Below are 57,671 nucleotides of genomic sequence, written 5' to 3' on the forward strand. Positions count from 1 at the left end.
ACCCGGCTGCCCTGCCATCACCGCCTCCGACGCCTCGTCGGCGAAGTGAATCAAATCCGACCTTCAAACGCCAGAGTTTTTCGAGGCGTCCAGTTGCAACAGCGGCACAACCGCGATCAGGGCCAGCGCGATCCATATCCGGCGATCGACGGCCAGCGCCTCCGGCCCGCGCAGTGCGAACCAGCCGAAGAGCGCCACCGCCGCCAGCAATTCGCAGGCGAGCTCAGGTAGCGGCGCAGGGGTGCCACCGCCGCCCAGAACCAGAACCGAGCAAATGAAGCCGATGCCGAGTAGACGGAGCGATTGCGCGCGATTCGCGCTGAGGGAGGCCAGATTGAAGATTGGTCGACTCCATAAAAAAGGGCCCTCGCCAGAGACGGGGCCCCTTTTCAGTTCAACGCAATGACTGCAATGATCAGGCGTTGCTGCCGCTCGCCAGGGCAATGCCCAGACCGATCATGCCCGCACCACCCAGAATGATCGGCAGGGCGTTCATGCCCTCGCCACCACCCTGACCGGCACCGTAGCAAGCGCGATCCTGCTGCAGAGTCGCGACAACGTCGGCACCCTGGGCAACGGCTTCGGTCTTGCACGCGTCGGCCTCGGCCTTGGCTGCAACGGCCACCGCTTCAACCGACACTGTCGGCAGAGCGGCTGCGGAACGGGTTTCGCCCGTAGCGGCAACACCGGCGCTTACCAGCCCAGCCGCCGCGAGCACTGCAAAGAATTGTCCAGCCACAAGCTTTCTCCAAAATCTGAAATCAGGTGTTAGTTAACACGCAATTGGCCTTATAGTAAAGCTACGTAGACCGGGGATTGTAGGAATCCGACATTCCTCGGAAAATTCGCTGCGATGCAGCATCGCGATTGCAGCGATGGCCCGCCCCGCAAATTCCCCGGATTCAATAGGCCCGGTCATGGACCAGGACCCGTAGCGTCTTGAAAATAATGCCAAGATCCCGAAGAATCGACCAGCCGGCTTGGTATTCAAGATCGGCCTGAAGACGCTGGGTCAGGTCATCCTCCTGCTCGGTCGCCCCCCGAAGACCGCGGATTTGTGCCAATCCCGTCAGCCCCGGCTTCAGGGCGTGACGATGCGCATATCGCGAATCGATTTCGTAGAACAACCGATTCCCCGCCTGCGATGCCAACGCATGCGGACGGGGGCCGACGAGGCTCATCTCCCCCTTCAACACGTTGAGCAGTTGCGGCAATTCATCGATGCTGGTCTTGCGAAGAAACGCCCCCAGCGGGGTGATGCGGTCGTCATCCCGGCGGGTTGACTGCTTGCCCAGCGAATCGCTGGCCGCAACGCGCATCGAGCGAAACTTGTAGATCCAGAAGAACTGGTTGTTGCGCCCGACCCGACGCTGCAGGAACAAGGCCGGACCGCCGTCCTGGAAGTGGATCAGGGCCGCGATCACCAGCATCGGGATGCCCAGCACCAGCAGCGCGGGTACGGTCAGCGCGAGATCGAAGATGCGCTTGGTCGCCCTGGCCCTGAGCCCCAGCGGCCCGGCCGAAACGACCAGCGAACTGATCCCGTCCGCCCGGCTGGTGCCGATGATACCTAGCGTGTCGACTTCGTTATCGACAATTTCGCCGCGCATCTGCCCGCCCTTGAGCACCAGCGCCCACACCTGCCGCCGTTCGGGTGGGCAACTGACCACCACGCGGTCCATGTTGCGAATGACCTGGGCGATCCGGTCCAGCGCGTGCGGGTCTTCGACCGAAGGCACGATCCCGGCCAGTTGGGCATTGATTCGCAGCGCATTGGCCGCGTCGATCGGTGGACCGCCGTCATCGATCAACAGCAGGTTTTCCGCACGCGGGCCCACCAACCTCCGGACATAGGGCTGCAGATTGACCCGCGCCCAGACGATCAGCAGGGACGATGCGCCAAGCCCCAGCAGCGATCCCGCACGCGACAGTGAGAGGCTTGAGCGGGTCAGGAACAGCAGGACAATCAGCGCCAGCACGGCCAGCCCCAGCGCCGCCATCGCGCGCTGCAGCCCAAAGTTGCCGGCCACCAGGGCCGGGACAGAGTAGGTCCGGTTCAGCAGCGCGATCGTCCAGAACAGCGGCAGCAGCAATTGCGCCGCAGGCCACAGCCGCTCATCGAACGGATTGCCAAGATAGACATAGCTGGCCAGCCCGAAGCCCAGCAGCAGCATGGCCCCATCGGCCAGCAATTGGCCAAGGTAAACCTGCAGCCGCCGCCGCTCCAGCGACGCGACAAGAACTATGGGCCGGTCCTGACCGTCTGGCACGGCCACCGCTAAATCAGTCACTGCGAATAGATTCCCAATTGCGCGCCCGCCCGTTACGTAACAACGCATGCTTCTGATAGGAACAGTTAATTCGCGATCAATTTTCAAAACAATTGGCGAAGACAAGTCTATCGCTTCGCGGCAGCCCTTGCGATCTCGGCCAATCCTTGCGCCAACAGGAGCTCTGCCTGCTGGCTATTGCCCAGCAAGGCACGGTGCAGGCCCACCAGCTTTTCGACCAGTCGGGCCAGACGCGGGCCGCGCCAGCGGCGCAGTTGCGCGCCAATATCGCGCTCATCCTTCCAGAAGATCCGGCGCGCCGCGACTTCGGCCTTGATCAGGTCGCCTATGTCGCCTTTCGGCCCCGCCTTGGCCGCAAGCGCCGCCAGCTGGGCCGCGCGGCGCTCCACCGCCAATAGAACGCCAACCGGATTCAGCCCCAGTTCGCGCATCCGGCGCAATTCGTGGGGCAATTTGGCGACTTCCCCCCCCAGCACGACATTGACGATGGGGTTCAGCCCATCTTCCTCGGTCCTGGCACCGATCGCTTCCAGCGCGGCCAGATCGGCGGTGCGCGGCGATTGCGGGCTGGCATCCAGATAGAGCGCCAGTTTGGTGACTTCCGATTGCGCCAGCCGCAGGTCGAGCGCGGCTGCCCGCGCGATCCGTTCCGCCAGGTCCCCGCCCAGCCGCAGACCGGCAGCATCCGCAAGGTCGCGCACCGAGGCAGTGAGCGAGCGCAAATCCGGCGGATAGAACATCGCCACGAGGGCATCGGGCCGATTCGCCAGCAGCTTGGCTGTCCGCGACTTGTCGGTGGCATTCGTGGCGACGATCAGGACCGGGCATGCCTCCGCCGTTCCGGCCAGCAGGTTTTCAACCGCATCGTGCGCCTCGTCGCCGCTCGCCCGGACCCAGATATGGCGCTTGTCGCCGAACAGCGAGGTCGAGCGCGCCTCATCCCCCAGTCGCACCGGATCGCGCCGCAGGTCCGCGCCGGACAGTTCCACCCGCTCACCAGGATCGGGCAGCAGGGCGGCAATCTGCATGGCGGCGTCCTGCACGCCGGCTTCATCGGGCCCGCAGAAAAAGAAGATGCCGGCCTCTCGCGCAAAGCGCGCGGCCTGGCCCTTGAAATCCTTTTGGGTGGCCTTCACTGGCCCGCAGAGGCTTCGCGCGCCGCGCCGCGCAATTGCAGCGAAACGCGCGTGACGATCCGGTCCGCAACCGACTTGGAGAGGTTCTCCAGCGCGGTCTGCTCTGCCGCGATGGTCGCATACTCGGAACTGACGACATCGATCCCGGCATCAGAGCCCGCCGTGGCATCGAGCAGGATTTCACCCGTGGCCAGATCGACCAGCTGATATCGCGCCCGCAGCGTGCGGCGCTCGCGCCCGATGGTATCGTCGGACAGCAAGCCCAGCCCTTCCAGCTTGTCATCCAGCCGGACGTCGAGCCGGTAGCGCGCCGGAGCGCCCTGCCCGCCTGCCGCGCCCAGCCGGTCGACCAGCGCATTGCGCATCAGCCAGCCCGCGCGTCCTTCGATCGCCGGCACTTCGACCGCGGCCAGCCCTTGCGCAACGGCCCCGCCAGCCCCGCCCGCATACATCGGCTGCAAGCCGCAAGCGGACAGCAGCAAGGCACACGCGGGGGCAATCAGCCACTTCATGCGACGAGATTCACCAGACGATCGGGCACCACGATCACTTTCTTCACCGGCTTGCCATCCAGTGCACGCTGCACCTTGTCGGAGGCCAGGGCAAGTGCCTCAAGCTCCTCCTTGGCCGTACCCTTGGCCACGGTGATGGTATCGCGCAGCTTGCCCAGCACCTGGATCGCGATGGTCACTTCGTCTTCCACCAGCAGCGCCGGATCGACCGCCGGCCAGGCGGCGTCGGCAATCAGGCCTTCGCCGATCTTGCCCCAGGCTTCCTCGGCCAGGTGCGGCATCATCGGCGCGACCAGCAGCAGCAGCGCGCGGATCGCGGCGGAGCGGCTGGCCGAGGGCGCGGCCTTGTCGGTCGCGCTGGTCAACTCGTAGATGCGCGCCACCGCCTTGTTGAAGCTCAGCGCCTCGATATCGGCGGCGATGGCGGCAACGGTCTGGTCGCGCTTGCGGTCCAGCGCCTTGTCCTCGCCGGTGGCGGCGGCATCGTACTGCGCGAACAGGCGCCACAGCCGCTGGACGAAGCGGGCGCAGCCCTCGATCCCGGCTTCGGACCACGGCAGATCGCGTTCGGGCGGGCTGTCGGACAGCATGAACCAGCGCACCGCGTCCGCGCCGTACTGGTCGATGATGTCATCGGGATCGACGACGTTCTTCTTGCTCTTCGACATCTTGATGACCCGGCCGATTTCCACCGGCTGGCCATCGGCCTTGAGCGTCGCCGCATCCGACCCGCGATCGACGTCCGCCGGGCTGAAATAGATCGGCTGGCCGTTGGCCGGATCAATGCGGCTATAGGTTTCGTGCGTCACCATTCCCTGCGTGAACAGGCTGGCGAAGGGTTCCTTGACCTTGATCTTGCCGATCCGCTCCAGCGCGCGGGTCCAGAACCGGGCATAGAGCAAGTGCAGGATCGCGTGCTCGATCCCGCCGATATACTGCTCCACCGGCAGCCACTTGGCGATCACGTCGGGATCGAACGGCTTGTCGGCCGGCTGGCTGGCAAAGCGCAGGAAATACCACGACGAGTCGACGAAAGTATCCAGTGTGTCGGTTTCGCGCACCGCCGCCTTGCCGCACTGCGGGCAATCGACGTGCTTCCACGTCGGGTGGCGCAGCAGCGGGTTGCCGGGAATGTCAAAGCTGACGTCCTCCGGCAGGGTGACAGGCAGCTGGTCCTTGGGCACCGGCACGACACCGCAGCTGTCACAGTGGATGAACGGGATCGGCGTGCCCCAATAGCGCTGGCGCGAAACGCCCCAGTCGCGCAGCCGCCACACGGTGGTGCCGTGGCCCCAGTTTCCGGCTTCGGCACGGGCAATGACTTCGGCCTTGGCCGCTTCAACATCCAGCCCGTCAAGGAAGCGCGAATTCACCAGCGCGCCGGGGCCGGTATAGGCCTCGTTCCCCACGAACATCGGATCGGTCAGATCGCCATCGGCCACCACGCGGGTGACGGGCAGATCGTACTTGCGGGCAAAGTCCAGGTCGCGCTGGTCATGCGCCGGGCAGCCGAACACCGCGCCGGTGCCGTAATCCATCAGCACGAAGTTGGCGATGTAGAGCGGCAGCTCGATCCCCGCATCGAAGGGATGCTTCAGGCGAATGCCGGTGTCATAGCCCAGCTTTTCCTGCGTCTCGATTTCCGCAGCCGTCGTCCCGCCCAGCTTGCACTGCGCGATGAAGTCCGCAACCGCCGGATTGGCCGCAGCCTGCGCCTGCGCGATCGGGTGATCGGCGGCAATGGCGACGAAGCTGGCGCCGAAGATCGTGTCCGGACGGGTGGTGAACACCTCAACCTCGCTCGCGCCATCGGTGCTGTGGAAACGGAATTGCAGGCCCTGGCTTTTGCCGATCCAGTTTTCCTGCATCAGCCGAACCTTTTCCGGCCAGTTGTCGAGGCTGCCCAGCCCTTCCAGCAACTCGTCGGCAAAATCGGTGATCTTCAGGAACCACTGGTTCAGCTTGCGCTTTTCGACCAGCGCGCCGCTGCGCCAGCCGCGCCCGTCGATCACCTGTTCGTTGGCCAGCACGGTCATGTCGACCGGGTCCCAGTTGACCGCCGATTCCTTGCGATAGACCAGGCCCGCCGCATAGAGGTCGAGGAACAGCGCCTGCTCGTGGCCGTAGTATTCCGGCTCGCAGGTGGCGATCTCGCGGCTCCAGTCGAGCGCGAAGCCGAGGCGCTTCAGCTGGGCCTTCATGTTGGCGATGTTGTCGCGGGTCCAGCCGCCGGGGTGGACGCCCTTTTCCATCGCGGCGTTTTCCGCCGGCATCCCGAAGGCATCCCAGCCCATCGGGTGCAGCACTTCAAAGCCCTGCATCCGCTTGTAGCGGGCCAGCACGTCGCCCATCGTGTAGTTGCGGACGTGGCCGATGTGGATGCGCCCCGACGGATAGGGAAACATCTCGAGCACGTAGCTGCGCGGCTTGGGCGAATTGTCGTCCGCGCGGAAGCTTTGCGCGTCGTCCCACACGCGCTGCCAGCGCGGATCGGCGGAGGCCGCGTCGAAACGGCCGGTTTCTTGATTGGCAGTGGTCATGCTCGCCCCTCTAGCCGCACTGCGCGGCTTGTCGAGGGGGGAGTTACCTTACTTGACCGCGTTGCGGCGCAGATCGCGGGCCTTGGTCAGGATCACGTCTTCCAGCTTCTGCACCGTTGCGGCCTGGACCGGGGCATCGACCCACACGCCGTTCTGCGAGGTCTGGCGGCTGGCGGCAACGCGCAGGGCATCGGCCCGCAGATCCTGGTCGAGGATCGTGACGGTGACCTTCATCCGCTCACCCGGATTGTTCGGGTTGGCGTACCAGTCGGTCACGATAACGCCGCCGTTGCTGTCGGTCTGGAGCAGCGGCATGAAGCTCAGCGCTTCGAGGCTGGCACGCCAGAGATAGCTGTTCACGCCGATCGTGGTGACCTGCGACGCGGCGAGGTCCGCCTTCGGACGGTCCTTCTTGCCGCAGCTGACCAGCGCGAGCGCGGCCACGGCAACCAGCCCGGTGCGGCCGATCAGACGGAAAGAAGTACGGCCGGTGGTGGTTGTGGCGATCATTGCGTCAATCCAGATCCTGTGTTTGCGGCAGCTTGCTGTCCGTCGCTGCCTCTATAACCAAGGCAGCACCAGCGGCAAGTGCGCACGTCGCGCGCTTCATGGGCCTTCCACCGGTGAATGCGCGCTGAATGGATCGCCCGCCATGTCCATTGGCACGCGTTAAGGCACAATTCACACGCCCCGCGCCATTTAATCCTTGGATTGTTACGCGTTTGGCGCGAGAATCGGCGCACCGGCGCGGAGAGTCGCGCGGCAGATGGGAATTGCACGCCAGCCATGCAGATCAAGACGATCAGGCTCAGCAAACGTGGGAGCGGCACGGCCGCGCTCCTGCTGGCTGGCGCGGTCGGTCTGCTCGCCCTGCCCAGCGGGGTGCTGGCGCTGTCCAGCCAGTTCGAACCCGATGCCCAGGCCCAGCAGGCCGATGTGGTGAGCGGAACGTTCATGCCAGCCGAAGTGGATCCGCGGCTGGCCCGCTCCATCTCGGTGCGCGCACTGGCCAAGGGGCGCGCCTTCCGCTTTACCCCGGCGGCCACGCCGAACCGGGCCGATCGCTCCGTTACCGTCGCGGTCCGGCTGGATGCCCGCAGCGCCCGCAACCTGATGCTTGGCGCGAAGCAGAGCGTAAGCGAAGCCGCGCTGGGCAATGCGCTGCGCATCGCGCCGACCGGCTACAGCCTGGGCTCGGCGCGCGGCTATCGCAGCTTCGCACAGTCCAGCGGGATCAGCGATGCGCGCCGCAGCGACATCCCGGATCTGGCCGCCTACAAGCCCAGTACGCCCGCAACCAGCGCCGATCCGGGCCGGTTCAGCCCGCGCATTGCGCTGGATGAAAAGGAAAAATCGGGCCGCAGCCCACGCACGTTCGAGCAGAACGACCAGACTGTCGACGTGGGCGGCAGCTATCGCCTGTCACGCAACCTGAACGTCACCGCAGGCGTGCGCTATTCCTCGACCGACCGGGACCGCCTCTTGCCGCTGACCGATGGGCGACAGGACAACCAGGCCGTTTACGTGGGCACCCAGTTCCGATTCTGACCGGCTGTCGGTCACCCGAAATTTACGTATGCGAATGCCTTGCCGGGTTACGGTGAGCGGCATAGTCTTGCCGTTACGGAATCCTGAAACGGGGGAACATCTGGCATGGCACGCGTTGCAATCGTTACCGGCGGAACCAGGGGCATTGGCGAGGCGATCTGCCTGGCGCTGAAGGAACAGGGGCGAACCGTCATCGCCAACTATGGCGGCAACGACGCGGCCGCCAAGGCCTTTACCGCACGCACCGGCATCCCCTCATTCCGCTGGGACGTGGGCGACCACGAGGCCTGCATTCACAACTGCAACGACCTGGCGGCGGAATTCGGGCCGATCGACATCGTGGTCAACAACGCCGGGATCACCCGGGACGGGGTGCTCCACAAGATGAGCTTCGATGACTGGAACGAAGTGATGCGAATCAACCTTGGCGGGTGCTTCAACATGGCCAAGGCGACTTTCCCCGGCATGCGGGAGCGTGGCTGGGGGCGGATCGTCAACATCGGGTCGATCAACGGGCAGGCGGGCCAGTATGGCCAGGTCAACTATGCCGCCGCCAAGTCCGGAATCCACGGGTTCACCAAGGCCTTGGCGCAGGAAGGCGCGAAATTCGGGGTGACGGTCAACGCCATCGCGCCGGGCTATATCGACACCGACATGGTCGCCGCCGTGCCCGCCCCGGTGCTGGAAAAGATCGTCGCCAAGATCCCGGTCGGGCGGCTGGGCCATGCCGACGAGATCGCCCGCGGGGTGGCGTTCTTCACGTCGGAGGAAGGCGGCTTTGCCACCGGCTCGACGATGAGCATCAACGGCGGCCAGCACATGTATTGACCGGCCCCTGACCGCGCCTGACAAGATCATGGCGCGGTCAGGATGGCACCGGGACGCCCCCAAGCGGCGCAGAAGATTTGTTATTTATCTTTTTATACAATTATTTAGATGGATAAGTGAAGCGCTGACCGCATTTCGCCATGCCCGCCCGCCCGCATGCGCAGGGATGGCATATCCCGCCCCGGTAGGAAAGCGCCGCCCCTTTCCAGTCATGCCACGACCGGGTAGGCTCACCGGGTGACCACGCCCTTTCACCCCCCGGTCAAACGCTCGGTCGAGATCGCCGGGCACAAGACCTCGATCAGCCTCGAACCGCTGTTCTGGGAACTGCTAAAGCAGGCGGCGGCGGCGGAGGGCCTGCCGATCAATGCACTGGTCGCCCGGATCGATGCGGAGCGGATCGCCGCGCCCGTCCCGCCGGGGCTGGCGGGCGCGGTGCGGGTCTGGCTGGTCGGCTGGCTGGTATCAGAACTGAGCCAGCAACAGCCCCGCTGAGGCCGTCACTCCGAGCACCGGCAACACGCCCCATTTCAGCCGCAGCAACAGTACCGCGCCAAGCCCGGCGAGCAGCGCCGCGCGGCCATCGAAACTGCTCCAGACCGGCAGTTCGAACGGCAGATCGGCCGACCGCGCGGCATCAAACTGGCGGAACAGCAGGTGCCCCGCAAACCACAGCGTCAGGCTGGCAATCACCCCGACGACCGCCGCAGTAATCGCCGCCAGCGCGCCTTTCAGCCGGGCGGACCGCTCCAGCCGTTCAATCCACGGCGCGAAGGTGAATATCCACAAAAAGCACGGCGCGAACGTCACCCAGGTGGTCAGCGCCGCGCCCAGCACACCAGCCACCAGCGGGCTGAACGGCTCTGGCGCGCGGAATGCCGCCAGATAGCCGACGAACTGCGTCACCAGAATCAGCGGCCCCGGCGTCGTTTCGGCCAGCCCCAGACCGTCGGCCATTTCACCCGTGCCGAGCCAGCCGAGCGTGCCTACGGCTTCCTGCGCCATGTAGGCCAGCACCGCATAGGCGCCGCCAAAGGTGACCACCGCCAACTGCGAGAAGAACGTAGCCACCTGCCACAGCACATGATCGCGGCCCAAGGTGACCAGCACAAGCACCAGCGGTGCCACCCAGACCGCGCCCCATACCAGCACCGCGCGCAAGCTGGCGGCCCATGGCCGGGGCGGCAGCGGCGCCCCCGCCGCGATCGGTTTCAACGCCAGCCAATCCGGCCGCAGCGCCGCGACGATAAAGCCCAGCGCGCCCGCCCCCAGCACCACCAGCGGAAACGGCAGCGCCAGCAGTGCCAGCGCGGCGAACGCCGCCACGGCCAACCCCTGTTTGAACCGGGTATCCAGCGCGCGCCCGGCAATCCGCAACAGTGCCTGTACCACCAGCGCCAGCACCGCCGCCTTGATCCCCAGGAACAGCGCCGCGAACCAGTCCAGCCGCGCCGCCGCCGCATAGAGCATCGACAGGCCCAGGATCACCAGCGCCCCGGGGATGACGAACAGCAACCCTGCCGCCAGCCCGCCGCGCCAGCCATGCAGTTTCCAGCCGATCCAGGTGGCAAGCTGCTGCGCTTCCGGTCCGGGCAGGAAATGGCAGAAATTCAGCGCGTGGAGATATTGCTCCTCGCTGACCCAGCCGCGCTCCTCCACCACTTCGCGGTGCATCAGCGCAATCTGTCCCGCCGGACCGCCAAAGCTGAGGCAGCCAATCCGGGCAAAAGTACGGACCAGTTCGGAAAACGAAGGGGTGGATGCGTTCACGCCAAACTCCATGCCTTTTCACCCGCAGACGCGCGGGCGATCAAGGCAACGCTTGGGCGGAACCCGCCTGACCGGGAGGTTGCTTTGTCCCGGTTCACCAACACTATTCGCCAGCCCGGCGCGGATCAATCCCCGCCGACGCGTTCGATCTGCGCGCCGACCAGCGCCAGCTTTTCCTCCAGCCGCTCATACCCGCGATCGAGGTGATAGAGCCGGTGGACCTGGGTTTCCCCTTCGGCCGCGAGGCCAGCGATCACCAGGCTCATCGAGGCGCGCAGGTCAGTCGCCATCACTTCCGCGCCGGTCAGCTTTTCCACGCCGTGGACGATGGCCGTACGCCCCTTGGTTTCGATATGCGCGCCCATGCGGTTGAGTTCGGGGACGTGCATGTAGCGGTTTTCGAAGATCGTTTCGGTCAGCACGCTGGACCCTTGCGCCAGGCACAGCATCGCCATCAGCTGCGCCTGCATGTCGGTGGCAAAGCCGGGATAGGGCGCGGTGCTGATCGTCACCGCCTTCATCGGCCCATCCGCGGCAACATAGATGCCGTCGGCACGCGGTTCGACATGGACGCCCGCATCGCGCAGCGCCTGCACCGTGGCTTCCATTTCCTCGATCACGGCGTGTTGCAGGAACACGTCGCCCCCGGTGATCGCGGCGGCGCAAGCATAGCTGCCCGCCTCGATCCGGTCGGACATCACGCGATAGGTCGCGCCGTGCAGGCGCGGCACGCCGTGGATCGTCAGGTCGGAGGTGCCGATCCCCTCGATCTGCGCGCCCATCGCCACCAGCAGGTTGCACAGGTCAACGATTTCCGGCTCGCGCGCGGCGTTGTGCAAAGTCGACTTGCCGGTGCACAGCACGGCGGCCATCAGCGCGTTTTCGGTCGCACCGACGGAAACCACGGGGAAGCTGTAGCGCCCCCCGGGCAAGCCGCCGTCCGGGGCCACGGCCTTTACGTAACCGGCGGCCATCTCGATATGCGCGCCCAGTGCTTCCAGCGCTTTGAGGTGCAGGTCGATCGGGCGGTTGCCGATGGCGCAGCCTCCGGGCAGCGACACGGTCGCCTCCCCCATGCGGGCCAGCATCGGGCCCAGCACCAGGATCGAGGCGCGCATCTTGCGCACCAGCTCATAGGGCGCGACGGTAGAGGTCATGCGGGTCGCGGCCAGGGTCATCACCCGACCGAAATCCTCTGGCCGGGATCCCGCGATCGTGGTGCTGACGCCAAACTGGTTCATCAGGTGCTGGAACCCGTCGATGTCGGCCAGCCGGGGCAGATTGCGCAGGGTCAGCGGCTCATCCGTCAGCAAGGCGCAGGGCAGCAGCGTCAGGGCTGCGTTCTTCGCGCCGGAAATCGGGATGGTGCCGGACAGGCGCTTGCCGCCCGCAATGATGATCTTGTCCATGCTTTTGCGATTTAGCCGGATTTCTACAAGCGGCAAGCGCCGTGCAACCCTATGCACAGCATAACCGCTACTGTTGCAATGCAACATGAGAGCGGCTTAAACACCACTGTAACAGGGACAGGGTAGATTCACCGGCATGACAAGCAGTTCTTCCCGCAAGCCGATCCGCAAGGCCGTATTCCCCGTGGCGGGCATGGGGACGCGTTTTCTGCCCGCGACCAAGGCCATCCCCAAGGAAATGCTGCCGGTAATCGACCGTCCGTTGATCCAGTATGCGGTGGACGAAGCGCGCGAGGCGGGAATCGAGCAGCTGATCTTCGTGACCGGCCGGGGCAAGACCGCGATCGTCGAACATTTCGACCACGCGTTCGAACTGGAAACCACCATGGCCGAGCGCGCCAAGTCGCTCGAAATCCTGGAGCCCACCCGCATCCAGCCAGGCAACCTGGTTGCCGTGCGGCAGCAGGTCCCGATGGGCCTGGGCCACGCGATCTGGTGCGCGCGGGCCATCGTCGGAGATGAACCTTTCGCGATCTTCCTGCCGGACGAGCTGATGATCGGCCAGCCGGGCTGCATGAAGCAGATGGTCGATGCCTATAACGAAGTGGGCGGCAATCTGATTTCGGTGCTGGAAGTGCCGGAAGAGGAAGTGTCCAGCTATGGCGTGATCGCGCCGGGCGCGCGCGGACTGGGCGCGGACGGCGCGTTGACCGAAGTCACCGGACTGGTCGAAAAGCCCAGGCGCGAGGACGCCCCCAGCAACCTGATCATTTCCGGCCGCTACATCCTGCAACCCGAAGTGATGCGGGTGCTGGAAGGGCAGGAAAAGGGCGCTGGCGGCGAAATCCAGCTGACCGATGCGATGGCGCGGATGATCGGCACCCAGCCGTTCCACGCGGTCACGTTCGCGGGCAAGCGCTATGACTGCGGCAGCAAGACCGGCTTTGTCGAGGCGACGCTGGCCATCGCGCTGCAGCGCCCGGACATGGCGGACGATGTGCGCGCGATGATGCAGCGCCTGCTGGCCGAAGGGTAAGCTCCCCCCCTCTTGCCGATCGGATCGCACGCCTTAAGCTGCGGCAGAACGAACAAGAGGGGAATTGCATGGCAGCGCTGGAATACGCCGTCGCAGAGCATATCGCGACGATCACGCTCAACCGGCCGGAGCGGATGAACACCATCTCGCGCGAGATGCTGGACGAATTGTGCGTGGTGCTCACCCGCGCGAATGAGGACCAGGACGTGCGCGTGATCGTGCTGACCGGCACGGGCCGCGCGTTCTGCGCCGGGCTGGACCTGAACGAGGCTGCCAGCGGCGAAGGGATCGGCGGGTCCGCCAACAAGTTCGCCGCCACGCTGGATCTGCGCAACACCCCGCCCACCGTGCTGCACGCCATCGACAAACCGGTGATCTGCGCGCTCAATGGCTCGGCTGCGGGCTATGGCATGGACCTCGCGCTGGGCTGTGACATCCGCATCATGGCCGAGGACGCCAAGCTGGCCGCCGCTTTCGTCAAGCGCGGGGTCGTGCCGGAAAGCGGGGGCACATGGTTCCTCCCCCGGATGCTGGGCTGGGCCAAGGCGAGCGAAATCATCTTCACCGGTCGCACACTCAGCGCGGCGGACTGTCTGGCCGAAGGGCTGGCGAACGTGGTCGTACCCGCCGATCAGGTGCAGGCGGAGGCGCTGCGCATGGCCGCCGAAATCGCCGCCAACGCGCCGCTGGCCGTCACTTCGGCCAAGCGGATGATGCGCATGGGGCTGGAGGAGACTTTCCCCACCCACGTTCAGCACGTCTATCTGCAACTGCTGCCCCTGTTCGCCAGCGACGATTTCCAGGAAGGCATCAAGAGCTTCCTCGAAAAGCGCCCGGCACGCTTTACGGGGCGCTGAGCGGCTGGTCGGATGGCGCGCGGGCGGGTAAGGCGCGCGGCATGGCGCGGCTGATCCTGTTCAACAAACCTTATGACGTGCTGTCGCAGTTCACGGATCGCGGCAGCGCGGACAGCCCGCGCGCCACCCTGTCGGACCATATCGCCGTCCCCGGCGTCTATCCTGCCGGGCGGCTGGACCGCGACAGCGAAGGGTTGCTGCTGCTGACGGACGACGGGCGGCTCCAGGCGCGGATCGCCGACCCCCGCTTCAAGCTGCCCAAGACCTATCTGGTGCAAGTGGAAGGCGAGCCGGACGAGGCCGCGCTCGCTGCCCTGCGGCGCGGGGTGCCACTGAACGACGGGATGACCCGGCCGGCCGAGGTGGAGCGGATCGTCCCGCCTGTGCTGTGGCCGCGCAATCCGCCGGTCCGGTTCCGCAAGAGCGTGCCCGACAGCTGGCTGCGCCTGACCATCCGCGAAGGCCGCAACCGCCAGGTCCGCCGCATGACCGCCGCCGCCGGTTTCCCCACGCTGCGACTGGTCCGCTGGGCCATCGGCGACTGGACACTGGACGGCCTCGCCCCCGGCGAATGGCGCGAGGTCAGCGCTTAGTTCGCCTTGAACCGCAGCGGCAGGGTCTTCAGCCCGCCGACGAACGTGCTCTTGGCGCGCTTCGGCTCGCCCGCCAGCTCGACGCTGTCCAGCCGGTCAAGCAGGGCGTCGATCAGGATGCGCATTTCCAGCCGGGCCAGATGCAGCCCCAGGCACTGGTGGGCACCCGCGCCGAAAGCGGCGTGGCGGTTGGCCTCGCGCGCGGCGTCGAACTTGCGGGGGTTGTCGAACTGCGCCGGATCGTGGTTGGCCGCGACGTAGTTCAGCATCAGCCAGTCACCCGCCTTCACCTGCACCCCGCCCAGTTCCACGTCCGCGGCAGCCGTGCGCATGAAGTGTTGCACCGGGGTGGTCCAGCGAATCGCTTCCTCGACGATTCCCGGCACGAGGCTACGGTCGGCCTTGACCCGCGCGAACTGGTCCGGGTCCTGCGCCAGCGCCAGCATCGCCCCGGCAGTGGAGGCAGAGGTCGTGTCATGCCCGGCGGCCGCGACGATGATGTAGTATCCCGCCAGATCGCGCGGGCTGATCGGTTCGCCGTCGATCACCGCGTTGGCCAGAATGGTCGCCACGTCGCTGGTCGGGTTGGCCCGGCGCTGTGCGGCCAGCCCTTCGAAATAGGCCTCGAAATCGGCCACCGCACCACGCACGATCTGGAACACCTGTTCCGGCGTCAGATTGGCAAGGCCAGACTTGTTGAGGTCTTCGTCCTGCCCGCCGAACATCTGCTGGGTCAGGAACAGCATCCGCGGCTCGTCCTCTTCCGGCACGCCCAGAATCTGCATCACCACGTGCAGGGGATAGGGCGCGGACACCAGCGGCACAAAGTCCGCCTCCGGCCCTGCGGCCACCAGGCGGTCGACTGTTTTCTTCGCCAGTTCGCGAATGTCCGCCTCGATCGTGCGCAGGTTCTTGGGCATGAACCATTCCTGCGTCAGCCGCCGCAGCTTGGGGTGCTTGGGCGCGTCGAGCACGACCAGCGAGCTGACCAGATTGGGGCTTTCCTCGCCCTGCTGGGCGGTGATCTGGCGGGCGAACTGCTCCCCCGTCTTGTTGGTGAACACCGTCGCGCGCGGGGCGTTCAGGAAGGTCGCGTTGTCCTTGCTGACCTTCATCACCTCGTCATAGCCGGTGACCAGCCAGAACGGGTCGTGATCGTCGCTGGGGCTTTCGATCCGCACCACGGGGCTTTGCGCGCGCAGCTGGTCGAACAGGTCCAGCAAGGGGTCCCAGTCCGCATAGGACCGGGGATCGATTACCGCTACGGCAGCCTCGGGCGAGGCAGTGGGCATGGTCATTGCTGTTCTCCCGGCCCGGCGCTCTGCGGCGCCTGGGCCCGATAGGTTGGATCGTTACTGCGCGGCCTGCGCCGCTTCATAAGCCGCCTTGTACTCGTCGCGCAGCAGCCGCTTGTAGAGCTTGCCGGTCAGCTCGCGCGGCAGCTGTTCGCGGAAATCGATCTGGCGCGGCATCTTCACGCCCGACAGTTGCGGGCGCAGATAGGCGGTCAGCTCGTCCGCCAGGTCGGGTCCGGCCTCGGCCATGTTGGCGGGCTGGACCACGGCGACCACCCGTTCGCCAAAGTCGGGATCGGGCGCACCGATCACGGCCGCGTCGGCCACCTTGGGGTGCAGCACCAGCAGGTTCTCGATCTCTTGCGGATAGATGTTCACCCCGCCCGAAATGATCATGAAGCTCTTGCGGTCGGTCAGGAAGACATAGCCTTCCTCGTCCTGGTAGCCGACGTCGCCCAGACTGGTCCAGCCGTGCTTGTTGCGGCTCTCCGCGGTCTTGACCGGGTCGTTGTGGTATTCGAACGGCACCGTATCTTCGGCCGGTTCGAAGAAGATCTGCCCCTCGGTCCCGCGCGGCACTTCATCGCCGTTCTCGTCGCAGACGCGCACGATCCCGGTCAGCGCGCGGCCGACCGAACCGGGCCGCTCCAGCCATTCCTGACTGGTGATGAAGGTAAAGCCGTTGCCCTCCGTCCCGGCGTAGTATTCGTAGAGCACCGGCCCCCACCAGTCGATCATCGCATGCTTGACCGGCACCGGGCACGGCGCGGCGGCGTGGATGGCGCATTTCAGGCTGGAGACATCATACTTCGCGCGCACATCGTCCGGCAGCTTGAGCATCCGGACAAAGTGCGTGGGCACCCACTGGCTGTCGGTGACCTTGTACTTCTCGATCATCTGCAGCGCGGCTTCGGGTTCGAACCGTTCCATCACCACCACGGTCCCGCCCAGCTTGTGAACGGTCATGCACCAGCGCAGCGGCGCGGCGTGATAGAGCGGCGCGGGCGAGAGATAGATCGCCCCGGGCTGAATGCCGAACGCCATGTTGGCGAGACCGACCAGCGAGTTCATCTGCGCGATGTCCGGGTCTTCCGGCAACGGGATCTTCACCCCCTTGGGCTTGCCCGTGGTGCCAGAGGAATAGAGCATATCCACCCCTGCGCGCTCATCGGCGATGGGGGTAACCGGCTGCGCGGCCAGCGCATCCTCGGCGCTCAGCGCACCGGGCCCATCGAACCGCAGCTGCGCGATGCCCGGCACCAGCCTCGCCACTTCATCCAGCGTGTGCGAGAGATAGGCCGACCCGATCAGCAGCTTGGCCCCGCTATCTTCCAGGATATAGGCGATTTCAGGCGCGGTCAGGCGGCTGGACACGCAGACATAGTGCAGCCCCGCGCGCTGTGCGCCCCAGGTGACGCCGAAATACCACGGATGATTTTCCATGCAGACGGCAATCGTCTCACCCACCTTGATGCCCTTGGACCGCACCAGCTGGGCAACCTGGTTGGAGCGTCGGTCCAGTTCGGCATAGGAAATCGTCTCTCCGCTGGCCCCCATGATGATGGCGGGCTTATCGGGATTCGCCTTGGCGTGAACTGAAGGATGCATGGGCTGTCACTCTCCGAACTACGGCTATCATCGCCGTTTGCGTCATGGTTTAACCGATCGGTTAAATCGCGCAATCCAAATCGGACGAAACATCCCGGGGATTCGGCAAAAGTGCGCCCCGCGCGCACAAACAGAAACGGGCGATGGTTGCCCATCGCCCGTTTCCCAGCATCCTCCCGAAGCTGATCTGCGCTCCGGGGCTTCCGCCCGGATGCGCGGAAGATAATCTCTTACTTGGAGCCGCCCAGCGCGACTTCGCTTTCGCTGTCAACCGAATCGCCCTGCATGTAGGGGATCGGGTTGACCGCGACGCCCGCGATGCGGACTTCATAGTGCAGGTGCGGACCGGTCGAACGGCCGGTCGAACCGACGTAACCGATGATGTCGCCCTTCTTGACGAACTGGCCGGCAGCCACGTTCAGGCGCGACATGTGGCCATAGCGGGTTTCGATGCTGCCGCCGTGTTCCAGGCTGACGAACAGGCCATAGCTGCTGAACCAGTCAGCGCGGCCCACCACGCCATCGGCAGTGGCGCGGATCGGCGTGCCGGTCGGCTGAGCCAGGTCGATGCCCTGATGCTGACGACGGCCACCCAGCACCGGGTGGTTGCGCATGCCGAAACCGCTGCTCAGCTTGGCGCCGGCAACCGGCATCAGCGACGGGATCGAAACGGTGTTGGGGCGCAGGATAGCCGAGAGCGAAGCGGCCGGAACGTCGCTCGTGGCGACCGGAGCGGCAGTGTTGATCGCCAGCGCGGCATTGCCGCCCTCGATCGACTTCCAGCTGGAGAACAGGCGGCGGAATTCTTCATCGCCAGCCGGCGCGGGCTTGGCGGCCTGGGCGGCACGCAGCGGAGCGGCGACATCGGCCACGGCAGCGCTGCTGTTGGCAAGCACGGGATTGGCGAAGGTCAGGCTGGCAAGTGCCGCGGCAGCGCCGAGAACCGTCTTGACCTTGGCAAAAAGCGTAATCGCGACCACTCAAACTACCTTGCTTTTCCGGTCCGCCCCATCTGGCCAATTGGCCGGAACAGGACCGGACGAACCCGTTTCACTGAGATGGTCGGACCCCCCGCCTTCTCGTTGAGCATCGGTAAAGCGGGGTCGGGATCAGGATGCAACCCCGGCATAGAAACTGCGCGGTAAGCCGGCTTCACCGCGCGCCGAGTCGTTGAACGGTGGCTTAACGGCCCCGTTGAAGTGCTGCTCAACCAACGATTTCCAAAGGATTTGCGCCGTTTCGCCGCGTGCGGCGCAAACTGCGGCGAAATGCGTTGTGCCGAACCGGACGTGCCGGATTTCGTCGTCAAGGATTCGTTGCAGGATTCGCGCGCCGCTCTCATCCCCGCTGGCACGGACCCGTTCCAGCGTGGCGGGGGTAACATCCAGCCCGCGCGCTTCGAGCACCATCGGCACCACGGCCAGCCGCGCGGCAACGTCGTGACGGGTGGCATGGGCCGCATCCCACAAGCCGTCGTGCGCGGGGAGCGCGCCGTAATGGCTGCCCAGCGTGCGCAGCTTGCGCGCCAGCAGCGCGTAATGCATCGCCTCGTCCGCCGCGACCGCCAGGAAATCGGAGACGAACCCCGGCCCCATTTCAGCCCCGAATCGCCCTGCCATGTCGAGCGCCAGATCGATCGCGACGAATTCGATGTGCGCCAGCGCGTGCCACAGTGCGATTCGCCCGCGTTCGGACCCGCCCCGGCGGCGCTTGGGCATCCGCCCCGGCGGCAGCAACTCGGGATGATCGGGGCGCGCCGGACGATCCGGCAACGGTGCTTCGAACGCGAATGCCAGGCGCCCGGCAGCCCAATCCCGCGCGACTTGCCGGGCGGCAAAAGCCTTGGCGGTGGGATCGGCTGTCAGCAATGCCGCGCGAATCGCCTCTCCCACCGAACGCATCATCTGTGCCTTACAGCGCCTGCGCAGCGGCCAGCACTTCGGCGGCGTGGCCCTTGACCTTCACCTTGTCCCAGATCCGGGCGATCCGGCCATCGGGACCGACCAGGTAGGTCGCGCGGACCATGCCCATGTAGGTGCGGCCGTACATCGACTTTTCGGTCCAGATGCCCAGCGCGTCGGACAGCCCGCCTTCCTCGGCATCGCTGGCCAGCGGCGCGGTCAGGGCGTGCTTTTCGATGAACTTCTGGTGCTTTTTCGGCGGGTCCTTCGACACCCCCAGCAGCGCGGTACCAGCGGCCGCGAACTGGTCCGCCAGCTCGGAAAAGTCCTTGTTTTCGGTGGTGCAGCCGGGCGTGTCATCCTTGGGATAGAAGAACAGCACCAGCTTGCGCCCGGCAAAGTCCGACGGGCGGACGCTGCTGCCATCAGGGGTCGTCATCGCCACATCGGGCAGGGTATCGCCAACGGCAGGGAACGTGCTCATCATTCGATCTCCAGTGTTTCGCCAAAGGTCGCCTGCCATACGGCAGCAACCGCGCGGCGCGATTGGGCCAGAGCCTCCAGCAGCGCATCCCAGCCGGGGCAGCCGCAGGCCCGGGCCAGAACATCGCGCGCCGCGGGCGGCGGAGTTTCCGCGTCGGGCGCCAGCAGCCGCGCCGCGATCAGGAAGCGCCCCAATACTCCGTGCGCGGCGCGCAGCGAAGACGGCACAAGGCCCGCCTCCTCAAGCCCCGCCAGCGCGGCGGGGATCGACGGCGCCAGCCCCGCACCATCACGCAGCTGCAGATAATGGGCGATGAATTCGACATCAACCAGCCCGCCCCGCGCCAGCTTGACGTCGAGCGCGCTCTTGGCCGGCTTGTGCTCGGCCATGCGGGCGCGCATTTCCAGCACTTCGCCGCGCAGCTTGTCCGGATCGCGCTTCAGCGTCAGGACATCGCGGACGATCCGTTCCAGCGCGGCGCGGCCTTCGGGCGGGCCATAGACCACGCGGGCGCGGGCGAGCGCCATGTGTTCCCACGTCCAGGCCTGTTCGCGCTGATAGCGCTCGAAACTGCCCAGGCTGACTGCCAGTGGCCCCTGATCGCCCGAGGGGCGCAGCCGGGTATCGACTTCGTAGAGCGCGCCTTCCGCGGTCGGCACCGACAGCGCGGCGGTTATCCGCTGCGCCAGCCGGTTGAAATAGAGCGTTGCGCCCAATGGCCGCCGCCCGTCGCTTTCGCTGGCGTGATCGCCGGTGAACAGGAACACCAGATCGAGGTCCGACGCATGGGTCAGCGCCCCGCCGCCCATCCGCCCCAGCCCCAGCGTGACCAGCTGCCCGCCCGCGATCCGCCCGTGCGCGCGTTCAAACTCCGCAATCGTCGCGTCGGCCAGCACGGCGAGGGCGGCCTCCGCCACGCGGGCAAGGCCCTGCCCGATTTCCATCGGATCGCGCGCGCCCTCAACCAGCTGCACGCCCAGCGCGAAGCGGCGTTCACCGACCCGGCGGCGCACCCGGTCGAGCACCTGCTGGTAATCGTCATCCGTCTCGCCCCGCGCGAATTCCGCCACCAGCGTCGGCACATCGCCCGGCAGGTCGAACGCACTGGCGTCGATCAGCGGATCGAGCAGGTCCGCGCGCCGCGCCAGCGCATCGGCCAGCGGCGGAGCCAGGCTGAGAATCCGCGCCAGCAATTCCAGCAGCGCGGGCCGTGCTTCCAGCAGGCGGAACAGGTTGACCGCCGAGGGCAGATTGCCGAGCAGTTCCTCCCACCTGAGCAGCGCCCGCTCCGGCTCTGGCGAGGCGGCGAACGCGGTCAGCAGCGGGCCTTGAATCGCGTCATAGGCGGCGCGGGCCGCCTCGGTCCGCAGCGCGCGCAGCTTGCCGTCGCGCCAGCTGGCGATGCGCGCGGCCAGCGCGGCGGGATCGGCAAAGCCCAGCCGCTGCAGCTCCCCGGCCAGCGCCTCGCCCGCCGGGGCGGCAACCGCCACGACGGTACCTTCCTGCGCGTGCTGGGCGATCAGCCGATCATACCGCCGCCCGACCTCCTCGGTAATCGCGGTCAATTCCGCGACCAGCGCCGCGCCATCGGGCAGCCCGTCCAGCTGTGCGACATTGTCGAGCGCGGCGGGGTCCAGCGGCAGTTTGTGGGTCTGCTGGTCGGCCACCATCTGCAAGCGGTGCTCCACCTGCCGCAGCCGGTCATAGCTTTCGCCCAGCAGCACCGCATCGGCGGGGTCGATCAGCCCGACGTCGGCCAGCGCATCCAGCGTGGCGCGGGTGCCGCGCAGGCGCAGCGCCGGTTGCCGTCCGCCGTGGATCAGCTGATGGGTCTGGGCGAAGAACTCCACCTCGCGGATGCCGCCGCGCCCCTTTTTGAGGTCGAACCCCGGCCCCGGCACCATCGGGCCGCCGTGGCTGGCGCGGATGCGGCCCGTCAGCCGGCCGATTTCCGCAATCGCGCCGAAATCCAGGCTCTTGCGCCATACGAACGGACGGATCGCGGCCAGGAACGCCTCGCCCGCGGCGACATCGCCCGCGCAGGCCCGCGCCCGGATGAAGGCCGCGCGCTCCCACGCCAGGGCAGAGCTTTCGTAATGGCTCAGCGCCGCCTCGATCGGAATCGCCAGCGGGCTGACCTCGCTTGCCGGACGCAGCCGCAGATCAACCCGGAAGACATAGCCCTCATGAGTGACGTGGCTCATCGTTTCCATCAGCGCGCGGGCGACGCGCTGTGCCGCCTCGCCCGGTTCGTCGCGCTCGCGCCGGGGTAGCAGCGCCGGGTCATATAGCAGGATCGGATCGATATCCGACGAGTAGTTCAGTTCCTGCGCGCCGTGCTTGCCCAGCGCGAGCGCGAGGAACCCCGCAGGCTCCGCATCGGGCACGCGGCGGCGGATCGCATCGGCAATCGCGGCATCGAGCGACCGGTCGGCAAAGGCGGACAATTCCTCCGTCACGGTCAGCAGCGGGAATGCTCCGGCCAGATCGCCCACCGCCAGCGCAACCGCCAGCGCCAGCTTCTCCCGGCGCAGCGCACTGCCCACGCTGTCACAGTCCGCCCCGGCAGCCTTGGCCCAGCCCAGCGCGCCGTTGCCGTCCCCGGCGGCCAGCAGCGCTTCCAGCCCCGGCAGGCGGTCCAGCCCCGTGGCAAGGTAGGGTGCGTGGGCCCGCGCCCGCGCCAGTGCTCCGGTCCAGTCGGCGGCAGGGGTAGTGGCAGCAGTCATCACGGCCCGCGATGCCCGCTGATCGTCGGGCAATCAAGTCGTTCGTCGCACGCGCGCTTGCGGGGGCCGCGCGGACCTGCCAATCGGCGGGCAACTGTCGCACCTGTTGGAGCCATCACCTTATGAAGCTTCGCCTGACCCTGCTGGCCGCGTCCGCGCTGGCCGTTTCAACCGCCGCCACCGCCAAGCCCGCGCCGATCCCGGTGGTGAAGCCGGTGCCGGTATCGGAACAGTTGCTGGAGGAGATGGTCCGCACGCTCGCCTCGGACGAATTCGAGGGCCGCGCGCCGAGCACGCCGGGTGAGGACAAGACGGTTGCCTACCTGATCGAGAAGTTCAAGGCGGCGGGCCTTCAGCCCGGCAACAAGGGCAGCTGGACGCAGGATGTCCCCACCGTGGAAATCACCGCGCAGAACAGCGCTGGCCTCGCCGTGACCGGCGGAAAGGACACGATGCTGTTCGCCTATGGCAAGGATTTCGTCGCCGGCAGCTATCGCGTCACGCCGCAGACCGACATCCGCGATGCCGAACTGGTGTTCGTCGGCTATGGCATCAACGCCCCGGAACTCGGCTGGAACGACTATGCCGGGATCGACATGAAGGGGAAGATCGCGGTCATCCTCGTCAACGACCCGGACTGGGCGCAAGAGGGCGAGGACGGCCTGTTCAAGGGGCGCCGGATGACCTGGTATGGCCGCTGGCCCTATAAGTTCGAGGAAGCCGCCCGGCAAGGCGCGGCAGGCGCGCTGATCGTGCATGATACCTTCCCCGCCGCCTATGGCTGGAACGTGGTCGAATCGAGTTGGACCGGGGCGCAGTATTTCGTGGCCAAGCCCAACGACGCGATGGACCAGACCGCCGCGAACGGGTGGGTCCAGCAGGACGTCGCCAGGCAGATCGTCGCCGCCGCCGGTCAGGACCTGGGCCAACTGACCGCCGCTGCCAAGCAGAAGGGCTTCAAGCCGGTCCCGCTGGGGCTGAAGGCCAGCCTGAAGTTCGACAACCAGATCCGCCGGGGTCAGTCGCGCAACGTGATCGGGGTGCTGCCGGGCAAGAAGCGCCCGGACGAATACGTGCTCTACACCGCGCACTGGGATCACCTGGGCCGCTGCAAGCCCAACGCCAAGGGCGATGACATCTGCAACGGCGCGGTCGACAACGCCACCGGCACCGCGATGCTGGCCGCGCTGGCGCAGGCCAACGTCAAGGCCGGCCCGGCCGATCGCAGCCAGGTGTTCCTGGCGGTAACGCTGGAAGAATCGGGCCTGCTGGGGTCTGAATTCTATGCCCAGAACCCGCCCTTCCCGCTGAACAAGACCGTCGGCGGGGTGAACATGGACGCGCTGATGCCGGGCCAGCCCGCCCGCGACGTGCAGGTGACCGGCGGCGACAAGTCCGACCTCACCCGCTACCTCAAGGCCGCAATGGCCGAGATGAAGCTGACCCTTGCGCCGGAAGAACACATCGAGCGCGGCTATTACTACCGCTCCGACCATTTCAGCATGGCCAAGCGCGGCGTGCCGATGTTCTATGTCGGGCGCGGCAGCGATTGGGTGCCGGGCGGCAAGGCCGCTGCCGATGCGGCGGGCGGGGCCTACAACAGCACGGACTATCACCAGGCCAGCGATGAATATAACGGCAAGTGGGACTGGTCGGGCATCGTGCAGGAAGGCGAGCTTTATTACCGCCTCGGCCGGATGCTGGCGATGACCACCGACTGGCCGAACTGGCACCCCACCGACGAATTCCGCGCGGTCCGCGACCAGAGCCGCGCCGCCAAGACCAAGCCGGGGAAGTAAGCCGTCATGACCCAATCAACGCTGCGGATGCCGCCCGAATGGCATCCGCAACAGTGGCTGTGGATCGGCTTTCCGCACGATCCGGTGGAATGGCCGGGCTTTCTGGAACGCGCGCAGGAACAGGTCGCCGCCTTTGCCAGCGCAGTGGCCGACAGCGGGCAGGAAGCCCGCCTGATCGTTCGGGACGAAGCTAACGCCGCGCGGGCGCGGGCGCTATGTTCGGGCGCGGTGCGGATCGAGATCCGCCGCTATGGCGATATCTGGCTGCGCGACACCGGGCCGCTGGTGGTGCAGGACGGCGCGCGCCAGGTCGCCCGCCGGTTCGGCTTCAACGGCTGGGGCGGCAAATACCTGATGGACGGCGATCAGGAAATCGGCGCGGAACTGGCGATGAGCGCAGATCTGCCCGTGGAGACCTGCGACTGGGTGCTGGAAGGCGGCGCGCTCGACACCGATGGCACCGGGCTGGTCGCCACCACCGAGCAATGCCTACTCAACCCCAATCGCAACCCGCACCTGACCCGCGCCGATCTGGAAATGCGCCTTGCCCGCGACCTGGGGTTCGACCGGGTTCTGTGGCTGGGCGATGGGCTGATCAACGATCACACCGACGGCCATGTCGACAACCTTGCCCGATTCGTCGCGCCGAACGTGCTGGCCCTGCCGCGCGCGACCGGGGCGAACGATCCCAACGCCGCGATCTATGCGGATGCCAAGGCCCGCGCCGAGGCCTTCGGCGTGACGGTGCGCGAAGTCCCCTCGCCCGGCCGGGTGGAAACGGACGGGCGGATCGAACCGGCCAGCTACATGAACTTTGCCATCACCACGAAACTGGTGGTCGTCCCCACCGCCGGGACCGCGCACGATGCAGACGGCGTGGCCGCGATTGCGGAGCTGTTCCCCGACCGCGACGTGATCGGCTTGCCCGCAGACGCCGTGCTGGCGGGTGGCGGCAGTTTCCACTGTGGCAGCCAGCAGATGCCGGTGCTGTAAAGCCTCCCCCTTCGGCTGAAGTCCCGCCCGTCCTGAGCTTGTCGAAGGACTGCCCTTCTTTTTGCGGCCCAACCCTGCGGCCCCAAGTGAAGGACAGTGCCTCGACAAGTTCCGCACAGGCGGGGTGGGGGCGATGGCGCACATCGCGGCCCCAACCTTGACTCCCCCGCTCCACACACTTAGTTTCAAATGCAACTTTTGAAATGCGGAGCATTCCCCCATGGCCGACCTGTTCGACAACCCGCTGGGCCTCGACGGTTTTGAGTTCATCGAATTCTGCGCGCCTGAAAAGGGCCTGCTGGAACCGGTGTTCGCCGCGATGGGCTTCACCCATGTCGCCAACCACCGTTCCAAGGACGTGCAGCTGTGGCGGCAGGGCGGGATCAACCTGATCGCCAACTATGAGCAGCGCAGCCCGGCCGCCTATTTCGCGCAGGAACATGGGCCGTCCGCTTGCGGGATGGGCTGGCGCGTGCGCGATGCGGCCAAGGCTTACGCCCAAGCGATCGAGCGCGGGGCCGAGCCGGTGGAAAGCCGCACCGGGGTGATGGAGCTGCGCCTGCCCGCGTTTCGCGGGATCGGCGGCTCGATCATCTATCTGATCGACCGCTATGAAGGGCAGGAACACGGCGACCTGTCGATCTATGACATCGACTTCGTCTGGCTGCCCGGCGTGGACCGCCACCCCGTGGGCGCGGGGCTGCACACGATCGATCACCTGACGCACAACGTCTATGGCGGGCGCATGGCGCACTGGGCGGCGTTCTATGAACGGATCGCCGGTTTCCGCGAGATCCGCTATTTCGACATCAAGGGCGAATATACCGGCCTCACCAGCAAGGCGATGACCGCGCCCGACGGCAAGATCCGCATTCCCCTGAACGAAGAGGGCAAGGCCGGCGGCGGCCAGATCGACGAATTCCTGCGTGCCTACAACGGCGAGGGCATTCAGCACATCGCCTTTGCCTGCGACGACCTGATCGGCGCGTGGGACCAGCTGAAAGCGCTCGGCACCCCGTTCATGACCGCCCCGCCCGCGACTTATTACGAGATGCTGGAAGAGCGCCTGCCCGGCCACGGCGAGCCGGTGGCCGAATTGCAGCGGCGCGGCATCCTGCTGGATGGCTCCACCACGGCGGGCGATCCGCGCCTGTTGCTGCAAATCTTCTCCGAAACGCAGATCGGCCCGGTGTTCTTCGAATTCATCCAGCGCAAGAAGGATGAAGGGTTCGGCGAAGGCAACTTCACCGCGCTGTTCGAAAGCATGGAACGCGACCAGCTGCGGCGCGGCGCGCTGCAAGTGGAAGGAGCCGGTCAGTGAGCCCGCCCCCCTCGCTCAAGCGCATCCACCACGTCGCCTATCGCTGCCGCGACGCGAAAGAGACGGTCGAATGGTATTCCCGCGTGCTGGGGATGACCTACACCACCGCCTTTGCCGAGGATCACGTGCCGTCCACCGGGGCCTATGATCCCTACATGCACGTGTTCCTCGATTGCGGCGGCGGCAACGTGCTGGCGTTTTTCGAACTGCCGCAGCAGCCCGAAATGGGCCGCGATGCCAACACCCCCGAATGGGTTCAGCACCTGGCGTTCGAGGTCGAGGACCTGAACGCGCTGCTCGCGGCGAAAGCGCATATCGAGGCGCAGGGGATCGAAGTGCTGGGGCCGACCTACCACGGCATCTTCCGCTCGATCTATTTCTTCGATCCCAACGGCCACCGGCTGGAACTGGCCTGCAACATCGGCACGCCCGACCAGTACGCCGAACTGCGCGCGCTGGCCCCGGTAATGCTCAACGAATGGGCCGCCACCAAACGCGCGCCCCGCCACGCGGCGTGGCTGCACGAGGACCCGGCGGAGCGGGGCGAGGGATAACCCCTCACCCCTTACCGCTCAAACTTCGCCCGGCACCTTAACCCGCAGCATCGCCGCTGCGGCCAGCACCAGCGTTCCGGCGGCAAAGGCCATGGTCCAGATCGGCTGATCGGGGAAGAACGCCTTCATGATCGAACCCATCACGGTTGCCACCAGCAGCTGCGGCACCACCACGAACACGTTGAACAGGCCCATGTAGATGCCCAGCTTCGCCTGCGGCAGGCTGCTCGCGAGGATCGCGTAAGGCATGGCGAGGATCGAGGCCCAGGCGATGCCGACGCCCACTTCCGCGAACAGCAGGTGCGCGGGATCGGTCAGCACGAAGAAGCTGGCATAGCCCGCCGCGCCCGCCAGCAGGCAGGCGACGTGGGTCTTCGCCTTGCCGATCCGGCGGGACAGCCAGGGCAGCAGGGTCAGCGCGGCGACGGCTGCAACGCCGTTATAGACCGAGAACAGCACACCCACCCAGTTGCCCGCATCCTGATAGGCCGCGCTGGCGGGATCGGCCGAACCGAAGAAGTTCTGCGCCACCACCGGGGTCGTGTTGATCCACATGATGAACAGCGCCGACCAGCTGAAAAACTGCACCAGCGCCAGCCGCTTCATCAGCTCCGGCATCCCGGAAAAGTCCCCGACGATGCTGGACAGCATGTTCGCGCCGCGTCCCGCGCGGGCCAGCCGGATTGCGATGTGGCTGATCAGGCCGTAGCCGATCAGCAGCAGCGCCAGCAGGTAGACTTCCTTTTCCAGCGCGTATTGCTCGGTCACCAGCGCCAGCAGCGCGCCCGCGCCGATCCACCAGAACGGGGCGGCGCTGGAGCGGCCCGCCAGACTGGCTCCGGCGTCGACGGGAGCGGCTTCATCGCCATAGGCCTGCAATTCCTCGGGCGAATATTCGCGCGTCGTCAGCACGGTCCAGAGCACGGCGGCAAACAGCGCCGCGCCGCCTGCCCAGAAGCTGAACCGCACGGTATCGGGAATGCTGCCCGCCGCTGCCTCGTTCGACACGCCGAAGTGGTCGAGCACATAGGGAAACAGCGATCCGACCACCGCGCCCGCGCCGATGAAGGCGGTCTGCACCGCGTAACCGGCGGTGTGCTGGTCCTTGCGCAGCATATCGCCCACAAAGGCGCGGAACGGCTCCATCGAGATGTTGAGGCTGGCGTCCAGCACCCACAACAGCACCGCCGCGATCAGCAGCGCGTCGCTTTGGGGCATGGCGAACAACGAAAGCGCCGCCAGCACCGCCCCCAGCAGGAAATAGGGCCGCCGCCGCCCCAGCCTGCCCAGCCAGGTGCGATCCGACAAGTGCCCGATGATCGGCTGCACCAGCAGGCCCGTCAGCGGCGCGGCGACCCACAGCGCGGGCAGATCGTCCAGGCTTGAGCCGAGCGACTGGAACACCCGGCTCATGTTCGCGTTTTGCAGCGCGAAGCCGATCTGGATACCAAAGAATCCGAAACTGATGTTGAACAGCCCTGCCCAGCCCTGCCGCGGCTTTTCCATGCCTTGCCCTCGATCCCTGAAATTATGGCTCCTGCGTTGCACGGCGCGCGGCCGGGGACAACACGCATACGAATACGTTCTTGTTGGGGTGCGCTATTCGCCTCCGCGAATAGCTTGCGGCACCAGCCCGCTCCCCCACCCGGCCACCCATTCAGGATACACTTCCGTGGGTGGTCGGGTGGGGGAGCGGGCTGGTGCCGCAAGGACAGGCCGGATGGCCTGTCCGCACCCAATAAACAACTTCGGGCGGGGGAGCGGGATGGCACAGCAAGCCAATCGCGGAGGCGATTGGCGCACCCAGCAAATACCCCCCAAAACCCGCACTTGCCGCCAGACTGCCCCGCGCTTAGTCTGCGTCCATCTTTGACGGCGTAACAGCGCCATCGGGACGGGGAGAGCGCATGGGCCGCAAGCCGTCGAGCAAGCCGACGAGTTTCGATATCGCCTATCTGGCGGGCGTTTCGCAGCCCACCGTCAGCCGCGCCTTGCGCGGGTCGCGCTCGGTGAGCCTGGCCACGCGTGAGCGGATCGAAGCGATCGCCCGCGAGTTGAACTATTCGGTCGACAAGAACGCATCCTCGCTGCGCTCGCAACGCTCCAACACCATCGCGCTGCTGTTTTTCGAAGAGCAGACGCCCGACGAATCCAAGATCAACCCGTTCTTCCTAGCGATGCTCGGATCGATCACCCGCAGCTGCGCCAATCGCGGGCTGGACCTGCTGATTTCATTCCAGAAAATGGAGGATGACTGGCACGTCCGCTATCAGGACAGCCACCGCGCCGACGGGCTGATCCTGCTGGGGTATGGCGATTACACGCTGTACGAAGAACGCCTGACCGAGCTGGTCGGCCATGAAACCCATTTCGTCCGCTGGGGATCGGTGCGCGATGACAATATCGGCGCAACAGTCGGGTCTGACAACGTCGGCGCGGGACGGCTGGCGGGGGAGCATCTGATCGCGCAGGGCCGCCGCCGCATCGCCTTTCTGGGGCAGGCTGACGATCATTATCCCGAATTTGCCGACCGCTATCGCGGGCTGGGCGAGGCGCTGGCGGGGGCCGGACTGCCGGTCGATCCGGCCCTCCAACTGGACGCGATCAGCTACGAGGACGCAGGCCAGCGCGCCGCCGAACAGCTGCTGGCCAGCGGGGCCGCGTTCGACGCGATTTTCGCCGCCAGCGACCTGATCGCCATCGGCGCGATGCGCGCGCTGGTCGCGGCGGGGCGCTCCGTGCCGGGGGACGTCGCCATCGTCGGCTTTGACGATCAGCCCGCCGCCAGCATGACCAACCCGCCGCTCACCACGCTCAGCCAGGATTTGAAGGGCGCGGGCGAATTGCTGGTCGAAACGCTGCTGGCCCAGATCGAAGACCGCCCGGTCAGCAACCGCACGATCCCGGCCCGGTTGATCGTGCGCAAAAGCAGCTCCACCTAAACCGTAAGCACCGCATACAAAGCGCGTCTTTGCCGTCACAGCGCGGGGCCGCGCATAATATGCGTATACGTATGCCATCTTCCTGCCCGCCCCCTGCGCGCCGTATTGGCCCGTTCCCATGCAGGTGAGACCGGGACTGGACTCCATCTGCCTTAACGGGGTTAGCCGCCGGGACCTTTGCAATTCCGGCGGATTTAGGGAGAGTGATCGTGGCACTTCGCACCAAGATTTCTGGTGGCCTTGGCGTTTCCGCCATTGCCATCGCCATCAGCGCCGTGGCGCTGCCGGGCGCGGCTTTCGCGCAGGACACCGCGGCTGAGGAAACCGCCGCCGACGCCGATGGGGCAATCGTCGTAACGGGTTTCCGCGCCGCACTGGAAAGCGCCGTCAACAAGAAGAAGACCGCCGACCAGGTGGTCGAATCGATTTCGGCGGAAGACATCGGCAAGCTGCCCGATGCCTCGATCGCGGAATCGATCGCCCGTCTGCCGGGCCTGACCTCGCAGCGCGTTTCGGGCCGCGCCAACTCGATCACGATCCGCGGCTTTGCCCCGGACTTTTCGACCACGCTGCTCAACGGCCGCGAACAGACCTCCACCGGTGACAACCGCGCGGTGGAATACGACCAGTATCCGTCGGAAGTCGTCAGCCAGGTCAACGTCTACAAGTCGCCGATGGCCTCGCTCGTGGGGCAGGGCCTGTCGGGCACGGTCGACATGCGCACGATCCGTCCGCTGGACGCTGGCAAGCGGATCATCTCGATCGGTGCGCGCGGCTCTTACGCGGACCTGGGCAAGCTGAACGCCGGGTCGAAGGAATTCGGCTACCGCGTCAACGGGATCTACGTCGATCAGTTCGCCGATGACACGATCGGCATTGCGCTGGGCGCCAGCTATGTCGACGAACCCTACCAGATCCAGGAATTCAACGCCTGGGGCTATCCCGGCACTGGCAACGGCGCGGTGATCGGCGGGTCGAAGTCGTACAACACCTCGACCACGCTGACCCGCTTCGGCCTGAACGGCACTCTGCAGTGGAAGCCGGCGGACAGCTTCACCACCACGCTTGATGCGTTCTATTCGGACTTCAAGGACGACCAGGTGAAGCGCGGCATCGAACTGCCGCTCTACTGGTCCGCCGCCACGCTGAGCGGCGCGCAGGTCAACAACGGCTTCGTCACGTCCGGCACCTTCAACGGCGTGAAGGGCGTGGTCCGCAACGACATCTTCCAGCGCCACGCCAAGCTCTATTCGTTTGGCTGGAACAACAAGTACGAAGGCGAAGACGGCTGGAACGCCCTGTTCGACCTGTCCTATTCGAAGACCGACCGCAACGAGCTGTCGATGGAAAGCTATTCGGGCACCGGCCGTAACGCGGTGGGCGCGACCGACAGCATCGGCTTCACCAGCACCGCCAAGGGCACCGTGTTCAAGCCGACGTTGAACTATGGCGATTACAACCTGATCCTGCTGACCAGCCCGCAGGGCTGGGGCGGCAACCAGATCGCGCCGAACGGCACCACGATCACCAACGGCCAGGACGGTTACTACAACAACCGCCTGATCAAGGACCAGATCTGGCAGGCCCGCGCCGAAGTGCGCAAGGACATGGAAGGGTTCATCTCCTCGGTCCAGCTCGGCCTGAACTACACCAACCGGTCGAAGTCGCTGACCCCGGACGAAGCGTTCCTGGGCCTGGCCGCCAACACCAACGGCACCACCAGCGTTGCCGTGCCGTCGCAGTACCGTCTTGGCACGACCAACCTGTCGTACCTCGGCCTTGGCCCGATGATCAGCTATGATCCGCTCGCGCTGCTCAACGGCGGGATCTACAAGCTGGTGCCCAACGCCTATGGCGACGTGGTGGTGAAGAGCTATTCGATCAGCGAACGCCTGCTCACCCCCTATCTCCAGGCCAACCTGAAGGGCACGCTGGGTTCGGCGGACCTGACCGGCAACATCGGCGTCCAGGCGATCGTGACCGAGCAGAAGTCGGTCGGCGCCAGCGCCGTCTATCTGGGCACTCTGGCCAACGGCGCGCCGAACATCGGTTCCGCCCAGCAGCGTGACAGCGTGCGCTACACCGACTGGCTGCCCAGCCTGAACCTGTCGCTGCGCTTCCCCAGCGATCTGGTGGTGCGCTTTGCCGCGGCCCGCGAAATCATCCGTCCGCGCATGGACGACATGAAGAACTCGCTGAGCTTCGGCTACACCTTCGCCACGGTGGCGGGCGTGCCGACCGCGTTCATCACCGGCGGTTCGGGCAACCCGGCGCTGCGTCCGTGGCGCGCCAACGCGGTGGACCTGACGGTCGAAAAGTACTTCGGCAGCAAGGGCTATCTGGCGCTGCAGCTGTTCTACAAGGACCTGAAGAGCTACGTCTACAATCAGGACGTGACCATGCCCAGCAGCACGCTGGTGCTGGCTCCGCCGCCGGCCGGGATCGCCGTTTCGCCGACCGCGATCATCAACCAGCCGATCAACGGCAAGGGCGGCGAACTTTATGGTCTGGAACTGGCCGGCACCCTGCCGTTCGACGCGATCACCCCGGCGCTGGAAGGCTTTGGCCTGACGGGCGGCGTTTCCTACACCGAAACGAAGATCGCGCCGACCCCGGGCGCTGCGGCGGAAGACCTGCCGGGCTATTCGAAGTGGGTGGCCAACGCCACGCTGTTCTTCGAGAAGAACGGGTTCAACGTCCGCGGTTCGATGCGCTATCGCTCCACCTTCGTGGGTGAAGTGTCGGGCTTTGCCGCGAACCGTGTCCGCCGCCGTGCGGCGCCGGAAACGATCTTCGACGCACAGATCGGCTATGACTTCCAGGAAGGCAGCGCGCTGCAGGGTCTGTCGCTCTACATCCAGGGCCAGAACCTGACGAACGAGCCGTTCGTCACCACCAACCCGGGCGATGTCCGGCAGGTGATCGACTATCAGACGTATGGTCGCCGGTTCCTGGCCGGGTTCTCCTACAAGTTCTGATGAACTGCGGGGCGGCGGGGTGTCCGGGAAACCGGCCCCCGCCCACCCAACCTCCTGATTTCAAGCTTGCCCTCCTGCCCCCGATGGGGTGACCCTTGCCCAAAGGAGTGCGCATGACCGCCCAGCAGCCCTATAACATCGTGATTGTCGGCGGCGGGACCGCTGGCTGGATGGCCGCCGCCGTGCTCGCGCGGTGCGCGCCGCCCGCCTATCGCATCACACTGGTCGAATCCGAAGAGATCGGCACCGTCGGCGTGGGCGAGGCGACCATCCCCGCGATCCGCGTGTTCAACGCCGCGCTGGGCATTGACGAGGGCGCGTTCCTGAGCGCCACCAATGGCTCGTTCAAGCTGGGCATTTCCTTCGACGGCTGGCTGGTGCCCGGCCACAGCTACATGCACGCCTTTGGCGAGATCGGGCGGCAGTTCGGGCTGGTGCCGTTCCGCGACCACTGGGCGCGAGCGCATGCCGCCGGGTTTGCCAAGCCGCTGGCCCGCTACAGCGTCAACGAACTCGCCGCGCGCACCGGGCGGATGCCGCATGGGCCGCAGGGCGAAGGCCAGGTCGACGTGCCCTATGCCTACCACTTCGACGCCGGCCGCTATGCCGCGTTCCTGCGCCGCTATGCCGAAGGGCTGGGCGTCACGCGGATCGAAGGGCGGATCGCGCGCGTCGAGCGCCACGGCGAGACGGGTGACATCGCCGCCGTCACGACCGAGGCCGGGACGCGGCTGGCGGGCGATTTCTTCATCGACTGCTCCGGCTTTCAGGGCCTGCTGATCGAGCAGGAATTGCAGACCGGCTATGACGACTGGTCGCACTGGCTGCCCTGCGACCGGGCCATGGCGGTGCCGTGCGAGGCCGGGGGCGATTTCACGCCGTTCACCCGCTCCATCGCGCGCACTGCCGGGTGGCAATGGCGCATTCCGTTGCAGCACCGCATCGGCAACGGCATGGTCTATTGCAGCCAGTTCATGGGCGAGGACGAAGCCGCCGCCACGTTGCTGGCCAATCTGGACGGCAAGCCGCTGGCCGAGCCCAAGCCGCTGCGCTTTGTCACCGGCAAGCGCCGCAAGCTGTGGCACCGCAATTGCCTGGCCGTCGGGCTGGCGAGCGGGTTCATGGAACCGCTCGAATCGACCAGCATCCACCTGATCCAGTCCACCTTGTCCCGCTTTCTGCGGATGCTGCCGCGCGGCCCCGTAGCGCCCGCGCTGGTGGACGAATTCAACCGGCAGGCCGATTTCGAATTCGCCAGCATCCGCGATTTCCTGATCCTGCACTACAAGGCCAATGGCCGCGTGGGGGAACCATTCTGGGACCACTGCCGGGCGATGGCGATCCCGGACAGTCTGGCCGCACGGATCGAACAGTTCCGCAGCGGCGGCTTCATCCACCACCATCACGAGGAACTGTTCACCGAAGTGGGCTGGTTCCAGGTGCTGGTGGGCCAGGGCGTGCTGCCCGAAAGCTGGAACGCCGCCGCCGACGCCATGCCCGAAGACAAGCTGCGCGAATTCATGGCCCTGCTGGAAGGCAGCGCGATCGAGCAGGCCCGCCCCGCCGCCCAGCACATCGACGTAGTCGCGCGGCTTTGCGCCGCCGCCCAGACCACCGGAGAAGCCGCATGATCCGATCCTTCCTGCTGGCTGCCAGCGCCCTGACAATGGCGATTCCCGCCACCGCGCAGACGCCCGCGCCCACAGATTTCCGCGCCCGCACCCCCGAACAGGAGGTGGTCTACTTCGTCCTGCCCGACCGGTTCGAGAACGGCGATCCGAAGAACGACAAGGGTGGGCTGAAGGGGGATCGGCTCTCCACTGGCTATGACCCCACCGCCAAGGGGTTCTACCACGGCGGCGACCTGAAGGGGCTGACCCAGCGGCTCGACTATATTCAAGGCCTGGGCGCGACCGCGATCTGGTTCGCGCCGATCTTCAAGAACAAGCCGGTGCAAGGGCCGAAGGGCGATGAAAGCGCGGGCTATCATGGCTACTGGGTGACCGATTTCACCCAGGTCGATCCGCATTTCGGCACCAACGCCGAATTCAAGGCTTTCGTCGACGCCGCCCATGCGCGCGGGATGAAGGTCTACATGGACATCATCGCCAACCACACGGCGGACGTGATCCGCTACCGGGAGGGCGACGCGGCCAGCTATGCCTATCGCGGCAAGGCGGACTATCCGTTTTCGCGGCGGGGCGGGTTGAAGGGCGCGGCGATCAATCCCGGCTTCAACGGCGATGCCGATTTCAGCCCCGAAAACTGGGCCAGGCTGACCGACCCCACGTTTGCCTACACACCCTATGTCCCCAAGGGCGAGGAGACGGTGAAAGTCCCCGCCTGGCTGAACGATCCGATCCATTACCACAACCGCGGCGACACCAACTGGGTCGGCGAAAGCTCGCTCTATGGCGATTTCGTCGGGCTGGACGATCTGGCGACGGAAAGTCCGCGCGTGGTTCAGGGCATGATCGAGATCTATGCCAGCTGGATCGAACGGTTCGGGATCGACGGGTTCCGGATCGACACCGCCCGCCACGTGAACCCGGAATTCTGGCAGGCGTTTGTCCCCGCCATGCTGGAAACGGCGCGGGCGAAGGGCATTCCCAACTTCCACATCTTCGGCGAAGTCGCGACCAGCGATGTCGATCCCGCGCTGACTGCGCGCTGGACGCGGATCGCTGGGCTGCCCAGCAACCTCGACATGGCTTTCGCCGCCGCCGCCCAGCGGGTGGTATCTGGCAAGGCCGGGACCGATGTGTTCGCCCGCCTGCTGGAGGACGATGCGCTCTATGAAGGCGGCGCCCCCGCCGCAACGCGCCTCCCGACGTTCCTGGGCAATCACGATTTCGGGCGCTTTTCGATGTTCGTGAAGCAGGCCAACCCGGCTGCCAGCGACGAGGAACTGCTGGCCCGCGTCGCGCTGGGCCATGCCATGCTGCTGACCCTGCGCGGGGTGCCGGTGATCTATTACGGCGATGAGCAGGGCTTCGTTTCGGACGGCAACGACCAATTGGCGCGCGAGGACATGTTCCCGTCCAAGGTGGCGGTCTATAACGACAATGACCTGATCGGGACCGACGCGACCACCGCGCAGTCTAATTTCGATCCGTCCCACCCGCTCTATCGCCACATTGCCGCGCTGGTTGATGTGCGCCAGTCCACCCCCGCGCTGCAATCGGGCCTCACCCGCATTCGCCACTTTTCCGACAAGCCGGGGCTGCTGGTGGTTTCGCGTTTCGACCCCAAGACCGGCCGCGAAGTGGTGCTGGCCTACAACACCTCGGCCCAGCCGGTCACGAATACGGTTGCAGTCGAGCCCGCCAGCCTGAACTTCGCTCCCCTTGCCGGGCAATGCCCGGTAGAAGCGAACGCGCCCGGCAGCATGACCATTACCCTGCCGCCGTTCGGCTTTGCCGTCTGCGCCGCGAAGGACTGATTTCCCCCGCCATGAACCGCATGACCCGCCTGGACACTGCCCCCCATCCCGCCGCCGCCGTGCAATGGTGGAAGGGCGCCGCGATCTATCAGATCTATCCGCGCAGCTTCGCCGATGCGAACGGCGACGGGATCGGCGACCTCAAGGGCGTGACCCGCCACCTCGATTACGTCGCCGCGCTGGGTGTGGATGCGATCTGGCTCTCGCCGTTCTTCACCTCGCCGATGAAGGATTTCGGCTATGACGTGGCCGATTACTGCGATGTCGATCCGATCTTCGGCACGCTGGCCGATTTCGACGAGCTGATCCGCGAGGCCCACGCGCGCGGGCTGAAAGTGACGATCGATCAGGTCTATGCCCACACTTCGGACCAGCACGCCTGGTTCGCGGAAAGCCGCTCCAGCCGGGACAACCCCAAGGCGGACTGGTATGTCTGGGCCGACGCCAAGCCCGAAGGTTCGCCCCCGTCGAACTGGCAATCGGTGTTTGGCGGCCCGGCCTGGACGTGGGACGCGCGGCGCGGGCAATATTACCTGCACAATTTCCTGAGCAGCCAGCCGCAACTGAACTGCCATTCGCGCGAAGTGCAGGATGCGCTGCTGGGCGTGGCGCGGTTCTGGCTGGACCGGGGGGTCGATGGCTTCCGGCTCGACGCGCTGAACTTCACGATGCACGACCCGAAGCTGACGGATAATCCGCCCGCCCCTGATGACGGCACCCCCCGCACCCGCCCGTTCGATTTCCAGCTGCGCAAGCACAACCAGTCGCACCATGATGTGCCCCACTTCATAGAGCGCATCCGCGACGTGCTGGACGAATACGACGCGATCTTCACCGTCGCGGAAGTGGGCGGGCAGGACGCCTTGCGCGAAATGCAGCTCTACACCCACGGGCACAAGCGGCTGAACAGCGCCTATGGGTTCGATTTCCTCTATGCCCCGGCGCTGACGCCGGAACTGGTCGCAACCGCGCTGGCCGACTGGCCCGATCGCCCCGGCATGGGCTGGCCCAGCTGGGCGTTCGAAAACCACGACGCCCCGCGCGCCCTGTCGCGCTGGTGCGCGCCGGACGAGCGCGAGGCCTTTGCCCGCCTGAAAATCGCGGTGCTGGCCGCGCTGCGCGGCAACGTGATCATCTATCAGGGCGAGGAACTGGGGCTGACGCAGGTCGACATCCCGTTCGAGCAACTGCAAGACCCGGAAGCCATCGCCAACTGGCCGCTGACCCTGTCGCGCGACGGCGCGCGCACGCCGATGCCCTGGCAGGCGCAAGATGAGCACGGCGGGTTCACCAGCGGCCAACCCTGGCTGCCGCTGGGCGAGGACAACCTGGCCCGCGCGGTCGACCGGCAGGATGGCGATCCGGCCTCGCTGCTCAATCTCACGCGTGAATTGCTGATGCTGCGGCGCGCGAACCCCGCGCTGCGCCACGGTGCCTGCACGGTCGAACTGGCCGACGCGGCCCGGCTGGTGCTGCGGCGCGAGGCCGATGGCCATACGATTTTCGCGGTCTTCAACATGACCGCACAGCCTGCCGCGTGGCCCGCTGATCTGGCGCAGACCGGACCGGCCCTGATGGCAATCAATGGCGCGTCGCCGGGGCATTTGCCGCCCTTCGGCGCCGTGCTGATCCGGGAGAAGGAATAGTCCCCATGCAACTGCTGCGTTCCATCACGGCGGGAGTTCTGCTCTCCGTCGCCGCCCCCGCCTTGGCCCAGACGGCCCAGCCCGCCCGGCCCACGGTAACCGCCACCTCGCCCGATGGCAGTCTGGTGCTGACCGTCACGACCGACAGCGACGCCCGCCCGCATTGGTCGATCACCCGCAAGGGCAAGCTGCTGATCGCGCCGTCGAAACTGGGCTTCATCATGGCCGACCGGATCGGCCTGCAACGCGGGTTTGCCATCACGGGCGAGGAACGCGGCAGCGGTGACAGCACCTGGGAACAGCCGTGGGGTGAGCGGCGCTATGTCCGCGATCACTACAACGAAGTGCTGATCCGGTTCCGCCAGTCGGACGAATGGGGCGGGCACCTGATGAATGTGCGCTTCCGCCTGTTCGATGGCGGGGTGGGCTTTCGCTATGAGCTGCCCGAGCAGCCGGGCATGAAGACCGCCAAAATCGCGGACGAGATCACCGAGTTCGACATCGCCCCCAAGGGCACCGCCTGGTGGATTCCCGGCGGCGAGTGGAACCGGTACGAGCAGATCTATCAAAAGACCGCGATCGACGCCGTGGCCACCGCACACACTCCGATCACGATGAAGCTGGACGACGGCACCCATCTGGCGTTCCACGAAGCGGCGCTGGTCGATTACGCAGGGATGTGGTTCAAGCGCGCCGACGGGCAGAAGTTTCGCGCCACGCTCTCCCCCTCCTCGCACGGCCCCAGCGTGGTCCGCGACCTACCCTTCGCCACGCCGTGGCGGACGATGCGGGTGGGCGACGATGCCGCCGGGATCGTCGAGAACGATCTGGAACTGAACCTCAACGAGCCCAACAAGCTGGGCGACGTATCGTGGTTCAAGCCGGCCAAGTACATCGGCATCTGGTGGGGCATGATCCGGGGCGACTGGACCTGGGCCGAAGGACCCAAGCACGGCGCAACCACCGAACGCACCAAGCAGTACATCGATTTCGCGGCCAAACACGGCTTCCGCGGCGTGCTGGTCGAAGGCTGGAACAAAGGCTGGAACGGCAACTGGTTCGGCACCGGCGACCAGTTCCGCTTTACCGAAGCCACCCCCGATTTCGACCTGAAGGCGGTGACCGACTATGCCCGCAAGAAGGGCGTCCACCTGATCGGCCACCACGAAACCGGCGGCAACATCAAGGTCTATGAGCAGCAGCTGGACGACGCGATGAAGCTCTATGGCGCGCTGGGCGTCGACGTGGTCAAGACCGGATATGTCGCCGATGCGGGCGGGATCATTGCGGCCGGCGAAACGCCGGACGAAACCCGGATGGAATTCCACGACGGGCAGGTGCAGGTCCGCCACCACCTGAAAGTCGTGGAAACGGCGGCCAAATACAAGGTCGCGGTCAACCCGCACGAACCGGTGAAGGACACCGGCCTGCGCCGCACCTACCCCAATTGGGTCGCCCGCGAAGGCGCGCGCGGGATGGAATACAACGCCTGGGGCCAGTTCGCGAACGGCCCCGCGCATGAAGCGACGCTGGTTTATACCCGGATGCTGTCCGGGCCGATGGACTATACCCCCGGCGTGCTCAGCCTGGTCGGCGCGGAAGGCGTGCCGCACGCCTCGACACTGGCCAAGCAGCTGGGTCTGTATCTGGCGATCTATTCCCCGATCCAGATGGCCGCCGACTTCATCGAGACGCTGGCCGCGCATCCCAAGGAGCTGGAATTCATCAAGGCGGTTCCGGCCGACTGGTCGGAAAGCCACCTGATCTCCGGCGAAGTGGGGGAGCACGCGATCTTCGCGCGCAAGGACCGCAGCAGCGCCGACTGGTACGTCGGCGGCGTCAATGGCGAGGACGAACGCACCGTCACGCTGACGTTCGACTTCCTCGAACCGGGCAAGACCTACAAGGCCACGATCTACAAGGACGGCGAAGGCGCAACCTATCTGACCGAAGCGCGCCACCGGATCGCCTATGAAACCCGCACCTTCCGCAAGGGCGATACCTACACCCTGCGCCTCGCCCCCGGTGGCGGCGCGGCGATGCGGCTCGCGGCGGGCAAGTGATCCGGCGACTTGCCCTTGGCCTGCTGGGGCTGCTGGCCGTGTGGCTGGCAGTCCCGGCGGTCGCCAACGCGGGCCGGCTGCTGGAGTATGAGCGGATCGCGGCGACAGGCCTGCCCGACCAGCGGCTGACGATCTGGCTCCCGCCCGGCTACGACCGGGGCCAACGCCGCTATCCGGTGCTGTACATGCACGATGGGCACAACCTGTTCGATCCGGCCAAGTCCAACTTCAACAAGGTCTGGGCGGCGGACAAGGCCATGCTGGCTGCCATGCGCACCGGGCGGGTGGAACCGCATATCATCGTTGGCATCTGGGCGCCGGGGGCGGATCGCTTTCGCCAGTATCTGCCCCGCTCGATCCATACCCCCGCCACCGGCTCCTTGCGCGCGGCGATGGACGCGATGACCGGCGGTCCGGTCGTGTCGGACGCCTACCTGGACTGGATCGCCGGACCACTCAAGCAATGGGTCGATGCCAGCTTCCGCACCCGCCCCGGCCGGAATGATACCGCCATCGTCGGGTCCAGCATGGGCGGGCTGATGAGCTGCTATGCCTTTCTGGAACGCCCCGCCGTGTTCGGCCGCGCGGGCTGCATCAGTTCGCACTGGCCCGCCGCCGATCCGCGCGCGGTGGGCGAGGCCAACCCGGACCTGATCGCGCGGTGGGACCAGTGGTTCGCCGCACGGCTGGGCCAGCCGGACGGACGGCGGCTGTGGCTGGATCACGGGACCGCCACGCTCGATGCGTTCTATGCCCCCTATCAGACCGCGATCGACGCGCGGATCGCCGCCAGCGGGTGGCAGCGCGGCAAGGACTGGGAAAGCCGGGTCTATCCGGGCGCGGAGCACGAGGAAAACGCCTGGGCCGCACGCCTGCCCGAAGTGCTCGGCTGGCTGCTGCGTAAACCGGACTAGGTCCGTTTCAGTTACACTGAAACAGGTGCGGCACCGGGCCACTCCCCCACCCGGCCACCCAACGACAGTAACCTATGGGTGGCCGGGTGGGGGAGTGGCCCGGTGCCGCTTCCACGCAAGTGGAACAGCCTCTAGCTCGGCCGCGGCAGCGCGGTCGTGGCCTTCATCCGCTCCATCGAGAAGGTCGAACTGACGTCCGCCAGATCGGGCACTGCGGCAATCAGCTTGCGATAGATCCGGTCGTAATGGGCGATGTCGCGCACGGCCAGTTTCAGCAGGTAATCGACATCGCCCGCCATGCGGTGGCACTCCACGATCTCGTCCACTGCCGCCACCCCGCGTGAGAACGCGGCGATCCATTCGGGATCGTGACGGTTGGTGCGGATCGCGACGAACACCGTCGTCGCCAGCCCCAGCTTGACCGGATCGACCAGCGCGACCCGGCCCGTGATCACCCCCGCATCCTCCAACCGCTTGATCCGCCGCCAGCAGGCGTTGCTGGACAGGCCCACCCGGTCCCCCACTTCATGCACCGGAATCGAAGCATCGGCCTGAAGCACGCCAAGGATGGCCCAATCAATCGAATCAAGTTGCGGATTTGCCCCATTCATTGGGATAATCTAAGCGTCAATTCACCATATAGCCAGAATTCAGGTGATGATTTCGCATCGCGGCAATCATAAAACTGCGTCAACAACGGAGTTCACCACGCCATGTCGCTGACCAAGCTGTTCACCGATCACCCCGCCAGCGTCGACGAAAGCTATGGCGAGCATCTGGTGATGGCGACCGGCTTTGGCGTGCGAATGATCCTGGGCGGCTTTGCCTGCCTGATCCACGGCCTGCTGCCGTTCCTGTTCGTGAAGACCGGCAGCCGCCAGATCGGCACACTGCATGACCGGATGGTGACCAACCGGAACCGCAAGGCACAGATGCCGGCAATCCTGGACTTCGTGATCTGATTACCTGAATTCCTCCCCGTCCCCGCGGGGGAGGAGGGGCTGGCTTGAGCGTTCGGGTCGCGAAGTGCCGCTCGCCAGCCCCACTTGTTTCCTTACGACTGCCTCTTGAGCCGCGCGGTTTCGGCCGCGGTCGATTGCGGCCCTGTGTTGCGGCTGACCAGACCGCTGACCATCGTCGGCCCCTTGGCGAACGGTTCGGGATCGCCTTCGCGCAGTTCGAGTCCGAACAGCGGCTTCAGTCCCGGATGGCGGCCCAACCCGCCGTAAAGGTCAAACCCCCGGTCAATCCAGTCGCGCAACGGATCGTCGGCGGTCAGCGGCGGGGTATCGGCAACCGAGGCGCAGAACAGGAACACCGCCAGCGCGCGGTAATCGGCATAGTTCGGGCTCTCGCCGCCCAGCCACTTGTGCTCCTTCAGGATACCGCGCAGCAGTTCGAGCTTGGGCGGGACCTGCGGCAAGCGGTCCTCGCGCCCGACGATGATATCCTCGATTTTCCGCCCGAACATCCGCTCACGGCTTTCGGTGACATAGGCGTGGTCTTCGGGCACCGACCAGTCGCGGTAGTTCTTGATATAGCAGGTCATCCACGGGCTGATTGCGGTCTGCCACAGCCAGGTCTCGATGAACTGGGTCAGCACCTTGACCGACGGATCGCCGATCAGGGTCGGGCGATCGGGATACTTGGCGTCCAGATGCTCCGCGATCAGCCACGAATCGAGCACCCATTCGCCATCGTCGACAATCGCGGGCAGGCGTTCGGACTTGCCGCCAGTGCGCTCCATGATGCCCGTAAAGCCGCCGGGGACGACCTCCATCTCGAGTCCCTTGTGGGCGATGGCATACTTGGTTGCCCACACGAACGGACTGATCGTGGCCCCGTGCGACAGGGCAAGATCGAAGAATTTTATGGGGTTAGGCATCTGCTTTCCTCTCGGCACGGGCCGCGTCGCAAGGGGCTTGCGCGCCAGCCTCATTGAGCGCAAGAATAGGCGTAATAACTTACAATATCCAGAGCGAGGATGTCGCCTGCCGACAGACACCGGAGGACCGGTGCGGGCAGGCTCACAACGGGAGAAAGGCCATGAACGAGATGACCAGCATGAAGGCGCCGCCGTCCAACAAGGCGGAAATCGTCGATGTCCCCTTTGCGTTCCGCGACCTGGTGGCGCGCCACAGCCCCGGCGGGCGCTACATCGATGCGCAAACCGATGTCGACAGCCCCTGGGTGCCGTTTGGCGAGAATGCCGCGATCAAGCACCTGGCGTTCGATGTGCGCAGCAACACGTTCTCCAACATCCTGTGGGTGAAGTCCGCCGGCGCAGTCGGCACGCACCTGCACCGCGGGACCATCGTGATGGTCTGCCTGGAAGGCAGCGTGCGCTATCTGGAGTATGACTGGGTCGCCAGCCCCGGCGGGTTGATCCTGGAAGTGCCGGGTGAGAGCCACACGCTCGTCACCGATCACCCGGACGGCGTGAAGCTGTTCGGCTGGATGCAGGGGCCGATCGAATTCTATGACGAGAACGGCGTGTTCGTGGAAACGGCAGACGTCTGGTGGTTCATGAACCACTATGAAACCTACTGCCGGGAAAACGGCATCGCGATCAATCCCAAGCTCTACCTCTAGGCCGGGAGGCTTTCATGTATCTGAAGGGCGCATGGTACGTCGCCGCCTGGTCGCATGAACTGGGCGATACGGCGCTGGAAACCCGCACGATCCTGGAACAGCCGGTCCTGCTCTATCGCAAGGAAAACGGCGATCCGGTGGCGATGGGCAATCTCTGCCCGCACCGCTTCGCCCCGCTGCACATGGGCAAGCGGATCGGCGACACGGTGCAGTGCAATTACCACGGCATGGTGTTCGGCGAGAGCGGCCAGTGCGTGCTCAACCCGCATCGCGGCGGGGTGATCTCGCCCGCGATGAAAGTGCCCGCCTATCCGCTGATCGAGCGGGGCGGCGCGATCTGGATCTGGATGGGCGATCCGGACAAGGCGGACGAGGCGCTGCTGCCCGACTTTGCCTGTTATGACGCCCCCGGCTTTACCACGATCCGGGGCATGATGGACGTCGCGGCCAATTACGAGCTGATCACCGACAACCTGCTGGACCTGACCCACGCCGATTTCCTGCACGAAGGCACCCTGTCGAGCGAGGCGATCACGATCAGCAAGCTGGAGACGCTGGAGGCCGGATCGACCGTCTGGGCCAACCGCTGGTGCCCGAATGGCGAGCCGCCGCCGGTCTGGTCGCAGTTGATGGAAAGCGAGATGAATCTCGCCCCCACCACGCCGATCGATCACTGGCTCTACATGCGCTGGGACGCGCCGGGACATCTGCTACTGGACGTCGGGATTTCACCGGTCGGCCAGCCGCGCGAGGCCGGGGTGTGGGTCTTCACCGGCCACCACCTGACCCCGGTCAGCCCCACCCGCACGCTCTATTACTGGACGGTCGTGCGCAGCCACGGCGTGGACGATCCAGCGGTCGCCGCGTTCTGGCAGGGTTCCATCGACTATGCCTTTGCCGTGCAAGACAAGCCGATGATCGAGGCACAACAGGCCGTGCTGGGCAACCGCCACGTCGATGAGCTGAATCCCGTGGCGATCCCGGCCGACGTTGCCGGGGCCAAGGCGCGGCGGATGCTGGCGCGTCTGATCGCGGCGGAACAACGCGGCGAGGAACGGCTGCGCCCCGGCGGCGAGGCGCTGGCCAAGCTGCTGGCGCAAAGCGCCAACAGCGCAGCGCCAGTGCTGCCGGTGGTATGAGCACGCTCGCCCAGTTCGACATCGCCGGACGCAGCGCACTGGTAACCGGCGCGGCGTCCGGCATTGGCCTTGCCTTTGCGGAAGTCATGGCGGAAGCGGGCGCAAGCGTGACGCTGACCGACATCGACACGGAAGGCGTGGAGCGCGAAGCGGAACGGCTGCGCGCTGCCGGGGCCAAGGTGCGCGCCGACACGCTGGACGTGGCCGACCGCGCCGCGACCGAACGGGTGTTCGATGCCCATGCCACCGCCTTTGGCGGGCTGGACATCTGCTTTGCCAATGCCGGGATCGGACTGGGGCCGGGCTTTGTCGCGCCTGACGGCAGCCGCGTGCCCGATGGGCAGGTCGATACGTTCGACGCCGACTTGTGGGACAAGTCGATCGCGATCAACCTGACCGGGGCCTACAACACCATGCGCCATGCCGCACGGCTGATGAAGGCCGGTGGCGCCAATGGTGGGAGGAAGGGCGGGTCGATCATTGCCACGGCGTCCAACGCGGGCCTGATCCTGGAACCCATCGTGCCGATGCCATACATGCCTGCCAAGGCCGGGGTGCTGCATCTCGTCCGTGCGCTGGCGCAGGAACTGGCCGCGTTCCGCATCCGCGTGAACGCCATCGCGCCGGGACCGTTCGTGACCAACATCGGCGGCGGCTGGGCCAAATCGGACCCGGCCGTGCGCGCGGCGTTCGACGCCACGATCCCCCTGGGCGGGATGGCCGAAACCGACCAGATCAAGCCGCTGGCACTGCTGCTTGCATCGGATGCATCCAGCTACATCACCGGCACCCACGTGCTGATCGACGGGGGCGTTGCGCTGGGCAACGTGAAGTAGGCGTGGCCAGAACCTGAGGCCGCCGCCCCTGTCCTGATCCCGATCCCCACCCCAAACGCAAGCGGGGCCGGACTTTCGTCCGGCCCCGCCCGTCTTGTTTCAGGCAGAAGTGGTCACTTCATGCCCAGCGCCTTGTCCTGGTGCGCGCGGGCGATGACGTAGTGACGGATGTTTTCCGCCTGCTCGTCGGTCAGTTCGTTCTTCCAGCTGACCATCCCGTTCTGCGCCAGCGCGCCGCCGATGACGATCTGGTTCCACATCTTGGGATCGCCCAGCGAACCGGCACGGCGCAAGTCGCGCGTCACGCCTGTGCCGATGGCTGCATCGCCGTGGCAGACGCCGCAGAACTGGCCATAGTTCCTGGCGCCGTCAGCCACCTGTTCCGGGGTGCCCTTGGCCACCGGCGGATCGAGCGGCGGCATGGTGTGCTCACCCACTTCCGGCAGCTTGGCCGTGCCGCCCAGCTTGAACACCAGCAGGCGCGAATGGTTGCGCACCGGCCCAAGCTGTTCACCGACATAGCCCGAAGCGAGCGGCCACGCGCCGCCCCAGCCAGCCAGCACCGCGACATACTGCTGCCCCTTGACCCGGAAGGTCGAGGCCGGCGCAACCACGCCCGTCTGGGCCTGGAACGACCACAGCTTCTTGCCGGTGGCGGTATCAAACGCGTTGAACTCGCCCGCCGCGTTGCCCTGGAACAGCAGGTCGCCGCCCGTGGCGAGCAGGCCGCCATTCCACGCCGCCGGATACTTGACCTTCCAGCGGGCCTTCTGCGCGACCGGATCCCACGCGATCAGTTCACCCGTGGTGGAAGCCATCGCCGCGTCGCGGACCTTCTGGTCAGCCGGCATCGCTCCCGACGACAGGTCCAGCCCGACATTGAAGCCCTGCTTGTTGGCCTTCCAGTCCGGCTTGTGGATATAGGGGAATGCCGAATTGATCGCCGGGATGTAAACCAGCCCGTTCTTCGGATCGAACGCCATCGGGTGCCAGTTGTGCGCCCCGATCGGGCCGGGCGAGCCCAGCCAGACCTTGCCGGTCTTGTAATAGCGCGAATCCGGATTCTCGATCGGGCGGCCCGTCTTGAGGTCGAAGCCCGTCGCCCAGTTCACGGGGACATAGTTGTTGGCCGAGATCAGCTTGCCGTCCGTGCGGTCGAGCACGAAGAAGAAGCCGTTCTTGGGCGCCTGCATCAGCACCTTGCGCTTGGCCCCGCCAATCGTCAGGTCGGCCAGCATGATGTGCTGGGTGGCGGTATAGTCCCAGGTTTCACCCGGCGTGGTCTGGAAATGCCAGACATATTCGCCGGTCTTGGGCCGCAGCGCGACGATGGACGAGAGGTAGAGGTTGTCGCCCTCACCGGCCGAGCGGTAGTGCTGGTTCCACGGGCTGCCATTGCCGACCCCGACATAGAGCAGGTCCAGCTCCGGGTCATAGGCCATGGCATCCCACATGGTACCGCCGCCGCCCAGCTTCCACCATTCACCCTTCCAGGTGGCTTCGGCCTTCTTGAGGTGTTCTTCCTCGTTCTTGCCCGGCTCGTCCGGGACCGAATAGAACCGCCACAGTTCCTTGCCGGTGTCGGCGTCATAAGCGGTCAGGAACCCGCGCACGCCCATTTCGGCGCCGCCGTTGCCGATGATCACCTTGCCGTCGATCACGCGCGGCGCGCCGGTGATGGTATAGGGCTTGGACTGGTCGAGCGTGACGACGCTCCACACTTCCTTGCCGGTAGCCCGGTCCAGCGCGACCAGCCGTCCGTCGAGCGTGCCCATGAACAGCTTGTCACCCCAGGCGGCCATGCCCCGGTTCACGACGTCGCAGCATGCGGCCACGGCGCGTTCGCCCGGCACCTTGGGATCGTATTCCCACAAGAGCTTGCCGGTTTCCGCATCATAGGCCTTCGCCTTGGACCAGGCGGTGGTGATGTAGATCTTGCCGTCGATCGCCAGCGGAGTCGCTTCCTGCCCGCGCGCGGTGTCGAGGTCCGCGAACCATGCCAGCCCCAGGTCCTTCACGGTTTCGTGATTGATCTGGTCCAGCGGGCTGTTGCGCTGTTCGTCATAGGTGCGGCCATAGGACAGCCAGTCATCGGGGTTTGCCGCCGTGATCCGCGCGGCATTCACCGCGCCCGGCAGCTCTGAACTTGGTTGCTGCTTGCACGCGGCAAGCGGCAACAGCACGGCTATCGCCAAGGCCTTCAATCGCATCCTTTGCCCTCTCTCTATCCCGCCCCGGTATTGTCCGGGTTCGGGTCAGTTCACCATTCGGTCTGAACCACCCCAGTATGGACGGCGCAATTCCTTCTTGTCCATCTTGCCCGCTGCGGTGCGCGGAATCGAGTCTATAAATGCAACTGATTTGGGCGCCTTCACCCCGCCAAGGCGCGCCTTGGTGTGGGCGATGATCGCGGCCTCGTCGATCCCTTCGGCCACCACCACCGCGTGGACCTGTTCGCCCCACTTTTCATGCGGAATCCCGAACACGCAGCATTCGCGCACCTGCGGCAGCTCGGTAATCGCGGCCTCTACCTCGGCAGTGAAGACATTGAAGCCGCCGGTGACGACCATGTCCTTCTTGCGATCGACGATGTAGAGATAGCCCTCGGCGTCGAACTTCCCCACGTCGCCGGTGTGGTGCCAGCCGAACTTGCGGATTTCGGCGGTTTCTTCCGGCTTTTCGAAGTAGGAATCCGATACCAGCACGCCCCGCACGCAGATTTCGCCGGCCTCGCCCAGCGGCACCTGACGGCCGTCATCGTCGAGCAGCGCGACCTTGATCGAGCGGGTGACCTTGCCGCAGCTGGCCAGCTTTTCGGGCGCGGACTTTGCGAACCGGGCGACGTCCTCCGGCGGGAACCACGCGACGATCATCGGGCATTCGACCTGGCCATAGGACTGGCACATGCACGGCCCGAACACCTCGACCGCCTGACGCAGCTTTTCCGGGCTGCACGGGCTGCCGACCAGGATGAAGATCTTCAGGCTGGAATAGTCATGGCTGCCGATCTCTGGCGAGGCGAGCAGCTGGTACAGCGCCGTGGGCGGCAGGTACATGTGCGTGACCTTGTAGCCCGCGATGGTCCGCAGCACGTCTTCCGCATCGAAGCCGGGCAGGATCACCTGCGTCGCGCCAAGGCTGAGCGTGGACAGCGCAATCGGCCCCGCCGCATGGGTGATCGGCGCGGATACCAGCGCGACCGGGCTGTCGGTGCGCCCGCCCATCCCGTCGGCGGCGGTTTCGATCATCGTCCCCCAGCCCAGGTTGGTCACGTTCGCGCCCTTGGACGGGCCGGTGGTGCCGCCGGTCGGGAAAATGCCGACCAGGTCCATCATGTTGCCGAAGGCGTCGATCTCCGGCTCGACGAAGTCGGCGGCGGAAACCCCGGCCATGAACTGCTCCAGGCTGGGATCGTCACCCATCGGCTGATCGAGGCAGACGAAATGATTGAGCGTCGGGCAGAGCGCGCGCAGCTGCGCCACTTCATCGGCCTTTGACGAGTGATAGAACATCCACTGGCAGCGGACGTAGTTGATGTAGCCCGCGTTCGCCTCGATCGCATTGCGGGTGTTGACCGGGATCCACTTGCCGTTCGCTCGCCACATCGCCAGCAGCACCACCAGCAGCATCCCGTCGTTCGGGCCGTAGAGCCCCAACAGATCCTGATTCCGGAAGCCCCCGCGTTGCAGCGCGGCGGCGATCCGCTCGGTCAGTTCCTTGACCTCGGCAAAGGTCAGTTTCAGCCCGCTGGCGGTATCGATGATCGCCAGGCGCTGCGGATCGCGGTCATGGCCGCGGTCGAAATAGTCGATGGCACGCATGATGATTTAACCCCAGCGGTTGATTTCAGGACCCGGCGCCCAGCTGGATTGCGGATTCGGCACGGAAGCGCGCGCCAGCGCGGCCTGGACGGACGGCCGCGCCGCAACGCGGGCCAGCCAACCGGATAAGCGGTCCTTGCCGGCAAAGGCATCCGGCACAAGGTCCACCATCCCGGCCAGCCAGCCATAGGTTTCGAAGTCGGCAATCGTCAGGTCGCCCATCAGCCACTCGCGCCCGTCGGCCAGCTGATCCTCGACCTTCTTCGCCGCATCGGTGACCTTGGTCACGCTGTCGGCCAGTTGTTCGTCAGGGAAGTTCCCGGCGCGCACCGCGGTCCAGCGGGCGCGCAGGTCTTCGCTGGCGATCGTGGTGGACAGCGCGGTGAACGCCGCCTCATCCATCCCCGCCAGCACCGGCTGCGCGCTGGCCTTGCAGCCCAGGAAGGCGGCAGCCGGGGCACAGCGTTCGGTGATCCGCCGGCACCACATCAGCATCTGCCAGTGGGCATAGGCGTCCTTGGGCTGGAGCGTGTTCGCGCCGCTTTCGTCAAGGAACTGGGCGATGAACACGCTCTCGGTCATCGCCTCGCCATCGACCACCAGCACCGGGCCTTCGCCTTCGACGCCCATGTCGCGGGCCAGCGGTTCGGTCACATCGGGCAGCGTGTGGCGTGCGCCCGCCAGCAGGTCGATGCGGCGGCACTGGGCGTCCACGCCGCTTTCGCCCAGCGCTGCCAGCACGGCCAGCGACGGGCCGTTCGGCTCACCGTGATAGAGGATCATCGCCATGTCAGCGCACTCCGCTCGAAATGCCCTCGGACTCGTCGCGGGGCGGGATGTAGTCTTGCTCCAGGATTTCGACGCGGCTGGCCATCGGAGTGCGGCCCAGCTTCCAACATTCGCGCGTGGCGGGGCGGCGATAGATCGCGCGCAGCCAGCGCATGATGTTGGGGGTCACTTCATCGTTGGCCAGATGCGGCTGCGACAGCGGCATGGCGTAGGCCAGGTTGAAGCCGTTGACGTCGGCGAGGGAATATTGATCGCTCGCCAGCCATTCGCGCTTGCCCAGTTCCGCTTCCAGCATCTGGATGCCCACGCCGATGCGGCGGCCGCTTTCGGCCATTTCCGCTTCGCTGAACAGGCCGAACACCGCCTTGCGCCACGCGGTCTGCCGTTCGGGCAGCGGGATGCGGGCAATCTGCGCCTCGATCTTGTCCTGCCCATGCGCGGCGAGCGCATTGGGACCAACGAAAAACTTCCACCCGAACATCGAGAAGCTGGGGGCCAGCCATTGGTCCATGAACTTCATCCACCAGCGAATCCGCCAGCGGTCCTGCGCATTGGCGGGCATCAGGTCTGGCCCGTCAAACTCCGCGTTCACGTATTCCATGATCGCGGTCGATTCGACGAGGACGCGGGTTCCGTGAGTCATCGCCGGGATCGTGCCCTGCGGGTTGATCGCCAGGTATTCCGGTTTGTGCTGATCGAAGTTCAGCATATCAATGTAATGGCTGTCGAACTGGACGCCCTTTTCCATCAACGCCAGCATCGGCTTGCCGGAATTGGCATTCGGCTCCCAGTGGTAGAGGGTGACTTGGGCCATCCCGGCTCTCTCCTGTTTTTGTATGTAAGGCATACTAAAACAGCTTGAGGGTTGGTCAAGCGCGATGTTAGCCTTCCTGACAAATGCAACAGGCGAGAGGAACCGGGCATGAGCGATATCGTTACCGAGGACTGGACCGGCGAAGTGGGTGACCGCTGGCTGGCCCATATCGACCAGTTCGAATCGATGATCGGCGCCATCGGTGATGCCTTGCTGGCGGAAGCCCAGTTTCAACCGGGCGAGCAGGTGGTCGATGTCGGCTGCGGCGGCGGGCTGACCACGCTGCGGATCGCCCGCGCGGTGGGTCCGCAAGGCCGTGTAACGGGCCTCGACATCGCCCCGCAACTGATCGCGGTGGCCAACCAGCGGCGCGATGCGGCAGGCCTTGCCAACTGCACGTTCCAGTGCGCCGACGGGCAGGTCGCACAAGCGGATGGCGCGCCGTTTGACCGGCTGACCTCGCGCTTCGGCGTGATGTTCTTTGCCGACAGCACGGCCGCGTTCCGCAACATGCGCGGCTGGCTGAAGCCAGGCGGCGAAGCGGTGTTCGCGTGCTGGGCATCGCCGATGGCCAATCCGTGGATCGGGATTGTCGGCGCGATCATAAACCGCTTTGCCGAAGTGCCCCAGCGCGATCCCGATGGCCCCGGCCCGTTCCGCTTTGGCGACCCGGACCAGACCACGGCCATGCTGCAAGCCGCCGGGTTCACCGACGTGACCATGACCTTGCATCAGGCCGACCAGCCGCTGGGCGGCAGCGGCGCCAGCGTGGCCGATGCGGTGGCATTCGTGCTGGATGCCATGGCGATGCGCGAAGTGCTGAGCGCCGCCGGTCCGGGCAAACTGGCCGAGGCCGAAGCCGCGCTGGCCGAGGCGCTGTCCGGCTATGTCCGCGATGGATCGGTGATGATGCCGGGCGCCAGCTGGTTCGTCCGCGCGCGCAATCCGGGCTGACCGGCGTCCGTCAGCGCCGCGCCATGCTCCAGCGCAGCAGGCGCTGGCGCGGGGCGGCGACTTGCTCCGACGTCACCCGCCAGCCGTGACTTTCCAGCTCGCTGCGCAGCGCGACCCAGTCGCTCCAGCGGGTCAGCCCTTCCAGCGATTTGCCCTGCGGCACCCCGCTGCGGATCGTGGCGAAATGCGCGTCGTGCTCAGCCGCCAGGTCCAGCGTGCGAGGCGCGCCCGCCGTGCGGGCAAAGGCCAGCGATTCGGGCAGGCGGCTGTCGAACACCACCAGCCCCGCCGGCTTCAGCGCGGCGGCTCCGGCCGGGACAGCCGCGGCCGCTCCGGCCAAGGCGCTGCCCTTCAGCACGGTCCGGCGGGTCAGCGCGCTCACTTGCCCTTCCCCAGATAGCGCGCAACCGCATCCAGCTCGGCATCCGTGATGTCGACCTTGGTCTGCTGCGGCATGGCGTTCTTGCCCATCCGCACCACCTGCCTGACGTAATCCGCCGTCAGGTCGCTGCGATTGGTCAGCAGGCCGTTTTCAGGCGGTTCGCCCGCCATCATCCGTTGCTTGGTGAGCAGGTTGGTGCCCATCCCGCCGGTCAGGTGGCAATAGCCGCAATGGACCTCATACGCGCGCTGCCCGTCACTGGCGGTCAGACGGTTGCCGGATGCGGCTTCGGGCCGCATCTGGTAGGGCGGCGGCGGAGGCGGGGCGCCCTTGGCCTGTGGCGGCGGGGCGGCTTCCTGCTGGTTGCAGGCGGCCAGCAACGCGATGGCGGCGATGGCGAGAACCCGCTTCATGCCCGGCCCTCCTTCGCCTGATCACGATAGGCCGATGGCCAGACGCCCTGCTTGCCCGGCGCGATGATCCCGTTGGGGTCGATCGCGTCCTTCACCTTCTCGTTGAACCGGCGGAAGGCGTGGTCGTTGAAATCGAAGGTATCCATCACCCGGTCCATCCAGCCCAGATGGGTGCGGTATTCGCCGTATCCGGCCTTGGCGGTTTCAGCGATCAGGGCGTTGAACAGCCGCTTCATGGTGTCAATCTGCTGGGGCTGATCGCGGTCGAACATCAGCATGTTGACGTTGTTGGCAAACCGCCCGCCGATGGTGAAGCTAGCGTAGAAATCGACATCGAAGCTGTCGATGATCTTGCGGCTGAGCTTCATCTGATCGAGCACGGCCTTGCCCGTGGCCGGAACGACGGGCGAAAAGCCCATGTGCGCGCCGCGCCCACCGATCCAGTCGCTCATCTGCAGCGGGACAGCAGAGGGCACGCCCATCGTCGTTTCATAGGCGTTGATCGGATCGCCTGTGCGCCACCAGTTCTCCACCGGCGCGGCCTTCAGGTTGCGGGCCATCGCGGCCTTCACGACCTCGGCCTTGGCCTTGACCACCGGTTCCTCGCCATAGAGCCGCAGCGCGACCTGCCAGTAGCCCAGCTTGTGCTCTTTCAGCAGTTCCTGCACCCGCCATTCGGGGATGGCCGAGGGTTTATCCCAGAAGTCCTTGCGCTGACCCTTCAGCACCATCTTGCCCAGCCAGCTGGGGATGAACACGTTCTGATCGATCAGGCCGGAAATCTTCAGCGGCGCAATCGTGTCGATCACCCAGCCGATATCGTCAGCCTCGGGAATGTCGAACACCAGTTCCAGCGAGCTTTCCGGCGCGGGTTGCAGCCACAGGCCCATCTTGGTCACCACGCCAAAGTTGGATTGCGAAAACGCCAGGTCCCAGGTGGGGCCATAGCCCATCGGGAACAGGTGCCAGGCCGGGTTGTTCTTCATCGCGCCCATGCCGGTGCGCACCACATCGCCATCGGGCAGCACCGCTTCCACCCCGCAGACGTTGCGGGCGTGCAGGCCGTAAGAAGTATAGCCGATGCCATGCTCCAGCGTGTTGCCCATGACCGAGCCCCAGGCATTGCCCGGCACCGAGAGCCACAGCGGCAGCTTGTCGCGCTGGATCGCCTCGTAGAGGTCAAAGAACCCGACGCCCGGCTCGACCACGCAATACGCCAGCGTGGGATCGAGTTCGAGGATCTTGTTCATCCGCCCCAGATCCAGCACCACGCTGCCCGCCATGCGCGGAGCGGCGGTGCCGTAACCCAGGTTCTTGCCGCGCGCGACCGGCCACAGCGGGGTCTTGTGCTCGTTCGCCAGCCGCACGATGGCCTGCACTTCCTCGACCGAGGCGGGCGCGACCGCCGCACTGGCGGGCCACTGCTCCTGTGGCCCCGGCGCGTAGGTATCGGCATAGGCAGAGCGGTCGGCATCGCTGGCCATGACCCAGTCCTTGCCGACCACCCCGGCAAAGGCCTGCATCGCGGAATCGAAAGCCTGCGGACTGACCCGCGGCGGTGTGACGAGCTTCACGCGCTCTCCCCTCTCATTTTTCTAACAATTGTTATTATTGAAAGCATGGAACGCGAGCCAGCGCAAGCCCCCGCCGGCGGCCGGTTCAGGTCAGCGCGTAATAGCGGACATAGTTCCCGTCGGGCTTGCGCTCGCCAATCCCGATCCAGACATGGCGGGTCAGCCATTCATACTTGCCGCGCGGGGCCTCGAACGTGGGCTGCGCGCGCAAGTAGTATTCCGCGTGGGGCACCGGCTCGCCGCCCTCGAACGCCCACTTGCGCAGCCTGACCATCGTGTCCGGCTCACGCCCCCACAGATAGCCCTTGTTCTGCATGTAGATCGTCACGCCGTCATCGGTTTCGAGCATGTAGCGCGCGTCGAACACGGCGGTGTCATCGGGGCGGAAGTGGGCATAGTCTCCGCCGGAATTGGGCACCGCGCGGCCCTTCATCCGGGGGCCGTCGATTTCCCCGCCATCGACATAGACCGCGCTGCGCCAGCCGCCCGTGGGGATATCCGGCACCATGCTGGTGCGGGTGAACCACAGCCGGATCGCGAAGGCGAATTCCAGCTGGGGGCTGTCCATGGTCGAGATCATCGCATTCTCCCCTGCGCCGCGCGGACGCCTTCAATAGTTCGACAGGATCGCCAGACTCGGCGCATCCAGCGGCAATCCGGCCCTGACCTTGGCCAGTTCATCGCGCCGCGTCGCCACCTGCAAATCGATCAGATAGGCGTGGAGCGCATCGGCTTCGGCCGGGGTCAGCACATCGTTCCAGCGCGGCATCCCGTTTGGCACCAGCGCGCCGTCCAGCACGATGGCCTTGAACGCATCGTGGGTGCCGGGCTGCATCCGGCGCAGGTCCGGCGTGATCGAGCGGTGCTGGTTGGCATGGCAGATCGCGCAGTTGGCGAAGAACAGCCCGCGTCCCTGCGCGATGGTTTCCGGCGTGACCCCGGGGGCCTGCCTGGGCGGCTCCGGCGCGACCTCCAGCGGCGGCAGTTCAGGCGGAATCGGCACCGCGCCGCCATCCAGCTTGAACACCAGCAGCCGCCCGGTGTTGCCGCGCTTGTAGGCGGCGGCATAGCGCGGGACATAGGGATACCCGCCCCCGCCCCACGCGGCCATCACCGCGATATATTGCACGCCCTTGACCTTGTAGGTCATCGGCGCGGCGAGGATCGTGGTGCCGGTATCGATGGATTTCAGGATCTTGCCGGTCCTGGCATCCCGCACCACCAGTTGCCCGCCGACCGTGCCATGCACCAGCAAGCCGGAGGCGGTAGAGAGCACCCCGCCCCGGTCCTGCCACCCTTCCATCGGCTGCGCCCAGACGGTCTTTCCGGTCAGCGGATCAATCGCGCGCATTTCGGCGCGGCCCGGATCCTTCAGTACCTGCTGATAGGCTGGCAGCGCCTTCACCCCCGCCGCGACCGGCGGGGGCAGCGTCGGCAGTGCGGCCACCAGATCGGGCGTGAAGATCAGCGCCGCATCGTTGTTCAGCCCCTTGGCCTTGAACGGCTTTTGCCCCGGCGTCTGGAACATCAGGTTGCCCATATCCAGCACCGAACCGAAGAACAGCCCGCTGGCCGGATCATAGGCAGCCGGGAACCAGTTGCGCGCGCCCGGCGTGCCGGGGAACACGATCTTGGGGTCTTTGGAATAGTCCGCCGCGTCCCGGTCAATGATCGGCGCACCGGTCTTGGGGTCGATCCCCTTCATCCAGTTCACCCGCACAATCGGGTTGGCGCGCAGCAGTTTCCCATCGCGCCGGTCGATCACGTACAGGATCCCGTTCTTGGGCGCGTGGAGCAGCACCGGGCGATCCTCGCCGTCCACGGTCATCCGGGTCAGGATCATCGGCTGGGTGGCGGTGAAGTCCCAGCTGTCGCCGGGAACTTCCTGATAATGCCACTTCACCCGGCCCGTCCTGGCATCCAGCGCGACGAGCGAGGAGAGATAGAGGTTGGTGCCCCCAGCCGGCGAGCGCTTGGACAGGTCATACGGCCCGCCGTTGCCGGTGCCGATGATCACCAGCCCGGTTTCGGGGTCATAGTTGATCGCATCCCACGGGGTGCCGCCGCCGCCGATGTCCCAGCGGCTCTTGGGGTCCCAGGTCTTCGCGGCAGCTTCCAGATCAGGATGGTCCTGCGGCCCCAGCGCCGGATCGCGCGGGACGGTGTGGAACCGCCACTTCAGCTTGCCCGTGGCGAGATCATAGGCGGATACATAGCCGCGCACATCGTATTCCGCGCCGCCATTGCCGATTACCACCACGTCGCCAGCCACTTCGGGCGCGCCGGTGGAATTGATCCCGCGCTGCTTGTCATCCACGGTATCGGCCTGCCAGACGATCTGGCCGGTCTTCGCGTCCAGCGCGTAAAGCTGCGCGTCGAGGCTGGCGACGTAGACCTTGCCATTCGCCAGTGCGATGCCGCGATTGGCCATGTCGCAGCAGACCGTGCGGTTGACCTGCATGTCGACCGGAGGTTCAAACCGCCACAGCTCCTTGCCGGTCGCCGCATCGAACGCATAGGCCCGGCCCGCCACGCCGCTGGTGTACATCACCCCGCCCTCCACCACCGGCGTCGCTTCCAGCACGCGGTTGGTGCCAAGGTTCGCCTCCCACGCCAGCCCCAGCCGCTCGACATTGGCGGGGGTGATGTCGGTCAGCACCGAATGCCGGGTCTTGCCCGCATCGCCGCCGGGATTGGTCCAGTTTTCACCGGCCTCAGCCTGCTGCGGCGGCGCGGTTTCGCTGGCCGAACAGGCGGCGAGGGCCATCGAGAGAATGAGTGCAAAGCGCTTCATCACTGCCCCTTCCCTTACTGGCCGTCCCACGGGCTTTTCATGTGATAGGGCACGGTAATGAAATTCGCCTCGATCTGGCGGATCATCCCGGCATCGATGCGGAACAGTTCCGCCAGATAAAAGCTGTGCGGATAGCGGATCGGCGATTGCACGGTGCGCCCATCGGTCAGCTGGTATTCCTTGATCCGCCCGCAGTGGTCGATGAACCCGAACGCCATCACGATCCCGCGCTCCTCGTCCACCAGCGGAAAGCGCCGACCGCGCAGGCGGTCGTCATAGCGGTAATTGCCCATCCGGAACTGCTCCTCGCAGCCCAGCGCGGCGACCGGCACGACATAGGCGAATTCCGGGTTGCGGGTGGTCTGCACCCCGTTTTC

General features: G+C 66.0%; 50 protein-coding genes (1 of these 50 running past the window's edge). 22 read left to right on the plus strand and 28 right to left on the minus strand.

The window, feature by feature from the left end:
• Window positions 1–63 precede the first annotated feature (63 nt).
• From IE113_RS12185 to IE113_RS12215, 7 genes are all read right to left on the minus strand, one after another.
• Window positions 64–210: a hypothetical protein gene (locus IE113_RS12185; protein WP_189541890.1), complete on the minus strand. Its 147-nt coding sequence runs from the start codon at window positions 208–210 to the stop codon at window positions 64–66.
• Window positions 211–415: 205 nt separating this feature from the next.
• On the minus strand, window positions 416–739 hold the full coding sequence (locus IE113_RS12190) for a hypothetical protein (RefSeq protein WP_189541894.1): 324 nt from the start codon (window positions 737–739) through the stop codon (window positions 416–418).
• A 163-nt stretch (window positions 740–902) separates the two neighbouring features.
• Window positions 903–2,291, minus strand: coding sequence for a sugar transferase (locus IE113_RS16395; RefSeq protein WP_308430066.1), 1,389 nt, complete (start codon window positions 2,289–2,291; stop codon window positions 903–905).
• 107 nt (window positions 2,292–2,398) lie between these two features.
• Entirely contained in the window at window positions 2,399–3,427 is a 1,029-nt protein-coding gene (gene holA, locus IE113_RS12200) for a DNA polymerase III subunit delta (RefSeq protein ID WP_189541896.1), read from the minus strand.
• The gene (lptE, locus tag IE113_RS12205; protein WP_189541898.1) at window positions 3,424–3,939 is read right to left on the minus strand and encodes an LPS assembly lipoprotein LptE; all 516 of its coding nucleotides are present in this window, start codon (window positions 3,937–3,939) and stop codon (window positions 3,424–3,426) included. Before lptE ends, holA begins: the two co-directional genes overlap by 4 nt.
• A complete protein-coding gene (gene leuS, locus IE113_RS12210) occupies window positions 3,936–6,479 on the minus strand; it encodes a leucine--tRNA ligase (RefSeq protein ID WP_189541900.1) in 2,544 nt (847 codons plus the stop codon). The genes lptE and leuS overlap by 4 nt, the downstream gene beginning before the upstream one ends.
• A 48-nt stretch (window positions 6,480–6,527) precedes the next feature.
• Window positions 6,528–6,989: a DUF3576 domain-containing protein gene (locus IE113_RS12215; RefSeq protein WP_189541902.1), complete on the minus strand. Its 462-nt coding sequence runs from the start codon at window positions 6,987–6,989 to the stop codon at window positions 6,528–6,530.
• Between the two features lie 276 nt (window positions 6,990–7,265).
• Between IE113_RS12215 and IE113_RS12220 the strand changes: the two genes are divergently transcribed.
• The 3 genes from IE113_RS12220 (at window position 7,266) to IE113_RS12230 (ending at window position 9,350) form a co-directional block, all read left to right on the plus strand.
• Entirely contained in the window at window positions 7,266–8,027 is a 762-nt protein-coding gene (locus IE113_RS12220; protein ID WP_189541904.1) for a hypothetical protein, read from the plus strand.
• A gap of 105 nt (window positions 8,028–8,132) precedes the next feature.
• The gene (gene phbB, locus IE113_RS12225) at window positions 8,133–8,855 is read left to right on the plus strand and encodes an acetoacetyl-CoA reductase (RefSeq protein WP_189541906.1); all 723 of its coding nucleotides are present in this window, start codon (window positions 8,133–8,135) and stop codon (window positions 8,853–8,855) included.
• Window positions 8,856–9,092: 237 nt separating this feature from the next.
• A complete protein-coding gene (locus tag IE113_RS12230) occupies window positions 9,093–9,350 on the plus strand; it encodes a ribbon-helix-helix domain-containing protein (RefSeq protein ID WP_189541908.1) in 258 nt (85 codons plus the stop codon).
• Here the strand turns inward: IE113_RS12230 and chrA are convergent.
• On the minus strand, window positions 9,321–10,625 hold the full coding sequence (gene chrA / locus IE113_RS12235) for a chromate efflux transporter (RefSeq protein WP_373297867.1): 1,305 nt from the start codon (window positions 10,623–10,625) through the stop codon (window positions 9,321–9,323). The genes IE113_RS12230 and chrA overlap by 30 nt on opposite strands.
• Window positions 10,626–10,750: 125 nt before the next feature.
• Window positions 10,751–12,034 carry a UDP-N-acetylglucosamine 1-carboxyvinyltransferase gene (gene murA, locus IE113_RS12240; RefSeq protein ID WP_189541911.1) on the minus strand — a complete coding sequence of 428 codons (1,284 nt, stop codon included), beginning with the start codon at window positions 12,032–12,034 and terminating at the stop codon, window positions 10,751–10,753.
• Between the two features lie 136 nt (window positions 12,035–12,170).
• On the opposite strand from murA, the gene galU reads away from it, so the two are divergent.
• The 3 genes from galU to IE113_RS12255 all read left to right on the plus strand — a co-directional run bounded on the left by galU (window position 12,171) and on the right by IE113_RS12255 (window position 14,520).
• Window positions 12,171–13,070 carry a UTP--glucose-1-phosphate uridylyltransferase GalU gene (galU, locus tag IE113_RS12245; protein ID WP_189541913.1) on the plus strand — a complete coding sequence of 300 codons (900 nt, stop codon included), beginning with the start codon at window positions 12,171–12,173 and terminating at the stop codon, window positions 13,068–13,070.
• A 68-nt stretch (window positions 13,071–13,138) separates the two neighbouring features.
• The gene (locus IE113_RS12250; protein WP_189541915.1) at window positions 13,139–13,927 is read left to right on the plus strand and encodes an enoyl-CoA hydratase/isomerase family protein; all 789 of its coding nucleotides are present in this window, start codon (window positions 13,139–13,141) and stop codon (window positions 13,925–13,927) included.
• Between the two features lie 41 nt (window positions 13,928–13,968).
• Window positions 13,969–14,520 carry an rRNA large subunit pseudouridine synthase E gene (locus tag IE113_RS12255; protein ID WP_189541917.1) on the plus strand — a complete coding sequence of 184 codons (552 nt, stop codon included), beginning with the start codon at window positions 13,969–13,971 and terminating at the stop codon, window positions 14,518–14,520.
• On the opposite strand, the gene IE113_RS12260 is transcribed toward IE113_RS12255, so the two are convergent.
• From IE113_RS12260 to IE113_RS12285, 6 genes are all read right to left on the minus strand, one after another.
• Window positions 14,517–15,818, minus strand: a complete 1,302-nt coding sequence (locus IE113_RS12260; RefSeq protein WP_189541918.1) for a cytochrome P450 — start codon at window positions 15,816–15,818, stop codon at window positions 14,517–14,519. The two genes, IE113_RS12255 and IE113_RS12260, sit on opposite strands and share 4 nt — an antisense overlap.
• 54 nt (window positions 15,819–15,872) lie before the next feature.
• Window positions 15,873–17,423 carry an acyl-CoA synthetase gene (locus IE113_RS12265; protein ID WP_189541920.1) on the minus strand — a complete coding sequence of 517 codons (1,551 nt, stop codon included), beginning with the start codon at window positions 17,421–17,423 and terminating at the stop codon, window positions 15,873–15,875.
• A gap of 230 nt (window positions 17,424–17,653) precedes the next feature.
• The gene (locus tag IE113_RS12270; RefSeq protein WP_373297868.1) at window positions 17,654–18,403 is read right to left on the minus strand and encodes a M23 family metallopeptidase; all 750 of its coding nucleotides are present in this window, start codon (window positions 18,401–18,403) and stop codon (window positions 17,654–17,656) included.
• A gap of 129 nt (window positions 18,404–18,532) precedes the next feature.
• A complete protein-coding gene (locus IE113_RS12275) occupies window positions 18,533–19,324 on the minus strand; it encodes a ferritin-like domain-containing protein (protein ID WP_373297869.1) in 792 nt (263 codons plus the stop codon).
• Window positions 19,325–19,334: 10 nt separating this feature from the next.
• Entirely contained in the window at window positions 19,335–19,808 is a 474-nt protein-coding gene (locus tag IE113_RS12280; protein ID WP_189541924.1) for a peroxiredoxin, read from the minus strand.
• Entirely contained in the window at window positions 19,808–22,534 is a 2,727-nt protein-coding gene (locus tag IE113_RS12285) for a bifunctional [glutamine synthetase] adenylyltransferase/[glutamine synthetase]-adenylyl-L-tyrosine phosphorylase (RefSeq protein WP_189541926.1), read from the minus strand. The genes IE113_RS12280 and IE113_RS12285 overlap by 1 nt, the downstream gene beginning before the upstream one ends.
• A gap of 122 nt (window positions 22,535–22,656) precedes the next feature.
• On the opposite strand from IE113_RS12285, the gene IE113_RS12290 reads away from it, so the two are divergent.
• The 4 genes from IE113_RS12290 to IE113_RS12305 all read left to right on the plus strand — a co-directional run bounded on the left by IE113_RS12290 (window position 22,657) and on the right by IE113_RS12305 (window position 27,201).
• Complete coding sequence (locus IE113_RS12290) at window positions 22,657–24,333, plus strand: M28 family metallopeptidase (RefSeq protein ID WP_189541928.1); 1,677 nt, start codon at window positions 22,657–22,659, stop codon at window positions 24,331–24,333.
• Window positions 24,334–24,339: 6 nt separating this feature from the next.
• Window positions 24,340–25,326 (plus strand): agmatine deiminase family protein, encoded by a 987-nt coding sequence (locus IE113_RS12295; RefSeq protein WP_189541931.1) that lies wholly within the window; start codon window positions 24,340–24,342, stop codon window positions 25,324–25,326.
• Window positions 25,327–25,546: 220 nt separating this feature from the next.
• On the plus strand, window positions 25,547–26,647 hold the full coding sequence (hppD, locus tag IE113_RS12300; protein ID WP_189541933.1) for a 4-hydroxyphenylpyruvate dioxygenase: 1,101 nt from the start codon (window positions 25,547–25,549) through the stop codon (window positions 26,645–26,647).
• Window positions 26,644–27,201: a VOC family protein gene (locus IE113_RS12305; protein WP_189541935.1), complete on the plus strand. Its 558-nt coding sequence runs from the start codon at window positions 26,644–26,646 to the stop codon at window positions 27,199–27,201. Before hppD ends, IE113_RS12305 begins: the two co-directional genes overlap by 4 nt.
• Before the next feature lie 18 nt (window positions 27,202–27,219).
• On the opposite strand, the gene IE113_RS12310 is transcribed toward IE113_RS12305, so the two are convergent.
• Window positions 27,220–28,707 (minus strand): MFS transporter, encoded by a 1,488-nt coding sequence (locus tag IE113_RS12310; RefSeq protein WP_189541937.1) that lies wholly within the window; start codon window positions 28,705–28,707, stop codon window positions 27,220–27,222.
• 401 nt (window positions 28,708–29,108) lie between these two features.
• Here IE113_RS12310 and IE113_RS12315 point away from each other — a divergent pair, with 401 nt between their 5' ends.
• The 7 genes from IE113_RS12315 to IE113_RS12345 all read left to right on the plus strand — a co-directional run bounded on the left by IE113_RS12315 (window position 29,109) and on the right by IE113_RS12345 (window position 41,186).
• The gene (locus IE113_RS12315; RefSeq protein ID WP_189541939.1) at window positions 29,109–30,143 is read left to right on the plus strand and encodes a LacI family DNA-binding transcriptional regulator; all 1,035 of its coding nucleotides are present in this window, start codon (window positions 29,109–29,111) and stop codon (window positions 30,141–30,143) included.
• Window positions 30,144–30,352: 209 nt separating this feature from the next.
• The gene (locus IE113_RS12320) at window positions 30,353–33,121 is read left to right on the plus strand and encodes a TonB-dependent receptor (protein ID WP_229822361.1); all 2,769 of its coding nucleotides are present in this window, start codon (window positions 30,353–30,355) and stop codon (window positions 33,119–33,121) included.
• A 113-nt stretch (window positions 33,122–33,234) separates the two neighbouring features.
• On the plus strand, window positions 33,235–34,752 hold the full coding sequence (locus IE113_RS12325; protein WP_189541941.1) for a tryptophan halogenase family protein: 1,518 nt from the start codon (window positions 33,235–33,237) through the stop codon (window positions 34,750–34,752).
• The gene (locus IE113_RS12330) at window positions 34,749–36,563 is read left to right on the plus strand and encodes an alpha-amylase family glycosyl hydrolase (RefSeq protein WP_189541943.1); all 1,815 of its coding nucleotides are present in this window, start codon (window positions 34,749–34,751) and stop codon (window positions 36,561–36,563) included. Before IE113_RS12325 ends, IE113_RS12330 begins: the two co-directional genes overlap by 4 nt.
• A gap of 20 nt (window positions 36,564–36,583) precedes the next feature.
• The gene (locus IE113_RS12335) at window positions 36,584–38,209 is read left to right on the plus strand and encodes an alpha-amylase family glycosyl hydrolase (RefSeq protein WP_189542236.1); all 1,626 of its coding nucleotides are present in this window, start codon (window positions 36,584–36,586) and stop codon (window positions 38,207–38,209) included.
• Between the two features lie 5 nt (window positions 38,210–38,214).
• A complete protein-coding gene (locus IE113_RS12340) occupies window positions 38,215–40,272 on the plus strand; it encodes a glycoside hydrolase family 97 protein (protein ID WP_189541945.1) in 2,058 nt (685 codons plus the stop codon).
• Window positions 40,269–41,186, plus strand: a complete 918-nt coding sequence (locus IE113_RS12345; protein WP_189541947.1) for an alpha/beta hydrolase — start codon at window positions 40,269–40,271, stop codon at window positions 41,184–41,186. The genes IE113_RS12340 and IE113_RS12345 overlap by 4 nt, the downstream gene beginning before the upstream one ends.
• Before the next feature lie 131 nt (window positions 41,187–41,317).
• Here IE113_RS12345 and IE113_RS12350 read toward each other — a convergent pair whose 3' ends face one another.
• Window positions 41,318–41,797 carry an Lrp/AsnC family transcriptional regulator gene (locus IE113_RS12350; RefSeq protein WP_189541949.1) on the minus strand — a complete coding sequence of 160 codons (480 nt, stop codon included), beginning with the start codon at window positions 41,795–41,797 and terminating at the stop codon, window positions 41,318–41,320.
• A 102-nt stretch (window positions 41,798–41,899) separates the two neighbouring features.
• On the opposite strand from IE113_RS12350, the gene IE113_RS12355 reads away from it, so the two are divergent.
• A complete protein-coding gene (locus IE113_RS12355; RefSeq protein WP_189541951.1) occupies window positions 41,900–42,148 on the plus strand; it encodes a DUF6356 family protein in 249 nt (82 codons plus the stop codon).
• 92 nt (window positions 42,149–42,240) lie between these two features.
• Here the strand turns inward: IE113_RS12355 and IE113_RS12360 are convergent, their stop codons facing one another.
• A complete protein-coding gene (locus IE113_RS12360; protein WP_189541953.1) occupies window positions 42,241–43,071 on the minus strand; it encodes a beta-etherase in 831 nt (276 codons plus the stop codon).
• 161 nt (window positions 43,072–43,232) lie between these two features.
• Between IE113_RS12360 and IE113_RS12365 the strand changes: the two genes are divergently transcribed.
• Genes IE113_RS12365 through IE113_RS12375 form a run of 3 tightly spaced genes read left to right on the plus strand, consistent with a single transcriptional unit; the run spans window position 43,233 to window position 45,753 of the window.
• On the plus strand, window positions 43,233–43,778 hold the full coding sequence (locus tag IE113_RS12365; protein ID WP_229822363.1) for a 2,4'-dihydroxyacetophenone dioxygenase family protein: 546 nt from the start codon (window positions 43,233–43,235) through the stop codon (window positions 43,776–43,778).
• Window positions 43,779–43,792: 14 nt separating this feature from the next.
• Window positions 43,793–44,917 (plus strand): Rieske 2Fe-2S domain-containing protein, encoded by a 1,125-nt coding sequence (locus tag IE113_RS12370; RefSeq protein ID WP_189541955.1) that lies wholly within the window; start codon window positions 43,793–43,795, stop codon window positions 44,915–44,917.
• The gene (locus IE113_RS12375) at window positions 44,914–45,753 is read left to right on the plus strand and encodes an SDR family NAD(P)-dependent oxidoreductase (RefSeq protein WP_189541957.1); all 840 of its coding nucleotides are present in this window, start codon (window positions 44,914–44,916) and stop codon (window positions 45,751–45,753) included. Before IE113_RS12370 ends, IE113_RS12375 begins: the two co-directional genes overlap by 4 nt.
• Before the next feature lie 113 nt (window positions 45,754–45,866).
• Here IE113_RS12375 and IE113_RS12380 read toward each other — a convergent pair whose 3' ends face one another.
• From IE113_RS12380 to IE113_RS12395, 4 genes are read right to left on the minus strand one after another with little or no spacing between them, the layout of a single operon-like run.
• Entirely contained in the window at window positions 45,867–47,963 is a 2,097-nt protein-coding gene (locus IE113_RS12380) for a PQQ-dependent dehydrogenase, methanol/ethanol family (RefSeq protein ID WP_189541959.1), read from the minus strand.
• A gap of 45 nt (window positions 47,964–48,008) precedes the next feature.
• Window positions 48,009–49,574 (minus strand): AMP-binding protein, encoded by a 1,566-nt coding sequence (locus IE113_RS12385; RefSeq protein WP_189541961.1) that lies wholly within the window; start codon window positions 49,572–49,574, stop codon window positions 48,009–48,011.
• 6 nt (window positions 49,575–49,580) lie between these two features.
• A complete protein-coding gene (locus tag IE113_RS12390; protein ID WP_189541963.1) occupies window positions 49,581–50,363 on the minus strand; it encodes a glutathione S-transferase family protein in 783 nt (260 codons plus the stop codon).
• A 1-nt stretch (window position 50,364) separates the two neighbouring features.
• Window positions 50,365–51,177, minus strand: a complete 813-nt coding sequence (locus IE113_RS12395) for a glutathione S-transferase family protein (RefSeq protein ID WP_189541964.1) — start codon at window positions 51,175–51,177, stop codon at window positions 50,365–50,367.
• A 108-nt stretch (window positions 51,178–51,285) separates the two neighbouring features.
• Here IE113_RS12395 and IE113_RS12400 point away from each other — a divergent pair, with 108 nt between their 5' ends.
• Complete coding sequence (locus IE113_RS12400) at window positions 51,286–52,131, plus strand: class I SAM-dependent methyltransferase (RefSeq protein WP_189541966.1); 846 nt, start codon at window positions 51,286–51,288, stop codon at window positions 52,129–52,131.
• Between the two features lie 10 nt (window positions 52,132–52,141).
• Here IE113_RS12400 and IE113_RS12405 read toward each other — a convergent pair whose 3' ends face one another.
• The 6 genes from IE113_RS12405 to IE113_RS12430 form a co-directional block, all read right to left on the minus strand.
• Window positions 52,142–52,513: a twin-arginine translocation signal domain-containing protein gene (locus IE113_RS12405; protein ID WP_189541969.1), complete on the minus strand. Its 372-nt coding sequence runs from the start codon at window positions 52,511–52,513 to the stop codon at window positions 52,142–52,144.
• Window positions 52,510–52,926, minus strand: coding sequence for a c-type cytochrome (locus tag IE113_RS12410; RefSeq protein WP_189541971.1), 417 nt, complete (start codon window positions 52,924–52,926; stop codon window positions 52,510–52,512). The genes IE113_RS12405 and IE113_RS12410 overlap by 4 nt, the downstream gene beginning before the upstream one ends.
• Entirely contained in the window at window positions 52,923–54,500 is a 1,578-nt protein-coding gene (locus IE113_RS12415; protein WP_189541973.1) for an FAD-binding oxidoreductase, read from the minus strand. Before IE113_RS12415 ends, IE113_RS12410 begins: the two co-directional genes overlap by 4 nt.
• Before the next feature lie 85 nt (window positions 54,501–54,585).
• Window positions 54,586–55,080: a DUF3237 domain-containing protein gene (locus IE113_RS12420; RefSeq protein WP_189541975.1), complete on the minus strand. Its 495-nt coding sequence runs from the start codon at window positions 55,078–55,080 to the stop codon at window positions 54,586–54,588.
• A 30-nt stretch (window positions 55,081–55,110) separates the two neighbouring features.
• Window positions 55,111–57,294 (minus strand): PQQ-dependent dehydrogenase, methanol/ethanol family, encoded by a 2,184-nt coding sequence (locus tag IE113_RS12425; protein WP_189541977.1) that lies wholly within the window; start codon window positions 57,292–57,294, stop codon window positions 55,111–55,113.
• 14 nt (window positions 57,295–57,308) lie between these two features.
• Window positions 57,309–57,671, minus strand: partial view of a DUF8021 domain-containing protein gene (locus IE113_RS12430; RefSeq protein ID WP_229822366.1) — the end only. The gene runs 528 nt beyond the window's last position; the window shows 363 of its 891 coding nt (coding positions 529–891); its start codon lies off the right edge, out of view — the gene reads right to left on this strand; its stop codon occupies window positions 57,309–57,311.

Origin of the sequence: Novosphingobium arvoryzae, assembly GCF_014652615.1 — a bacterium.
GTDB lineage: Bacteria > Pseudomonadota > Alphaproteobacteria > Sphingomonadales > Sphingomonadaceae > Novosphingobium > Novosphingobium arvoryzae.

Bases quoted from the DNA above. Each gene is read 5' to 3' on its own strand.
- IE113_RS12390 (WP_189541963.1), bottom strand. From the start codon at position 50,363: ATGGCGATGATCCTCTATCACGGTGAGCCGAACGGCCCGTCGCTGGCC.
- IE113_RS12265 (WP_189541920.1), bottom strand. From the start codon at position 17,423: ATGCATCCTTCAGTTCACGCCAAGGCGAATCCCGATAAGCCCGCCATC.
- IE113_RS12375 (WP_189541957.1), top strand. From the start codon at position 44,914: ATGAGCACGCTCGCCCAGTTCGACATCGCCGGACGCAGCGCACTGGTA.
- IE113_RS12370 (WP_189541955.1), top strand. From the start codon at position 43,793: ATGTATCTGAAGGGCGCATGGTACGTCGCCGCCTGGTCGCATGAACTG.
- IE113_RS12330 (WP_189541943.1), top strand. From the start codon at position 34,749: ATGATCCGATCCTTCCTGCTGGCTGCCAGCGCCCTGACAATGGCGATT.
- galU (WP_189541913.1), top strand. From the start codon at position 12,171: ATGACAAGCAGTTCTTCCCGCAAGCCGATCCGCAAGGCCGTATTCCCC.
- phbB (WP_189541906.1), top strand. From the start codon at position 8,133: ATGGCACGCGTTGCAATCGTTACCGGCGGAACCAGGGGCATTGGCGAG.
- lptE (WP_189541898.1), bottom strand. From the start codon at position 3,939: ATGAAGTGGCTGATTGCCCCCGCGTGTGCCTTGCTGCTGTCCGCTTGC.
- IE113_RS12400 (WP_189541966.1), top strand. From the start codon at position 51,286: ATGAGCGATATCGTTACCGAGGACTGGACCGGCGAAGTGGGTGACCGC.
- IE113_RS12335 (WP_189542236.1), top strand. From the start codon at position 36,584: ATGACCCGCCTGGACACTGCCCCCCATCCCGCCGCCGCCGTGCAATGG.
- IE113_RS12275 (WP_373297869.1), bottom strand. From the start codon at position 19,324: ATGCGTTCGGTGGGAGAGGCGATTCGCGCGGCATTGCTGACAGCCGAT.
- IE113_RS12340 (WP_189541945.1), top strand. From the start codon at position 38,215: ATGCAACTGCTGCGTTCCATCACGGCGGGAGTTCTGCTCTCCGTCGCC.
- IE113_RS12280 (WP_189541924.1), bottom strand. From the start codon at position 19,808: ATGAGCACGTTCCCTGCCGTTGGCGATACCCTGCCCGATGTGGCGATG.
- IE113_RS12215 (WP_189541902.1), bottom strand. From the start codon at position 6,989: ATGATCGCCACAACCACCACCGGCCGTACTTCTTTCCGTCTGATCGGC.
- IE113_RS12355 (WP_189541951.1), top strand. From the start codon at position 41,900: ATGTCGCTGACCAAGCTGTTCACCGATCACCCCGCCAGCGTCGACGAA.
- IE113_RS12395 (WP_189541964.1), bottom strand. From the start codon at position 51,177: ATGGCCCAAGTCACCCTCTACCACTGGGAGCCGAATGCCAATTCCGGC.
- IE113_RS12380 (WP_189541959.1), bottom strand. From the start codon at position 47,963: ATGCGATTGAAGGCCTTGGCGATAGCCGTGCTGTTGCCGCTTGCCGCG.
- IE113_RS12315 (WP_189541939.1), top strand. From the start codon at position 29,109: ATGGGCCGCAAGCCGTCGAGCAAGCCGACGAGTTTCGATATCGCCTAT.
- IE113_RS12360 (WP_189541953.1), bottom strand. From the start codon at position 43,071: ATGCCTAACCCCATAAAATTCTTCGATCTTGCCCTGTCGCACGGGGCC.
- IE113_RS12250 (WP_189541915.1), top strand. From the start codon at position 13,139: ATGGCAGCGCTGGAATACGCCGTCGCAGAGCATATCGCGACGATCACG.
- IE113_RS12325 (WP_189541941.1), top strand. From the start codon at position 33,235: ATGACCGCCCAGCAGCCCTATAACATCGTGATTGTCGGCGGCGGGACC.
- IE113_RS12410 (WP_189541971.1), bottom strand. From the start codon at position 52,926: ATGAAGCGGGTTCTCGCCATCGCCGCCATCGCGTTGCTGGCCGCCTGC.
- IE113_RS12285 (WP_189541926.1), bottom strand. From the start codon at position 22,534: ATGACTGCTGCCACTACCCCTGCCGCCGACTGGACCGGAGCACTGGCG.
- IE113_RS12420 (WP_189541975.1), bottom strand. From the start codon at position 55,080: ATGATCTCGACCATGGACAGCCCCCAGCTGGAATTCGCCTTCGCGATC.
- IE113_RS12365 (WP_229822363.1), top strand. From the start codon at position 43,233: ATGAACGAGATGACCAGCATGAAGGCGCCGCCGTCCAACAAGGCGGAA.
- IE113_RS12220 (WP_189541904.1), top strand. From the start codon at position 7,266: ATGCAGATCAAGACGATCAGGCTCAGCAAACGTGGGAGCGGCACGGCC.
- hppD (WP_189541933.1), top strand. From the start codon at position 25,547: ATGGCCGACCTGTTCGACAACCCGCTGGGCCTCGACGGTTTTGAGTTC.
- IE113_RS12260 (WP_189541918.1), bottom strand. From the start codon at position 15,818: ATGACCATGCCCACTGCCTCGCCCGAGGCTGCCGTAGCGGTAATCGAT.
- IE113_RS12310 (WP_189541937.1), bottom strand. From the start codon at position 28,707: ATGGAAAAGCCGCGGCAGGGCTGGGCAGGGCTGTTCAACATCAGTTTC.
- murA (WP_189541911.1), bottom strand. From the start codon at position 12,034: ATGGACAAGATCATCATTGCGGGCGGCAAGCGCCTGTCCGGCACCATC.
- IE113_RS12385 (WP_189541961.1), bottom strand. From the start codon at position 49,574: ATGCGTGCCATCGACTATTTCGACCGCGGCCATGACCGCGATCCGCAG.
- IE113_RS12425 (WP_189541977.1), bottom strand. From the start codon at position 57,294: ATGAAGCGCTTTGCACTCATTCTCTCGATGGCCCTCGCCGCCTGTTCG.
- IE113_RS12255 (WP_189541917.1), top strand. From the start codon at position 13,969: ATGGCGCGGCTGATCCTGTTCAACAAACCTTATGACGTGCTGTCGCAG.
- IE113_RS12295 (WP_189541931.1), top strand. From the start codon at position 24,340: ATGACCCAATCAACGCTGCGGATGCCGCCCGAATGGCATCCGCAACAG.
- IE113_RS12290 (WP_189541928.1), top strand. From the start codon at position 22,657: ATGAAGCTTCGCCTGACCCTGCTGGCCGCGTCCGCGCTGGCCGTTTCA.
- IE113_RS12350 (WP_189541949.1), bottom strand. From the start codon at position 41,797: ATGAATGGGGCAAATCCGCAACTTGATTCGATTGATTGGGCCATCCTT.
- leuS (WP_189541900.1), bottom strand. From the start codon at position 6,479: ATGACCACTGCCAATCAAGAAACCGGCCGTTTCGACGCGGCCTCCGCC.